Origin of the sequence: Vibrio sp. B172a, from assembly GCF_030248355.1 — a bacterium.
In the GTDB taxonomy this organism is placed as follows: Bacteria; Pseudomonadota; Gammaproteobacteria; order Enterobacterales; family Vibrionaceae; genus Vibrio; species Vibrio owensii.
This window is the reverse complement of sequence record NZ_JAHGAC010000025.1, coordinates 1-57,671: the sequence shown is the minus strand read 5'-3', so window position 1 is coordinate 57,671 and position 57,671 is coordinate 1. Positions and strand designations below refer to the sequence as shown.

Sequence of the window (57,671 nt, the reverse complement as noted above, 5' to 3'; positions counted from 1 at the left end):
GTCAAAAGCCGGGCTTTTGTTTAATCCCTCTCAGAACGCGGTTTTACACGGAGAGGATGAGGTATTGAGGATAAAGCAGGGTAGTACCAACCACCGTTTTATTAGTTATCTGTTTGAACATGAAGGCCAAGACATCCCTATTGAGCAGTTATATCAAGATCTCAGGTTGCCAGAAGATACTTACTTAAAAAAGCTTATCGCGAACACTAAGCTACCAAAAGAAATAAGGAGCCAAGCGTTCGTTGTTAGCAAAAACACAATTCGCTTTCAGACAAATCTCGATTAAGAGTGCAGCCGTGAGGCTGCATTATCGCGGGCAAATAGAGGATATAACACGTCCTAAAACATCGACCTTAGATAGCTGTTGAAAAGTAAGAACTTCGTCTTTTAGACTACCTAAAGATTGCATCCTAACACCGGTTGATGTGAAAGATAACCGGCGAATAGACACGAAATCTTGAGTTTTGAAAACATAGAGTTTGTCGTCTTTATAATGTCGGTCTTCAAGATCGACAATCAACTGACTTCCGTCAGGAAGTACATCCCCCATGCTGTGCCCTTCGACTTGAACATACACGAGTCGCTCGCTGTGACCTGAAGGGAGCAGCCGAGCATCGAAAAATACAGATTCATCGCCACCTTTATAAGATTGAATCGATACCACAAAACTCTCAGAAACAGGTGTTACTTTCGTTCCATCAACACCAACTCGCAACCATTCGAAACTAACATTGTAGTGTTCAGCCAAACGTTTGAGCTTCGCGTCCCTGGGAGTTATTAGGTCTTTTTCCCATTTGCCAATCGTCACTCCGGTAACGCCAGCAACCTTACCTGTAAACTCTTTTGTTTCTTTATTAATGGTTCTTAAATCTTCGAGCCTTTGGCCAAGTGTACTCATATCTTTCAACACAAAGAAAACATTAACCAAATTGTAGATTTCGAGCCAAAACCTTAAAAGTAGAAAAACTAACTAAAGTTTACAATAAATCTTTAAGGTTGATATAACTTTAAATTTAGGCTAATTTATAAACACACACACAAATGCCGATATAACTTTTGGACAAGAAGGTAATCAATTGAAAATTTGGGGTTTCTCATTGTTTTCTCAATCATCCGAGAAACAAACCCTTTTCTTAGACAGATAAAGCGTGATTTAAGTCACGTTTATTTTATGTTTTTTATCTTGTTTCCTCGTACTTTTAGTTCAACTTTAAAGTATAGGTTTCGAGACTTGAGGCTAAGGAGGGCGATATGCGGACTTGTTTGAAAACAGTAATGTAAAAGTAAGGCCCGTACTTTCTGTTAATTTCTTCACCACTTAATTTTTATGAGGTCAATATGAGTTCTGAACTCAAATCTACTAATGCAAAGCTTGAAACTGGAATAGCTTTTAAGCTCGCATTTCGACCGAACCAGGTTTTGGAGCACTCTGCGAAAAAAGCAGTACGAACAAAGAAAGCAGAAGCAAAACTTCGTTTAGAAGACCACTTGTTGCGCTTTCCTGACTGGCGTCCGTGAAATCTCGCTTTTCAAACTTTAGACTGCCCGATTTAAGCCATATCAAGCTTAAAGTTAACAACGACTATGGTTGATTAAGTTCTTAAAGCGCCAAGAAGGGCGCGGGGAGAACTAAAAAAATCCCAAAAAATGCGCATCTACATCTCCCGACTCAACCATAGCATTCAGCTGCTCTAGTCAAGTCGTATGAATTGTGTTCATACATAAGCGAGTCAACACAACGCGGGTATTGCAAGATATCCACTTCGCCTATTTTCAAATGCGGGAATCGCCTTCCCGCATCTCAAAGTAGGCTCTTTAGGAATAATGACATCATGCTTAATATCATGTACGGCATGCTACCTTTCGATAGTCAACTCATCTTAGGTGATATGAAAGACAAAGATCAGCTTAAAAAGCTGATCGGACTTTCCTATCAAGACCATGCCATTTTAAAAGTAAAATTTATCTCCAACACTAGCGATGGGCTCATTTTCTGTGCCTTAATTGATACTAATGACAAATTTCAATATCCACTTTTTCAAGGAAAAATTGAGCGCTTATATATCGACAAACGACAACAACGTTTCTGTCTCACACCATCGTTCTCTTCGGCAATTGACGGCTCAAGCATAAGTATCCACGCTCGATCAAGTAATGCGGCACGAAAACGTTACCGCAAAGAGCATAATCAGGTACTTACGCAAGACAATTGGAAGCAGTTTGTGCGCAAACGTAAATCCATTCTCAGTCAATTTACGATGCCCTCAAACCATAACGTTACCCCCTTATCAATTAAGTGAACCTATCAAGCTCGCTTTTGGCTGCTATAACGAGGCGAAGCCTCTTTTAGAGACAAAAGGAGTACCGCGAAGCGGATCCGGCCTTCACTTTAACTCCCCCCTTTCGCCTGCTCCCTTCCAGGCTACATAACTCTTCACTATTCGCATCTCTGCGGATAGTCAGAGCAACATCAGAAAGCCCTGCTTTCTTTATCTCGCGCTTTATGCTTTCGCATAAGTGCTTTTGACATATCCATCTGAATCATCAGATTATTTAGGAAATCTCTACTTATGAATATCAAAACCCGTCTTAACGCTTTCACACTGCGTCTTTATGTGCTTTTCGCAACCTTATTTGCCAGCGTAATGCCCGCTGCTGCTGACGATTTGTTTGCCGGAGGCAAAGAAACCGTCACTAACACGATTGGCGAAGGTTCATCCGGTGAGTTCTACATGCTTGCTGCGGGTCTGATTGGCGGCATCATCGTCGGTATCGTCCAAAAGAACTGGATTGGTGGCATCGTTGGTTTCTTTGTCGGTGTGGTTTTCTGGGAAATCGGCAAAGGCATTGTCGGTCTATAAACAGCAATAACGGAGGGGGCAGAGTTATCTGCCCTTTTTCATCATGGATTATCAAGATAAGCATTCACTTTTCACCTTCCCCAACTACTTGCAGTCCGGCATCAAGCTCGCTGGCTTCCCTATCGATGAGATGCTGCCATCAATGCTGCTCTTTCTGATGCTGTTTAACCTCAACAAAATCGTCGCTATCGCCGCTTGTATCGGGTTCTTTTTGACTATCCGCAGTTTAAAAGTGCGCTTTGGCCAACGGTTCATCATTCATTTTGCGCATTGGTTTGGGGATGAGAACGCCAACAAGCTCATTTTTAAACGCACCCCTCCTGCAACCAAAAAATACTGGATTTACTGATGCTAAGCGAAAACAACGGCGCGGCGCTCAAAGCGTCTCGCTTTCTTAATTATGTCCTCATCGCTGTGGTGTTGGTGGTCTCCATCGCCACGGCAGGTCTTGGTATGGCGCTGGTCACTCAAAACAAAACCGTGCAGCGCACGTTAGTACCACCACACATTGACCGCGCCTTTACTGTTTCTAATGACGCCGTAGACGACGCCTACCTCGCACTGATGGCTGAATGGTGGGTTCATCTTAAGTTCAACATCACGCCGTCAAACGTTAAGCGTCAATTTAACTTGCTCATTACTTATGTGCCATCTGAACACTGGAGTGCTTTACAAGAAAAACTCATGCGTGAAGCAGACTTCATCATCAAAAACGATGTCTCCAGTTTCTTTGAGGTCGATACGGTCTCAACCAACATTAGCAAGATGCAAATTCGCGTCACTGGCACACTCAACAAAACGGTAGGCGGTCGCAAGCTCGACCCTGAACCTGTCACCTACATTCTTCACACGGCCTATCCACATGGTTTGATTGAGCTTCACTCCATTGCTCAAGAGGTTCCATTATGAAACGTATTATTGCCCTTGCTGGCTTATTACTTCTGCCTTTTGGCGTGTATGCCAAAAATATCTCAGCTAAGACCTATCACTTTGCACAAAACGACACCATCGTATTGCCGCTCTCTTCAGTCAATACAAACCGCCTCGTGGTCAAAAGTGACAAAATCATTAACGTCCATTGTCCCCAAGGCTTTTGTGTCGCAACGGGTAACAAGCGCGACCAATCGGGCTCCATCAGCTTAAAAATTAACATCGCCTTACCGTTCACCGCACATGTCGTAACCGAAAAAGGTCGTAACTTTTCCTTGTTTGTGAACCCTAAAGCGGTACCAGCCATCGTCACTGAGTTCATTCCGAATTACTTAGAGTCGGAGCAGAGCGTATTTAACAAAGACATGGAATACCCATTCGCGCTTGGGGCGTTTACCAAACAAATGATTGAGTGGCGACGACATGGCACGCCAGTGCCCGGCTTTAATCTGCACCCCATTGATCCAAAAACGCTACCTAAAGAGAGCACACCTTTGGCCATCATTCCGCAAACGTTGTTCGCCGGACGTCCCTTCTCAGGGATTATTTATCAAGTCAAAAATCAATCCAGTGAACCCATGACATTGACGGAAGCGCAGTTCTACAGCTACTCAAGCCGAAGCGCATCCTTAGATGACTATCATCTTAAGCCTGGCGCATCAACGCATCTCTACATCATCACTGGAGGACAGTAGCCATGATGCAACAAATCAAACAGTGGTTATCCAAAGAGGGAGACTTAGACAATGGAATAATCACCAACGAACAAAGTAAGAAACGCAATCAAATCATCAGTGTGTTGGTGTTAGTCCTACTCGCAGGTTTGTTTTTTACGTTTAAGCACTTTAAAAAACCGCGCACCTCATTAGATACGAGTGCAAAAGCCGTAGCTGAGGCGCCAAACTTTGGTGAAATCATTACCGATGACTTTACCGACAAAGACAACCGCTCAGCGTTAACGCTACAAGGGTTAGACATCGTCGAAGTCAAAGAAAAAATGCGACAACTTGAAACGGAGTATGAGCGCCTGACCAAACGCAATGACACCACACTAGAGCAGATGAAAAAGGAAAATGACCGCCTTCGTGATGAGTTACAAGCGCAGAAAGAGCTGGTCACATCGATGCAGACTCAGCCACCGCAGGAGGAGACCACTTCAAACCTTAGGGCTGACACTTTTGGCGTAAGACCTTTGCCACCAAAACCACTGCCTTCGTACGCGACCAATGATTTGCAAAAAGACGACTTCCAATATTCTTCCTCCGATAAAACGCACTTTGAAGGAAGCGGTCAAGGGTTTGATTCGTTTGATTTTCATTGGGAAGAAGTCAACAAAATCCCTTATCGTCGAACCACCGAAAACTACGTTCCCTCAGGCAGTTTTGTGACGGCAAAAATCACCGGTGGTGCGGATGCGAATGCTGGCGTGTTTGGTCAAAGTGATACCGCACCGATTGTCTTTCAAACCATTCACGAAGGGGTGTTGCCTAACGGTGAAAAATCTCACCTTAAAAACTGCACCATCGTTGGCAGCGTGTATGGCGAGCTTTCTTCAAGTCGAGGCATCGTTCGTACCAACACATTAAGCTGCATTAAAGAGGGGCGCATCATTGATATTCCCGTGCAAGGCACGGTGTTTAACTTTGGTCGTAATGGTATTCGTGGGACCTCAGTGCTTCGCAATGGCAAAATCGTCCAAATGGCCGGTATTTCTGGCATTTTAACGGGGCTGGGTGAAACCGGAGCAGGATTGGCCAGCACCACCTCAACCTCGGCGCTCGGTTCAACATCAAGCATCAACAGTGAAGACGTAGGATTAAGTTTGCTTGGTAATGCTACCTCTGAGGTCGGCAGCAAGTTGTCTGACTACTACATTGCGCTTGCCGAGCAATACCATCCCTTCATTGAAATCAACCCTGGCGGCATCGTGAACATCGTATTTACACAAGGCTTTCCTCTCGATGATGAAGGTATTGAACAATACGAAGAGACCATGGCGCAAGAGCAAGCCCAACAAAGGCAATCGAATGGCATTTTAGAAACCATCTCGCTCAACCCGCTCGCCAATGAACTCAATCAACAACTTAGGTAACTCGTATGACCATGAAATTTTTTTCTTTTGTTGTGCTTGTGATCAGCACACTGGCAGGCTGTTCGGCAGGCTTTCAAGACGAATTTAGCTGCCAAAAAATTGGGGGCACACCGGGCTGTGCCAGTATGGATGAAATCCGCAATTCGATTGATGCGCCGGAGCCACAGGCCATGATTGATGCCAATGTACTCAAAAACCATCCCTTCGCCCTTCTGCCAAGACGCAATCGTGAAGGCCACCCAACACGAACACAAGATACGGTTCGTAAAGTCGTCGTATTCCCTTTCACCTCTGACGACACCAAAATCTATATCGATACGATGGATATCTACATTCTGCTCGATGAATCCACGTGGACAGGCCGCCCTGTTGCGTCAATAAAAAAGGATTAATGCCATGGGCGTTGCAAAAGATCTAAAAGGCTTCTATCTCGATGCCAAACGTGAGTACAACCACCTGCACTCTGAATTACCTTATCGCACTTACGATGTCAGCACTGGCTTGTTCCATAACCGAAAAGGCGTAGGGTTTGGGTTTAAACTCAGTGTACTGGCTGGCGCTAATGATGATTTAGTCGATTCACTCAATCGCCTCATCATGGATTTACCTTCTGGCAATAAATGGAATTACCACTTTTCCATGCTTGGACACAACCATGTCAGCCACATGATTGAGCAAAATGCCGCCATCAAATCGGCACGTGGTGGCATCTGCGAAGAGCTTGCCAAGCAAGAAGCCGACTACGGTAAACTTGCTGCGCAGCAAGGCTTCTTTCATCGGCAAAAACACTACTTTGACATTAAGAACTACGACGCGTGGTTGTTCGTATCAAGCACCGCAGACATTGAGAACGTGATAGATTGTAAAGAATCCCTCTTTACTTCCCTATCCCAAACCGGACTAAACCTGACGCCACTCACGCCCGAAGGGTTGATTAACTATGTTGAGGGCATACTCAACTTTGACCCGACCAAAACCGCGCCAAGTGAGTCTGAGTACGCACCAGAAGAGCTCATTTACAAACAAATTCTGTCTCCAGATACGGAGTTCTTAACACGGCGCACTTACACTGACGTTCGCTTTAGCAACCGCCAACACCATACCGTCAAACCACGGATGATTTCATTAGGTCTTCGCAGTACGCCGCGCTCGTTTCGTTTGTATTCGCTACCCGATTGCTTTTCCTCACTGAAAAATGTCGCCAAAAACGTGCAGTGTCCTCATCTGATGACGCTCAACTTTCGCAACCAAGATACCGGTAACTTTGCCAATAAAAACGGCGCTCGCATCGGTGAACTGGAAAAAACACTCAAATCCCCAATGGCCATGTTTTTTCCTCAAGCCAAGAAAGAACTCGCGGAGCGGGAAAAAATCCGTGACGAATTGTCAGATAACCTCAACGCCATGTCGAGCATGCACCTCACGTTGACGTTGTTTTCCAGTCCAGAGCATGAACGCGTGCATCGCACGACTGCCATCAATGCGTTTCGAGCCGGAGGACTGGATATGCAGGTCATCGCTATGCTGCAAAGCCAGGCGCTCATGACCACACTGCCATTTATGATGTGTGATGGATTTTGGGACGATTGCGACCGCGCAGGACACATCCATACGGTTAAATCTTCCAACGTAGCCAACCTATTGCCCTTAATTCTGGATGTCAAAAACTTCAGTGGCGGCATGATGCTGCCAACCATGCGTCAACAAGCGTTTTGGTTTAACCCTTTTAACTGTGGCTCAGACAACTACAACATCGCACTCACAGGCGGTTCAGGTGCAGGCAAGTCCTTCTTTGTGCAAAAACTGGCCGAAACGTTGTACGCCATGAACGGGAAAATTTGGGCGTTGGATAAAGGCAAAAGCTTTAAAAAACTCACTCTGATGCTCGGTGGCAGCTACATGACATCAGAGAAGATTTATCTCAACCCTTTTACGCACCTTGAGCACATTGCCAAAGGCGATGAATACACCGACGAGACGGGTGAAAAGGTCAACCCTCTCAAAGAAACCCTGCACACCATCACAGGACTTTTTGCCACCATGGCGTGCCCGTCTCGTGAAATGGCGGACTTTGAAAAATCGATTTTGGCCGATTGCATCATCACAGCTTGGGAAAAACACAAAAGCCAGACTTTGGTTGACCATGTGCAAGAAGCGCTCTTTGCCGCGGCCGAAAGCAACAACCACGACCGACGCATTTCGGACATTGCCATGCAACTCAACAAGTATCGCTCGGACGGCATTTACGGGGACACCTTCAACAAGCCATCCATGCTCAACCCTGATGTGCATTTCACCACGATTGAGTTGGACGGTTTTCCATCGGACATCATGAGGCCTGTCATTTTTGCGCTCATGTCGAGCATCACACAGCAGATGTATCTCTCTGGTAGTCGCTCGACGCCTAAAATGTGCATCATTGAAGAAGCGTGGTCCTTGATGGCAGGCTCTAACGCTCAGGCACAGGAGTTCATTAATACCGGCTATCGCACCGCCCGTAAATTTGGTGGTTCATTCTGTACGGTCACGCAAGGCATTGAGGACTTCTACAGCACACCAGAAGCGCTAGCGGCATTTAACAACTCAGACATTCATATTACCCTTCGCCAAGGTAGTGGTCTTGATAAGTTCATCAAAGAAAACCCTGAGCATTTTTCCGCGTATGAACAATTTGTCTTGAAAAGCTTCTCGGCATCCTCCACCGCAGGTTACAGCTCGGTCATGCTCAAAGCCGGAGGACGCACTACCTTCCACCGGCTTTTTGCCGACCCTTTCACCAGAGCGTGCTTATCCACTGAGCCTCATGAGGCGCAGTATTGTGAGACATTAATGAAGCAAGGCATCGATGTTATGGATGCGATCAACCAAACCGCGATGCATTACTATGGCGATGAAATCACGCTCTTTAATCAACGAGTCTACGGTAAGGAGGCCGCATGAAAAAATACCTCATGATCATTATCGGCCTCGTCACTGTCAGTGTCATGACGGCTGTCTTCACCTTAGCACTAACACCACCGCCTCAAACGGTGGTGTTTGACATTAAGGGGACATTAGAACGTTATCAGGAAACCCTGCTTGAAGCGGAACTGAGCGACACTGAACATCGCAAACAACTGGCGGCGTTTGATAGGAAGGCCAGACAAATTCTCGATGACTACGCCAACACGCACCACCTTGTCATTGTGGTGCCTGGTGCGGTGATAACAGGCGCACCCGATATGACCATCGCGCTTCAACGTCACATCATTGATGAGATGAAGCGTCTTCCACAGCGTTAGGCGTCAAAAAGTGAGGCATCATCATGATTTTCATTACTGACAGACCCTCGACACAAAGCAAAGCACTGCTCTTAGAGAACAAACACCTCCCTTTGATATACAAGCGCCTTGACGGTCGACAACTTGCTCGATTCATTGCGCCTAAATGGGGTTGGACACCTTGGGATTTGTGGCAGGTACGCCAGCAAATACCACTAGAGTGGTGGCAAGCGGGCGCCGAAGCTTATTTAGGCGATGCCTTAATAGGGAGCACTCAATTTTAAAGGAACATTCATGACACGCTCAACCTTTACACTTATCAGCGCATTGCTACTGTTTCACTCCTCCATGGCGATAAGTAAGCATCTTGGCCGCCAAGGTGAAGTTTTTCCAATTATTGAAATCGATATGTTGGAATGGATAGAAACAAGGCTAAAACACCTTGAAGCCACAGGTCAAACCGCTCAAATGCAACAAGACTTTATCGAGCGCGTAGAAAGCAAAGTGCGTCGGCCTACGCCCGTTGAAGGACTCACCACCACCACGACCCCTCGAACTTTTTACATCGACCCATCCTTGAAACTGGCGACCGATATTAAAGATGCGCAGGGCAAACTCCTTTACACCAAAGGCTTGGTCATCAACCCTTTCGATACCGATACATGGCCAACCGATATTCCAAAGGTGCAATTTGAATATCAACACACCTTGGTTTTCTTTGATGGTGATGATCCAAACCAACGTTCATGGGCGAAACAATTTATCTCGGACAAGCCCATCAAGTGGATATTAACCAATGGCAGTCCGGATGAACTGGCGCCTCTCATGGATGCGAGGATCTACTTTGACCAACAAGGCCACTACAGCCGCCAGTTCCAGCTATCACATGTCCCTTCAGTGATAGAGCAAGACGGTAAACGTTGGAAAGTCACCGAAATCGACGCCACCCCCTTCGCCACATCAATGGAGAAACCAAACAAATAAGGAGAAATGCTTTGAAAGCCCATTGGATACTGCTTGTCTTGGTGAGTCTGTCACCTTGGCAAGCCCAAGCAAAATCCGCTGCCTGTACCGGACAGTTTATCAACCCTATTTCAGACATCTGTTGGAAATGCCTCTTTCCTATGACGCTTGGCAGTGTGCCCTTGATAAGTTCAAAATACCCCGACACGCGAAACCCAAGTATGCCCATATCCTTTTGCCCCAAGCCACCCCCAATTTTTATGCAAATAGGCTTAAACATCGGATATTGGGAGCCCTATTCTCTTGTCGATGTGACGCGGGTGCCCTATTGCATGGTCAACATGGGAATGCAGCTTAGTGGAAGTAACCACCAACAACTCGGTGGCTCACAACACGACGCCAGCAGTAAAACCAGCGGCAACGCGTTTTACCATGTGCATTGGTACAAATATCCGCTGATTTACTGGTTACAACTGCTGCAATCGGCGGCTTGTATGTCAACGGACAACTTTGATATCGCGTACTTAACAGAGCTCGATCCCCTTTGGGATGACGATGAGCTCTCATTCATCTTAAACCCTGAAGCGATCTTGTTTGGTAACCCGATAACGCAACTATCTTGCGTGACCGAAGCCATGGCGACCACGTCTGGCAAAGTTTTACCTTTTGATGCCTTGTTCTGGTGCTTGGGCTCACAAGGTAGTGCTTACCCTCTGACAGGAAACAGTGCTTATTCCCATACTGGCCCACAAGTGGGTGCATTGATGATGGAGAGGTTTAATTTCAAGATGCACAGACAAGGGATTGTGTGGGAGACACGAGGTGAGGATGGTGCCATCTGCTATCAATGGCCGGAGCCGATTTTGCCAAAAAGTCGTTATCGTTATCAACTCTCTGCCCCTATCAGCGATGCAGGAAACTGCTATCCGTATGGAACCACATCTACGTTATGGGAACAAGGGAAAGACAACCCGACGACGGGTGGCAACTTTGGCTTTGTGAACTGGCGAAAACGCAACTGCGTGTTCTTGTAAAAAAACGAGTGAGGCCGTAGAGGTGTCTGCGAATAGCTCGCTCGTTAATCGAAATACATCATCATTCTTATTATACAAGGAGCACGCAGAAATCCATTCTGAGTGCCTGCTTACTTTCCACCCAAACTGGGACTTTGGCAATAAAAAAGCCAGTAGGAAACCTACTGGCAAAACTTGCAAAAACGCAGTTACAACTTCCAATGGAAGCGGTAATAGACGATGCATACTTACATTTACACCGCAAGAGTTGGGACGGTGCATTTGCACTATCGATGACATTGGTGTTATCAGCGACTTTTTATTTATTCAATTGTGATTTTGCTCCAACCATACCTTCATCAACATCACCGTATCATCAAAAGGTTACTCGATATCACCACACATCAAAGACTGACTTTACTCAATAAGGAAAACCAACTATGGAAAACTCAACCCATTGGATCACGCATAATTTGCGTCAAAAAGCGCTGTTAGCGTGCGCTGCAACCTTAATTAATATAGGCATTGTCGAATATGGCATCACCTTCACCCTCACTCAGTGGATAAGTTGGTTATTTTTTACTGCCATCTTCCTCGCCGCGTTAGTCTTCTTCCCTAAATTCATTCGCCCCAAAAAAATTACATCCAAGACAATGCGCACCTTGGCCGCACCGCTGTTGCTCATTGTCACGCTCTTTATTTGTTGGAGGCTTGGGTTAAACCTGAGCCAAACCGCGGCATATGTGGTATCGGCTGCGATATTGATATTGGGACTAGAGTTTCACGACCTCACGAAAGCATCGCACCCTACTGCCGACACGACAACTAATGAAGCGCAAACAGAGCAACATTAGCACGGCATCATTCACCATGACCGAAAAAGCGCACCGTTAACCGTGCGCTTTTTCTTCCATTGAGGCTAGTAAAAACGGCCTTGAACATAAGCAGCAAGAGCGAGTGATAAAAAACATCCAAATTTTTCACCAAATGTCGCGCTCTTAAATCCACACCAACAAAGGAGACCGCATGCCATCAAACCTAAATGCCTTGTTGCTACTCCCTGCCTTGCTTGTCAGCCCTCTTTCACTTGCTAAAGTGGGTTACTCTCAAGACGAACTCAACGCCCTCGCCAAACAAGAACAAGCGGTGGCTGCACCTGAAAGCCAATCTGAGATTGCCAGGCTCATTGAACAAAGTCAGCAATATCGCCAAGAGGCGCTGTCCATGCACCAACACATGGACAACGCATTAAAAGATTCACCGCTTGCCAGCGTACTCGGAACGCCAACTCCCAATCCAAACAAAGAGGCGCAAGGCGTGATGGTGTTTGTTTCGCTTTCAATGCCTGACCAAGCCCTGCGGCAACTGCTGAGACAAAGCCAAGAATATCAAGTGCCATTGGTGATACGAGGCGTACTGCCGGAAGGCTTTGTGCCGACCACCACTCGCATTACAAGCTTGTTGGAAAAGCCCGACAAAACACACATTGAAAGCGGCCTTGCCATCAATCCTGAGTGGTTTCGTCAATTCAACATTACCCATGTTCCTGCGTTTGTGTCCATGAATGAGTCGTGCACGCAAGCGCAGTGCTCAGAGAGCGACTACGACATTGTCTATGGCAACGTTTCCCTTCCTAGTGCGCTGGAGATACTAAGCCAAGGAGACGTTGGGTACATCGCCAAACAAGTATTAAAAAGGAAAACACCGTGAACCAACGCGACGTCATTCAGGATTGCCTTCGTTTTACGTTGGCCTCCTTAATGCTGATGTCTACTCAAGCATTCAGCGACCCACAAGAAAGTACGTTTTACGACCATGTAGAGTGGGCCAAACATGCGCCAGCTAACGCTTATAACGATCCCAACATGACACTCAACTTGTCTGATTTTTGTGCAGGCGACAATCCGGATTGTGTTGATGAGATACGTGATCCAGAAGAAGCAGGCATGAGCCACACTCAAATCACCGACAAGTCTACAACCGAGTTTTACAGCAACGACAATGCCAAGGCGATACAGGATAACTTTAATAACAACGACTATACCCTAGATCCCAATGACGACACTTATCGATTCTCGACGCTTGGCATCGATAACGCCTATGAAATCAGTCATGGTCAATCCAATGAGTTTGTGGATTGTCAGTCAGGCTCACAATGTCTCGTCGAACACAGCGAACGCACCTGCACGGCGCCAACGCGGAGCCCCGTTCCATGCTATAGCGAGCCAATCGCCACCGTCGAAGTCGGCACGACGCATTACCAATGCCCGAATGGATGGACACTAAACGGCACTACGTGTCACGGTGAAGTGGAAGAGTGCCGCTTTGACTACGGACGCAATGAGGTAACGACCTATTCAGGTGCCTATGGCAGTAATAGAACCACGTACAAATGGGATGGCCGCGTGGTCAACGCCCAAGAATATCGAAAAGGTGCATTGAAATACTCCAATACTGTTTCCTGTGGTCACCAAGGCGATTTTCAGTGCAAAACCCAACGATATGAAATCTGCGGTCTCGTTCCTACCGAGCAACCTGCTGGCCTTATCTGCGATGAAGGTTACACCCTCTCAGGTGCGCAGTGCATCAAAAACTCCTTCACATGGAAAAGTGAATGCTCGCTTCCTGGCGAATGTTCTCAAGTTGAAAAACTGTGCATTGACGGCGCTGACACGCGCATCATCAATGGCATTCCAACCTACCTCGACTGTTGGAAGTATCAACTGAACCATGTGTGCGATTTTCCTAATGCCTGTCAATCATTACCACAAGATTGCGAAGCCAAAACCGAATCAGCAAGTTGCAACCTTGAGCTCAACGGAGTGTGCGTAGAACAAAACATTCCGCATATCTGCACAACCAAACAATGCAGCGAAACACGCTTACTTTGTGGTGAAGAATCGTTTTGCCTTGATGGTGATTGTTTTGAAGAAATGCCAACGACGGATGATTCTTTTGATGAAAGCGCCTCAGCCTTGGCCGCCTTGGGAGAGGCAGCGGAAGGCATTGGCGATCCACCAAAAATATTTACTGGTCAGGCCATGAAATGCACCGACAAAGCGTTTGGTTTGGCGGATTGTTGTAAAGATGGCGGATGGGGCACTGACATTGGTATTGATGAATGCAATGAAGAAGAGAAAGCCCTTGGTCAAGCTAAAGAACAAGGCGTCACCGTTGCGCTTGGTAGTTACTGTGCGAGCTCTGTTCTTGGCGTGTGTACACGCAAGAAGAAAACCTACTGTGTGTTTGATAGCAAGCTTGCCCGTATCATTCAGCAGCAAGGCGTAAAAGGACAATTAGGCATCAGTTTTGGCTCAGCTAAGCACCCTATCTGCGGCGCTATTACACCTGAGCAGCTTCAAGCCATCGATTTTGAATTGATTGATTTTTCTGATTTCTACGGCGATATGCACGATAACACCAATCTACCTTCCGAAGAGGAAATCAAAGATCGCATCACCAGCGCTTATGGTGATTAACGCCACCTCAAACTATTGCACCTATTGGCGTCCAGCCAATTTAAACAAAAGTAACCATAAAATGAACCACTTACTGCTATTGGCAACCCTGCTTTCCTTGGCGGGGTTTGCGCTCACCCTACTTCGGCACATCTTGTTTAAACGGCAGCTCTACCGCCTAAAACAAGAAATGATAGCGCACAAACAAAAGCACGGTATCGACGAACCACTTTGGACGCTCTTTCACTCTAGAACGAGCAAGATGTTACGATTCTGGCAATGAAGGTTTTTACCTATGAACGACTTATCCGCAAAAACGGCGGACAAGAGAGGAAAGGCATTAAAAAACCACGCTTTACCTCTTTTGCTGCTCTCTTTTCTTGCAACCGGCATTCATGCCAATGAACAACCCAAAGGCTGGCGCTGGTACAACGAACCAAAAGTTCAAGTGGACGAACCCAAAGAGGAAACGCCTACTCCCCAAAACAGTGTCACCACCGTCATGAGCGCCACAGAACAAATGCAGTGGTTCCATGAAACCTTTAATGAAGCGCTTAACGACGCAACGATTAACCCCACCGATGAAGCCAAGAACCTCAAGCTGATGAAGCTTAAGAAGTTCATTGACGACAAAACCACCCAAACGGGCATGACGTTTAAAAAGCTCATCAATGAACACCCTGAGTATTCCTACACCAAAGACCGTCCGACACACCAAGCAGCCAGAGAAACGTACTACCAAACCATTAAGGCCAAAAACGAAGCGAGTGTGCGACAGTTGGTTCAAGAGGGATGGGGTATCTACTTTGTCTACGAAGGCAGTGATGCTATTTCACAAACCCTTGCACCGTCCATTCAAGCGTTTGCACATCAGTACAACATTGAGTTGGTAGGCATCAGCAAAGATGGTCAAACTTTCGATGCCATCAATGAAAACCGTGTCGATAACACAGGCAGAGTGAACGTGCCTTACACACCGGCTTTAATGCTGGCCAACATTCACACCAAGGAACTGAAACCCCTCGCCTACGGTTTTATTTCTCAAAGCGACCTACTTTCTCGATTCCATCACATCGCCACTGACTATCAAGACAGTGATTTTTAAGGACAATCCAATGACGACTCTCTTTCGCACATTATGGCTGAGTGTGCTGCTCACACTCGCCTCAACCTCCCTGACACATGCACAAACCACCATGACCGGACAATACGCGATTGTGTTCTTTCACTTCAGTCAATGCCCTGAGTGCCACAAGTTTACAACGGCCATGAAGCAGTTTGAGCGCACTGTAGGATTACCCGTCTATGACTTCTCGTTTGATGGCCAACCCATTCCTGGTTATACCGCGCCCATGCCAACCACACCCGATATTACCAACGCCTTTTTTGGTGACATCAAAAATGCCATCACGCCAGCGACGTTTCTCATCAATGTCAACACAGGGAAGTACGTACGCTTAAGCGAGGGCAATGTTTCTTACCAAGCGCTCATTGGTAGTTATCAGACCATCCGAGCCGACCGTACTATCATGGAGACCATGCAATGAACACGCTCAATATTCGCATTGCGCTTCTTGTTATGACCGTGGCGCTGCCTTGTTATGGCTACGCGGGCAGTCTTGGTGACTCGATGGACAGTTTTTTTAATGATAGCGGCTTTAATAGCAACGTCACCAACCCAAGCGCTTATGAAGGGCAATCGGCGACCTACTACAATGCAGGCAGTCTCTTTGCTCGTACCAAAATTCAAAACATTCAACTGGCGGCCATCACCATGCCGTCCGTCAGTGCTGGCTGTGGGGGCATTGATGCCTTCATGGGCGGATTTTCACACATCAATTCAGACCAACTGGTCGCCTTTGGTAAATCGGTCATTGCCAATGCGGTGCCTTTTGCCGTGGATTTGGCGCTGCAAACCTGGGCGCCTACCATCAAAGAAAACCGTGACAAACTGCAAGCCATCGCTGACCAATTCAACACCACATCGATGAACTCGTGTCAGATTGCGCAATCGGCCGTATCAGGGTTGGCGGCGTTTGCGGATGGAGAAGCGAAACGCCACGCCTGTGCCACGCTTGGTACACAAAACAACCGTTTTTCGGATTGGCTAGAAGCCCAACATGAATGCAGCAACGTCAGCACGAACCAAAACACCCTAGCAGGCAACACCGACAACGCTCTGGCACACGCAGTAAAGATGAACCTGAATGTAGTCTGGGATGCACTGATGAAAAGCACTTACCTCAAGAGCAATAAAGAGGTCGCCGAATTTGTCATGAACCTCACCGGAACTGTGATTTATGATGCCAGAGGCACGGCCAACTATGTACCATCAATGATGGTGGGTAACGACACCGCGATTGATACGTTACTCAAAGGCGGAACGCTCGACATGTATCGATGTAACAGCGCCGATAAATGCCTAACCATGACCTTGCGTTCCCTCACCATCAATAAGAGCCAAGCGTTTAATACCAGAGTACGAGCAACGATTGATTCGCTCTATCAGAAATTACAGTCAGACTCGCCCATCACAGAGACAGAAAAAAGCTTTGTTGAAATCAGCCGCCTTCCTATCCTTGCCATGCTTATTGACGATGCGCACCTTAACGTGCCACCGGAAAGTGATTTGTATGCAAAAAGCATTGCTGCTGACATCTTGCACGCCTACCTAAGCAACATGCTCATGATGGTCAATCAATCCATTGCGAATCTTGCATCAGTGAACCCAAACGATGTGAATCGCACCTTTGATGCCATCAGTGAAGCGAGAAACTACTTGCAAGCCGTTCGAGAGCACAACAATGCCCAATTAAACCAACACTTGACGCTGATTGAACAACTCAAACGCAAACGCAACCTACTCACTGAAGCCGCAAGTGAAGACACCGCCGCTAATCTCGCGTTTGGCCACTAACCATAGAAAGGAAATCCGCTCTTATGGAAATGTACCTCTACGGCGCAGGTACTCAAATGCAAAAAGCATTGAACGCCGTCGCCACCTTTTTTACGACAAATACCTTTGGCTCTCTGGTTGAAACAGCCCTGCAATTAGGGTTTGTCATCGCCACTACCTTGTTCTTCCTTTATCGAGACAGCAAACACGTGCTTCGTTTTGCGGTCGTCTACCTCGCCATTCCTACGTTTCTCATTAGCATGAAAACCACCGTGCAAGTGATTGACGTGCAAGAGCCGATGGCCAGTCGCTCTGTCGCCAACGTGCCGTATATCGTAGCGATACCCGGATGGGCGGCCACCACGCTCATGCACGGTTTAACCCAAGGGATAGAGACGGTGTTTAGCAGTACCGATGACCGCCTCTACAGCACTTCTGGTATGGTCTTTGGTTCGAATCTTTATACCCTTATGCGCAGCACCAACTCAGAAACCGTCGCCCTCCAGAAGTACTGGAAAGACTTTTACCATAACTGCGTACTCGGTGATATTCGCATCAACCGTAAATACACCCAAGATGCGTTTAACAATGCGCCCGATATTCTGGGGTTTTTAGCCCGTTATAATATGTCACCCCTTCGTGGATTGTATGACCCTGATGGCGACTACCAAACCTGCGAACAAGCGTTGCCTGCGTTAACGGCCATGTTTGATGAGGAAGCCAACCGCACTGTCAACAAACTCGCGTCTTACGTAACAGGCCGTGAAAGCACCATGCAGACCACGTTTTTAAGAAACGCCATCGAGAACAGCCATAGCGACCTGATTGGTATCAGCAATAGCTCACTCGATATTCTCAAACAAAACATGGCCATTAACATGACGCGCTGGAACCTTCAGAGAAACGCCCACAGCATGGCCACTAATTACGCTTACACGACGAACCAAATGCAAACCACCACCATGTGGGCCAACATTGGTTTGCAAGCCAAAGAGTTCATTCCCATGATGCACTCGATTGGCATCATTCTCTTTGCGTGTTTTGGTTGCATCGTTGTCATTATTGCCTTGCTGCCTCATATGACGCTGCCCGTGCTCAAGAACTATTTTGGCAGCTTCTTTTACCTCGCCACTTGGCCGATGGTCTTCACTATCCTCAATGCGATTTCTTTGTGGTTCTTAGAAAACGCCACCCAAGGAGCGACCCACGGACTTGCGGGCATCACGCTATCAAATGTAAACGGCATTGATTACGTGAACACCAAATGGGCCGCCATTACGGGGTATCTGATGATGTCGACACCGGCGATTGCCTATGCGCTAACCAAAGGGGCGGCATCGATGATGAACAGCCTCAACTACCAACTGGCAGGCATGATAAACCAGACCAACGCTCGAACCTCAGCCGCGGCGTCTACGGGTGATATCAGTCATGGCAACACGCAGCTTCAAACACACTCGTTTAACAACGTGCACGGCAACAAATACGACACCTCGACGCTGCTCAAGCAACACGGCACCACCACGCAAGCCTCTGACGGTATGATGACAACGCAATACGGCAATAGGACGGTGTACGACACTAGCCCAACCGCATCCAATTTCCAATGGGACGTGGCGACAAGCCAACAATATTCCGAAGCGGTGAATGATGTTTACACTCAAGCGCAGTCCAATCTTTCGACGCAGCAAGCCGCATTGTCACAAAACATTCAAAGCGGCACGCAACTGATGGCGGACTGGAAAGACTCGGTCAGTCGAAGCCAAAGCTATGGGGTAAACCATGGACGCGGTGCAACAGCGGCGGCGACCAAAGGGTTAGAGCAAGTGAGTCAAGCGACCGAGCAAGTTTCAGCGGTAACAGGGTGGAGTCATGACAAAGCCAATGCGTATTTGCATTCGATGTATGGAGGCTTTGATGGAAAGGTGGGTGGGAAGCTAGGAGGCAAAGCGGGCCCACTTGACCTTAGTCTTGGTTTAAGCGCATCCGCGGGCACGAAATGGACGGACGAAGACCGCGAAACGCTCTCTAACACCTCTAGCGAGCAGCGAAGCCAGATTGAAGCGGCGATTGAGTCTTTCCGCTCTGGGGTAAACCAAACCACGGAGGCCAGCAACCGCTTCACAGCCGACGAAAGCAAGTCAGAGGCGGGCACTTACGCTAGAGGTTTTGTGGCGAACTTTAACGAGACGCAAGGACTGATGACCTCAGCCACGCAATCACAGCAAGAGGTCGATACGCTCAGCCGTGCTAACAGTCAAGAACAACGACAAATGGCCAGCTTGTCAGAGAAACTGGTGATCCCGTTCCAAGAGTTTGTTGAAGCAGGGCACAAAAAAGAAGATGCCAAACAAATTTTGACAGGCCAGGATGACAAAGCTCGTCAAGATCGCGCTAATGAGTGGGAAGCGTTTAAGCAGACCGAGACCTTTAAAGACTTTGTGCTAGCAAGCGTTCCAACCCAAGAAACACACCAAAGCAACTTCGATGGCGAACCGACGCAATCGCAGTGGCAAACCATGGCGGGTGAGCACTACAAAGGTAAGGCTCTAAGTAATACCAGTGAGGCGATTTTGGAGCAGCACGAACAACGTGGTGGGACTGACGCATACTACCAATCAGACGTGCGAGCGCAGATCGTGGAGGACGCGCGTGACAGCTTTAACCAAAAAAGCGATCACCTCACGCAAGCCAACTCATCACAAGAATCTGAGCCGACAAAAAAATCCGACGGGTAACATGCTGAAAGTGTGGTTAATCTTCACACAATGACGATATATTTCAAACACCAATACTGGTATTATATACAGATAAAATATGGAGGATAAACCATGAAAAAATGGATCGTATTGGGATTAACCACAGCGTGTTCATTTTCAAGTTTGGCGGAGATCGCGAACTTTGATGAAAACATAAATAGCAAGAATAACCCAGCTAGCATGGCTTATTATGTCGAACATCATAAAAACATTAACAGCCAAGAATATAGTTATTTACTTGTCAGTGTACGAACAGCTGCCGATACCATCAATCTTTACACCACACGCTTGGACGCAGCCAACCAACGAATTGATTACTGTTTGCCAATGAGAGACGCAGCCAATCGTGAGAATTTGTATAACTGGAAAACTAAAGATTTAATGACGTTGATTAACAATCATATTGAGCAAGATCCAAGTTTTAAAAAATATGGAAAAGCTGGAGTGAGAACGTCAATCGGCAGTTACCTCTCTACCGCTCTCAAAGAACAATACCCTTGCCCTGTGCAAAAGCAGTTATAACCAGCGCAATCCTCCATTATCGTTCATGACTTCGCAGGGCATCTCAACTGCCCTGTTCTTATTAATACCCAATCCACGCAAAATGAACGCTTAAGCTACCTCTTGGTTTAAGCACTGCGACTTTTCTTAACGTCACACTGTAACCGAGCAGAAGCCCTTCGTCTTCTGCGCGCTTTGACTTGCATCGAATTTGCGTCACAACACATTTCCTCTCATGCCAAGTCACCAACTCTTTTAAAGGAAACCTTTTATGTCTACCACTCGTGGTGGTCAAATCACCTTCCATAACATTCGCATGTGGTGGCAGGTGAACGTGACCATTATTAAATACGTCAATGTCATTTCACTGCTACTTGGTATGTTTGCCACGTGGCTCATCGCTTCGGCCAACACCTTAACCGGTACCTACTATTACACCCTGTTCTGGCTGTTTAATAAGCTCGGATTTAGCTTAAAACGTAACGTAGTGGTCGAATGGGAAGGACAGCGCTACAGCAGCACGCTCGGTAAGCAACTCGAAAACCCCACCCTTGCTCAATCACATCAAGAATTTCTGCAAGCGGTCTTTGTTGGTATCCTCATCTACGTCATTGCATCGAGCATTCTCTTTGTCGTTATCAACAACTGGTTTAAGAAAAAAGGCAAAGAGCAAAGTGAAGATAACCACATTCGTGGTTTTCGTTTAGCCTCGCCTAGTGAAGTCACCGCAGAACTTAAAAGAAAGAAAAAACTGTCACCGTTTGCACTCGACGGCCATCGACTCTTTGTGGACAGTTTTGAAGTCAAACACCTCTTAATCGACGGCACCACTGGCGCAGGTAAGTCGGTTGCCATTCGTAAGCTGCTTCGCTGGATACGCGAACGAGGCGATAAAGCCATCATCTACGATAAAGGCTGTGATTTTGTCAGTAAGTTCTACGACCCACACAAAGACATCATTTTAAATCCTTTCGACGAACGCTGCGCTGCTTGGGACATTTGGAGTGACGCGAAAGACGCGCCAGAGTTTGAAAGCTTAGCGGCAGCGCTTATTCCTCAGCATGGTGAAGGCGACCCATTCTGGGTGGATTCTGCAAGAACGATTTTTGCAGCTACGGCTTACCAAATGATGCTCAGTGATGAGTACGAGTGCAGCATCGAAAACCTACTGCACATCATCTTAACATCCGAATTGGCAACCCTCGGTGAGCATTTGAAAGGTACAGAGGCAAGCTCTCTAGTATCTAAGAGTATTGAGAAAACGGCGATTTCGATTAAATCCGTATTGGCAACGTACATTAAGTCTCTGCGTTACCTACACGGCCTGGATGAGAAAGACACCAACGGCCTACGTAAACGTGCTGCGTTTTCTATCACCGATTGGGTGCAAGACGAATCACAGCAAGGTTTTTTGTTTCTCTCCAGTAACGCAAGACAACACACCGCATTAAGACCATTGATATCGATGTGGCTTGCCATCGCTTCCAACGCCATCTTAGGCATGGAGCCCGATGAAGACCGCCGCATCTGGGTGATTATCGACGAGATGCCTACCTTACACAAACTGCCTGAATTGACCCACATCATTTCAGAAGTTCGTAAGTTTGGGGGCTGTTATTTACTCGGTATCCAGTCTTATGCACAACTTGAAACCACCTACGGTCGTAATGCCGCAAGGGTTATCTTTGACTTGCTTAATACACGATATTTCTTCCGTGCACCTTCTAAAGACATGGCAACCATTGCTTCGGATGACTTAGGTGAACAAGAGATTGACATCTCTCGTGAAAACATCTCTTACGGCGCGAATGCGCTGCGTGATGGTGTATCACTTGGTCATCAAAACAAAACGCGTCCTGTTGTTTCGCCTGCGGAAATTCAAGGCTTGGATGATTTGGAATGTTATCTGCGCACTCCAAACTCTATGCTCATCACCAAGCTTCAACTGAAATACGACCGCATGAGTAATATTCAGCCATCTTTCTTAAAGCGCAACATACCAGGAGGCCAAGAGATAGAACGTCTTGACCAAGCGTTGATTTTCCATGAGTTAATCGCCTTGCACGAACTCGATGAAACTCAGAGAAACCGTCTATTGGCTATCCAGCAAAGCACTTACGAAAACGAAGAAGAGCAGCAACAAGCGAGGGAAAGTCAGAAACAAACCATGTCGAAAGCCCCGAAAAAAGAAGCATCTTACGACAAGACAACACTCAATCAGCAATTGGCGGAAGACACACAAGCCCAGCTACATCGAGAAACAGAAGAAGCGTCAATCACCCAGCTAGACGCTGGGGAAATTGCAGATTAGGCAAAATCAACGAGGACACACTCTATGTTGATCTTTATTACAGACCAACAACGCAACGAACCCGACATTCTCACTCCCGTAAAGCACCGCCCATTGTTTTTACTCAGTCTTGAAGGGCAATTTCTTGCTCGATATGAAGCCCCAAATAGCGGTTGGACACATCAAGCTCTATGTCAAATGAACACCTTGTTTGAGCCAGCGTGGACTTATTGCGGCGTGGATGCTTTTCTTGGCGAGCAATGGGTGGGTAGTACCGAAATATAACCACATGTCATTTACTTATGCGGGATTTGGCGGTAAATAGTTCCGTTCGCGCCGATTGGATTATCAGCATGCGCACCGATCAATTGAATGGATAAGCCACCGTTTTTCACAACCCTAGCCGCGCTAGGGCAACCTTCTCAAAGTCAACCTTTCACCAAAAGTAGTCACCATACCCAATTCTGATACAATGCCTCTGGGCGCTTAGACTATCTGTGTTTAAGCGCTGCCTAAATGCAGATACGAAAAAGCCCCGAATGAACTATAAATTCAGACGAGGCTCCATCTATGTTTAGCAACTTGATAATAGCCTCTTACTTCATTGGAGGCAAATTTATGTCGAAGAAACCCGTCCTTGTGGCGCTGTTATTGGTGGTCTGCGTGACCGTCGTGTTATTAACCGCACTCTTTCGAGATTCACTGTGTGAGTTTCATTACAAAGGTGCAAACAATGACCTTCGCATGATTTTTGCCTACGAAGTAAGAAGATAAGGTCAAGCGGCAAAGGTTCTACCTAGCCTTTGCCGCTACCTTTCTTGTTGCCTGCATGTGTCTAAGCGCCCTCATCAGCACCGCTACTTTTGGTGATTTCCAACACAAGGAAAACACCGATTATGATGTCCATTAGCCCACTAAAATCCGCCTCCAACGCCTCCCAATACTACCTAGCCGAAGAAAACACCCAAGAACTGCCCGACACTTCGCTCGAAAAAGACGAGAGCGACAACTACTACCTCAAAGAACAGGCGCAAGGGCAAAATACGTTCTGGCATGGCAAACTCACCGAAGAAGCTGGATTGCTTGGCAAACCTGTAGAACAAAAAACGTTAGAAGCCGTACTGTCAGGCAAACTGGGCGACGAAACCATCAAAGGCAAACGAGACGATCATAAATGTGGATTAGACCTCACTTTCTCCGCTCCTAAAGGCATCAGCACACTCGCATTAGTCGGTGGCGATACACGCCTCGTTGAAGCGCACGACAACGCGGTTAAATTTGTTCTCGACCAAATCGAAAAAGACGTAGCGCAAGCTGTGTCGATCAACGAGGACGGGGGGCGTGAGTTTACCAATACCGAAAACATGGCCTTTGCCGTCGTTCGTCATAAAACCAGCCGCGAAAATGATCCCCAAATGCACTCTCATGTTCTGGCGGCCAATATGACGCGAGACAAAGAAGGCCAACTCCGTACTCTAGCATCGACCATCAAGCAAAAAGGTGCAGTAGTTAATGGCTCTAGTGAACGCATCTACAACTTCCAAAAATACTACACGGCGCTTTACCAAAGTCAGCTTGCTCATCAGAGTCAAGATCTCGGTTTTCAAATGCGTGGCATTGGCAATGGTCAGTTTGAAGTTGAAGGCGTGCCTCAAAATGTGCTCGATGCGTTTTCCACTCGCTCACAACAAATCGATCAACAAGCATTAAACTTTGGTGACTCTCAAGCCGCGAGAGACACCGCTGCCCTTGATACCCGTAAATCCAAGACCTATGAAAGCGATGCCTCTTTGAATGCTCGCTGGCAACAAACCATCCGCGACAAAGGCTTTAAACCTGAAGAACTGGTTCAAAATGCGTTAAACGTCACCAAGCACGAGCGCAACCCAGAGCTTATTGCTAAAGAAGCCTTTCATCGCGCCGTTGAGCATCTTGGTCAATACAACACCGCTTTGAAGTTAGAAAAAGTCATTGAACTGGCGGCGTCAGACTTTACCAAAGGTGGCGTCCAAGCCAACGCCATTGACCTCAAAATCGTCGCAGAACAATGGGTTAAACAAGGCACGCTCATTCCGCTTAGCGAAAAAGGCCAGTACACCACTAAGGCCATGCTCGATAATGAAAAAGCCCTGATGGACGTCACCAAAGGACGCACCCACCATATGCGAACCCCAGTGGACGATAAAACGCTTGATAAACTCAATCTAAACCAAGGCAACCGTGAAAAAGTCGCCGGTATTTACGAGTCCACCAAGCAATTTCACGTAGTCAATGTCTTTGGCAGCAGTGAACAAATCGCTCAGAGTCTTCTTGATGTTGGCAACCACGCGGGTAAACGTGTTCATCTCGTTTCGCAAACCGCAAAAGACAAGCAGCTTCACAGTCAAACTATCGAGCGCAAAAGTTTCACCGCAGCGACCTGGATAAAGCATCTGTTCAATCCAGAGCAGCGCCATTCACTTAACGGTCTCATTAACAGCGGTACGCCCATGACCAACAAGGACGTACTCCTTGTCGATGGTGCCAACAAAATGAGTGCAAATGAGCTCATCGCATTAAGCAACAAGGCCAATGAGTCAGGCAGTAAAGTCATTTTGCTCAACCACACTTCCAGTCGCCAAGGCTTTAAAGCGTATAACGCCATTGACCTGTACAGCAAAGGCAACGTGGTCTCTCACTCGTGGGTAAACAGTCAAAGCCGTGATAGCAAAGTGGCGTTGCATGACGCTGATGCGGCGACCTTAGCAAGAGCTTATACCTACCTAACCAATAAGGATGACGCGCAAGTGTTAGCGACGTCCAACCTTGAGCAGCGACGCTTAACTGAGGCCATTCGCACCTCTTTGCAAAACGATGGTCAACTGGCTCGAACCGGTATCACGGTGTTTACCCAGCAACCTCACTATTTGTCCAAACCACAGCAAGAGTTGGCGCAACACTACAAACCAGGCATGACCCTTCGCCATTGGGGGGAAGGAAAACCTCAAGAGCTGGTCGTGGCCAAGTCTGACGTCGCCGAAAACCGCGTTCACGTGCTAAGTAAAACCGATGGTCAGGAATACACCCTCGACCCATCTTCTGCTGAGTTTAAAGCCCTTAATATGCAAGTGTTCAAACCGGAAGCCTTGCAAATAAACCAAGGAGAACGCATCACCGCCACGGGTAAACACTTTCCTTCTGGCTTAAATGCTAATGAGCGTTACGTGGTCACGGAGGTATCTAAAGAAGCCCTCACGTTGACCGATACGCAAGGGGAGTCAAAAACCTTGCCTGTAGAGGCTCTGAAAGACGCGCCACTAAAATACGACTACGTGCAATCCGCCAGTCATATTGAACCAAGGTCGCACACTCTGATTTCAGGCAAAGCATTCACGTTATCAAAAGCGCTTTTCCACGACTTATCAGAAAAAAGTGCTCGCATTGATGTGTTTACTGACAGCGTAGAAAAAGCCCAGGCAACGCTGGAGAAAAGTGAAGTGACGCTTTCGGCGATTGAACGCGTTGTCGGGACACAGAACGTCAATGACCGTTATCTCTCCAGTGCCACTGAAACCCTTCTTCGCCAAGACATCACGCAAGCATTAACAGCCTTCACCAAAGAGCAAAACACGCCACTGCATGAGAAAGCGGTGAACTTTGCATTAAGTCACCTTTCAGAAAAGGAAGCGGCGTTCACGCAAAAATCCCTCGTGGTCGAAGCCGTTCGCTATGCGTTTGAGGAAGCCAATCAACCGCTCGTTAAAGCGCAAATCGAAGCAGAACTGGCCAAGCGCAGTGATGTGCTATCCGCTCAGTACAGTGATGGGACGCGATGGACAACTCAAGCCTCCCTCGAAACCGAAAAGCACATTTTACGGAACATTGATCAAGGGAGAGCTCAACACGTTCCTTTCGCAACACCACTACAAATACAACACTACCTTGATGCACACCCTCGCCTAACCCAAGGGCAAGCCGACAGCATTACGTTGATATCAACCACCAAAGACAGCTTCGTAGCCGTTCAAGGCCTCGCTGGTACAGGTAAATCCACCATGCTTGAATCAAATATCGAACTGATAACCAATGCAACCCAAGCCGGTAAAAATCCACCTGAACAGGTGATTGGCCTTGCGCCAACACACGCTGCTGTGTCAGAACTGGAAAGCAAAGGCGTGCAAGCGCAAACGCTAGAGAGTCTATTAACCGACCTAAGGCGTGGCATTACCACACCAAAGGACTATCAAAACACCTTGTTCTTTCTTGATGAAAGCTCAATGGTCAGTAACCGCCAAGCCAAAGAATTTACAGACCTTGTGCTACAAAGCGGCTCAAAGTCCGTTCTCCTTGGTGATAAAGAGCAGTTGCTGTCCCAAAGTGCAGGTAAACCCTTTGAATTGGCGATGAGCCAAGGTCGCATCGATACCGCGTACATGACCGACATCATTCGTCAGAAAAATGAGGCTCTCCTAGGCGCCGTACATAACATCTTGGACAAACAACCCGACAGCGCCCTAAATAAGCTCGCGTCACAAGGTCCTGATGCACTGGGTAAAACCGAGCACATCATCTCAACGTTGGATGAACGTGCGCCCGACAAAGCAAAAGCGCAGCTTGCCGCGACGGAAAAACTGCCTTTTGTGGTGGCTAAAGACTATCTAGCACGCACGCCTGAGACGCGTGACAACACGCTTATCATTGCCTACACCAACAAAGAGCGGGACCAAATCACCGAGCACATTCGCATTGGACTCATGAAAGAAAACACCATTGGACAAGAGAACATCATCACCTCACGGCTTCGTTCTACAGGTCACAGCAAGGAAGAGTTATCAACCATGTTGGCGTACCAAAAGGGGCTAATTTTAAGCACCAAGCCTGGGGAATATGGCACGATAACCAACGTCGATTCTGAGCATGGCGTGGTCATGGTCAAAGACCATGACACTGGTATAGAGAAAGCGTTTTTACCACGTAACAAAGACCACAAGTTCACCACCTTGTTTAGTCAAGCGGAAAAGCCGTTATCCTCTGGCGATAAAATCGTCACTCGCTTTACCGACAAAGAGCGAGGCATCAAAGCGAACGTGGAATATCAAATCAATGAAGCGACACGCCAAGGTATCACCGCCCAATCCAAAGACGGACAAACCCTGCATATCAACCCAACCCAACTTAAAGACGGTCATTGGGATTATGCGTACACCCGAACCGCAGACATGGCACAGGGGGCAACCTATCAACACGTTCTCACCACAATTAAAGGACAAGGTGCACTGACCAATTTAAGACGCGCTTATATCGATTTAAGCCGTGCCAGTGAGCACGTAAAACTCTTTACGGATAACCCCAAAGCCATGATGAAAAGCTGGCTTTCCAATGACATCAATAAATCCAGTGCCATGGAAACCCTTAATCATATACCGCCACAAAGCACCACCTACTTTAATGATAAGGCGCTTCCTCATGAAGATGTTCGCTATCAAGATAATAACGGAGACTTTAGCTACAACAAATTTAAGGAGCACATCAACCGTGAGCTGCCAAAATACACCGAAAGCTTAGCTATCCAGTTACTAGGCAAACCCAACCAATCCAAATCTGACCGTGATTACTTAACCTTTGGCGAGGGTCAATCCGCTATTAAAGTCACCTTAACCGGAGAACATCGTGGCTATTTCAAAGATTACACAACGGGTGAAAAAGGCTCACTGATTAACCTCATGATGAGTCATAAAGAAATGACTTACAAAGACGCCATGACCGAAGCGAATAACATGCTCAATGATCCAAGTCGATATCAATTAGAGGAAAACCAACAACACGACAAATTACTGCAAACCACACCGAAGCATATTGCTCAGTTTGAAGAAAGAGCGAAAGAGTATATCCAATCCAGTCAATCACTGACGGGCACTATCGCTGAAACCTACTTAAACAAATTAGGTATTACCCAACCACAAAGTGACCACGTTCGTTTTCATCCATCCGTTTACTCCTCGGAAGATAAAAACTTTCACCCTGCAATGATAACCAATATTCACGATAAAGGAGGAGAAACCAAAGCCGTTGAGGTGACCTATTTAGATTATCAAGGAAATAAAGACAGCACGCTCGATGTTAATCCAAGAACACTAGGCACCAAGTCAAAAAAAATAACGAAATTTCATCAAGGCAATGATTTACACACCACCATCATTAGTACGTCTATCGAAAATTCGTTTGCTATTAAACAAGCTCTCCAAGGAGACTATGACATCATTAATGTCAACCACAAAAACGACATTCAAAATATTCCCACCGATGAACTTCGTCAACACGTGGTGATTGCACTCAGTCAAGGAAATACAGATTTAAACCCTAATAACGTTGAAAAAATCATGCAAAACTTCACCGGAAGAGATATTCACTTTGCGGCGCCAGAGCATTTAATAAAAGAAATCCAAGCGTGTATTGATAAATTCCATCATCCCGTTGTTAATGAAAAAACAGAACTCACCCAACACGACCACAACCTAGATAAATTGGACGACAAGAAAGAGGAATACATAACTCAACATGGTAAAGAGCAAGACAGTAAAGCATTAGAGCAGTTCGAACTTAAAGAGTCCTCGAAACAACAAGAACTGGACTTTGATAATAAGTCGAATACGTTTGATGAGCGAGAAATTGAACGTGAATTAGAAAGGTGATGAAACGAAAAAGAGTAGCCCTTGGGTTACTCTTTTTTTTCGCCTTCAAGAAATGCATCCACTTTATTATTGACTTCTGCTGTGACCAAATTACGCATCTCTCCCGCTTCTTTTTTATTATTATAAAAAGCAGCCCCATCAAAACTTTGAGCATGGGTTAGATTGCCTGTCCCTTGTATCTGCCTAATACGGCGATACATCTCTTCCATCAACTCTCGGTTCGACGGCCTATCGTCGTCACTATCATTAAGCTTGATGCGCAAAGCCAAGGTCAAAAGTTGACGTGTAGCTTCTGCATCACCAAGCCGCTCACGTGACTTAAACTTAGCAAAATCTTGCTCTAACTGACCCTTCAAGTAGGTCTGCAAATGGTACATTTTAGCCATTTCGTATCACCCTTTTTATGCATTAATCTAACTTAAATAAAAGTCATAATAACTTAACCCATCAAATCAAATCAACTACAAACCCTTATCATACAAAGCCTAATGCAGCTTTAAGTCATTCTCGACTTATATACAACTTAAACACCCTTCCACGCCTTACACAGCAAGGGATAACTTACGAATAACTTATTTGAAATTATTTATAAGTCATATTTTATCGGCTAATTAGTTGAAATTTTGAAAATTTTTTCGAGGTATTTTTTTGCGCACAGCTAGCGCATAACTTATTGATTTTGTGGGTTTTATATTTTTCACAGACAACCATTCGCATTGATTTCAATGCGCCGTGGGGTGTGGAGAAATTCAAAAGAGCAATCGCTTTCAACGAAACCTACGAACGCGATTGGGATTATAGACGTGGCGAAGTCGTTTTCAGGCGAGTAGCGAGAGCGAAAAACGGATGAGTTCGGATCACTTAGGTAAATCCGCGAAGGAATGGAAAGGCAAAACGGAAGAACGAGGCAAACCTCACATTGCACCATTATAGTGCAACGTGAGTTATTTAAGATTTGGCGAAAAATAAACGTTCTGTACTTTTTGGATGTATATTCTTCTTGCGCTTTCGGTTCGTTTTGAGAACCCTGCATTATAAGCACCAACACTATTCCAGTTATAACCATGACTTGCAAAGTTAGCACTTAATACCCAAGCACCAAGTGAAACATTAAAACACGGTTCGTAAATGTTCTGCTCAGTCACATTAAAATCACTGAGCTTATCAAACCAACTTGAGTTAATTTGCATCAAGCCAAAATCACGACTAATAACTTTACCGGAAGAGTTTTTGTTTTCGTTGTAGGCTTTTGGATTGAAGTTACTTTCAACTTGCGCAATTGCTCTTAATAAATTGGGCGACACATTATAATGCTGCCCTGCTTCTTCAAAACAAAATGCAGAAACATTTAAAGGAGTAAGCAAGAAAAATAATAGACAAGATTTCATAGCACTTCACCAAATGATTAACGTTGAAACAGTTTAACATGAGTCGCTGTGCGACGAATACAGAATACGCTCACGCAGTGAGTACGAGACGAACAATCAACCAATAATGACCACCTTAATATCTCATCGGTATCCAACAAAAAAATAACCCTTCATCCTGCAAGACCATCCTGGCACGATAATGACAGCGCATCATGATATAAAATGTACGTTCCACTGGATAAGCGTATTTCTCGAAAGGTAATAGTCGGATGACAAAGAAAAAGACAGCGCGGTAAGCGAGCACTTATTCGCTTCACTCTCATGCCTATTCAAGCGCAATAGTATATTGCGAATAAGTGCGAGCCGATTTTTAAAATCGACACTGTTAACTGACAAAAATCGAACGCAAAAAAAATCCAGTCGTATTTGACTGGATTTAGTTTAGTTGAATTAACGATTAATATTCATGTGGTAGTAATATCGTGGTTACGCTGCGATCCCATTCGGTGATGATCCAAATTCTCTGCTCGCAGAATTGATACCCTGACATAATGCGCCTACCTTTTTTAGTCGCTTCATCATTACTGATCTTATCTTCAATTGGCATATCCCCCCAATCTCCGTTTTTATGACGCATGAGATACACGCTTAAATTTGCACCAATATTAGTACGCAATAGGTGATCAACGCCTTGTGTCATTACCACCTTGCCTAATTCAAATGGCTCAGCCGTACAAACATAAGTTTCTGCTTTCAATTGTTCATTGGTTGAGATATTATTCATCGTGTTCATTTTTTGACATACCTTGTTTGTAAATTTGGACGCTGCCTAGATAATTGTTGGTGCAACTATCTAGGCGTTTTTATTTGTGCTTAATACACATCTTCTGTTCTACGGATATGATTAAACTCTTGGTAAATATCGTCATAACTGACGTTGTAACCATCTAACGCCTCTACACAAGCATCAATTTCTTCTGTGTAAAAACATTCGTGATTAAATAACTCACGTCGAATGATCGCTTTAATGCCGTTATCTGCGATATCTTGCGCGATCCCTTCTTTGCAAATTTTATTTAATCGGTTAAACAGTTGTTTTGATTTGCCAACTGGACAGATTAACCCTGCGCCCATTGAGCAATATTCAACTCCTTCTTTTTTCGCTTCGTTAAACTGTTGTTCTGAAAAGGCAAAAAATGCGCCTAATTCGTCAAATGCTGCGGTTTGTTTGTCGTTGATGTAATCCGATAAATATTTCATGGCTTTATATCCTCTGTTCAAAATACAACGGGTTAAGATGTTGTAATGACACGTTGCAAACTCACTACAGCCCATTTTTGCTGTGCAAAAATACAAGACCGCAACCGTAGGGCGCGAGAGCGGACGAACCGCAAGGACAGAAGCTAAACCAACTTGTGAGCCATTTACGCCCTCAAGTCCCCCTCTTCCTGCTAGACCTGTTTTAGGTACAGGGCACTCCCAAGGTAAGGAGAGGGATTGCGGTGAAGCGTGCAAATCTGTGTCTTTACGTCAATTTGAACAAGGGGGTGGCGTGGACTCTGTCAAGAGGAAACTACGTCCCTCTTTACTGAGGCTACGCTATCCCCTAAATTGATTCGGAAAGACCGTTTGCTCGCGCCTTAATGCCACTCAACGTCTTGATGAGTCCGATTGAACACAGGTCTAGCGAGATGAGTTTACGGAGCGAAGCGGAGTGCGTTGGGTGATTGTTCGCAGGAACTGACTGCCACATCGAGCTTTGCTCGATATTCGTGGCATCAGTTATCGCGAGAGGAGCGTAGCGACGGAATGAACCGAGCGAAGCGAGAACGCCCCTCAGCAAGAAGCAAGAAGCAAGAAGCAAGAAGCAAGAAATTTTACCACCCCAAAAAAAACACGAAATCAGAAATTGATAAATCTCCCGATCATTTCCCGAATACCCCATTTTGCAAAAGCTACGTCTTCAAAAGCCCGTACCGAACAAAATCAACGCAACTCAGCACTTTGAAACTTTGACAACAGGATAGGCAGTCCGTTAGGACTGCCTACCGAGGTGACTTAGAAGCCCTTTGGCATCCATTTAGCGAAATGCGCTCTCTGCACCTCTGTGAGTGAGCTATCACCGCCACTTAGCCAAGTATCGACCTGAGCCACTAAATCGCCTTTCTTGAGCCCCTGAGCGCTTTGAAGCCATGTTTCAGGCATCACTGGTTGCGCTATTTCAATGAGTGCATTCTTATCAATGCGTTTTACAAAGCTGTCGGTACTTGGTCGCCAGTAATCAGCTGCATCAAAATCCAGTTGTTGGTATAGGAACTCAAAACTAAAGCCGCCCTCACCTACAAGACACGCCTGTAACATCAAAGACGTCGCAAACGCAACCTGCTTGTGTTTTTCCTCAGCATCGAGCGAAGCAAAAGCCTTAAAACGTTCTTGTGCCTCTTTCACCTCAAACCATGCCATATCGAGTGTTGCTTTGTGCTGCTCAATACGCTCTAGCGCTTTGTTCTCACTAAAATCCCCTTGCTTGGGTTCCACAAAGGTACGGTTTAAGGTGATATCAATCGGTGTGCTTGCGTAGAGTCCGTGAGCTTTGACACACAAAGAAAAATGAAGAACATCAAGGGCAAGCGAGCTGTTAAGCATCAACGCATGTTTTGCCATGGCAAGGCGGTGCGCCTTCAAATCTTCGGTTAACGCAGCGGAGTAAACTATCTCAGACGAGACAACGTCACTTATTGCATTAGCATCCGCTTGATTACCGTCACCTTTGGCTGTGGTCGTTTTTACACTCTCTGCTTGCAAGGCTTTCAAAGCCTTGCGTTCAGACTTCGCCACCAAGCCCTTAATGACAACAATTTCACCGTTGAAGTTCAACGCCAAAATGCACCCTGCTAATGCTTTTTCGGCTTTCTTGTACTTACCTTGATTTGCGGTCAGTTCAAGATAACCACGGCTTTCATCATGGGTACGAGTTAGCAGAATTTCAGTCCACTTCCACCCTTGCGCTGTCAGCTTATCCGCTTCCAGTTGCATCTTTGCCGTTGCCAGTGATTCCATTAATGAGCGGTCTTCAAAGTACACTTTGTCTGAAAACAAATCGGTTGTGACTGAACCACCGGCTTTCTCATACGCTTCTTGACCAACCAGCTTCACCAAGCCACTTGAGGCTTCTAACGCAGACTCTTTGAGCATATTGCGAATTTGACCATCCCCGTAGAATGCACTGTCTTTCACTTGTTCCCACACTTCACGCTGACGCTCAGGGCTGGCAATGGTGAACAGCATGACACGTTCAAGAGTGATGTCACCCTCACGGTACGCATCGAGGATAACCGATTCGACCGCAGCCAATTTCATGCGTTGATGCACGTAAAGCTGCGTTTTACCAAAACGCTGCGCTACCGCTTCGACTGTCGCCCCGTCTTCAATCATCTTTGAGTAAGCTTCAAACTCGTCAACAGGGTGCATGGCTGCACGAGTAATGTTTTCAGTCAGGGAGATTTCAGTGGCATAAAACTGCGCCTCTGATCCACTCAATACTTTGACAGGCACAAGGTAATCAGCATCAATACTTCCGGCTTCAACCAAAGCATTGAGTTGAGTGAGACGGCGAGCACCGCTCACCACTGGATACACATTCTTATCACAAGGCAGTGCCACAAGGTTTTGAATAATGCCATGCGCCAGAATAGAGGCTTGCAAGGATTCATCATCCGCTTTGCTTGCTTTGCTCTTACGCACGTTTAAATCAGACACCACTAATTGACGGACAGGCAGCATCACAATAGAGATATCATTTTGTGCAGTTGCCTGAGCGTCCAGCGGCGATACGCTGGTCGCCTTTTGACGGTTAGAGGACGTTGAGGTTTGAGTGATTGCGTTCATAGAAACGGCTCCTTTTGGTTAGTTGAGTATCACTTCGCTTATTGCCTGATTTCATCGACTCAACTTGATAGACCGCTTTGACAAGGCCGCTCCGCGGCGAAGCTTCCCTTGCAAAGAGGGCGAGAGTTGAGAGATTTAGAAATCAGCGCTTTTAAGCAAGTGAGCTCAAGACAAAAGGCATCGAGAAGGAATGCATCACCAAAGCGATTACGCCCTCAACACGTCAAGAGGTGAAATAATGCGTAGTGCGTCGTTTCAGACGCATAACGAAGCAAAGTAAGGGGCAAAGCCCGCGAAACGAACGTAGTGAGTGAAGTGCGTTGGGTGATTGTTCGCAGGAACTGACTGCCACATCGAGCTTGCTCGATATTCGTGGCATCCGTTATCGCGAGAGGAGCGCAGCGACGGAATGAACCGAGCGAAGCGAGAACGCCCTAAGAAATTAATCTGCACCAACGCATCAAACGAGGTACCCTATAAAGACATCAATTAATAAAGGAAAAAATAATGTCTGAGATGTTGAAAACATTGCTAAATATCCGTTCACTTCGAGCATACTCACGTGAATTAACGCTAGAACAACTAGAAGAAGCGCTTGATAAATTAACAACGGTGGTTATCGAACGCCAAGAGAGTGAAGAAGCCAAGCAAGCTGCCCTTGCAGAACAAAACGAAAAATTAGAAGAAATCGCAACGCAAATTGCTCAAGAGGGCATTGATGTTGAAGCATTGATTGAAGCTCTAGCAGGTCAACCTAAATCAAAAACCAAAGGCACTAAACGCCCACCTCGTCCTGCAAAATACCGTTACCTTGATGGCAGCGGCAAAGAAAAGACATGGACAGGCCAAGGTCGCACTCCAGCCGCAATTCAAACCCAACTGGATGCGGGCAACTCTCTTGATGATTTTTTGATTGAGAAGCAATAAATCACAGACAAAAACGTTTGGTGAGGAAGAAAAAAGAGAGTACCTTTCGAGGATTGTCCCTTTGAAAAATGAGTGCTTTCTTAAGCATGAGCAAGGAACCACAAAAACAATTCGCTCAGGGTAACTATTGGGCTCAAGTCAGAGAGAAAATCCAAGCCGTGAACACGCTTGAAGCGCTGGTTAGATATCGACGAAGACAGATCAAAATAATGGGCGTTATCCAACATAAAACCCTCAATGGCTACCTTGTCCCTCATCGCTATGACCAATTAAAAGCAACAAAGGCGGCTAAGCCGCCTTTGGATTAAATCCAACCGCGTTCTGCGAAAGAAACCACGCCTTCAAAAGAGACAACAAAGTGGTCAAGAACCTTGATGTCAACAAGTGCCAATGCATCCGTCAATCGGCGCGTAATACGACGGTCAGCTTGACTAGGCTCTGCGACGCCCGACGGGTGATTGTGGTACAGGATAACGGCAGCGGCATTTTCAGCTAACGCTTTCTTAACCACCTCGCGAGGATAAACCGATGCAGCATCGACCGTACCAGTGAAAAGCTCTGCGGTAGAGCGTACTCGATGTTGGTTATCAAGGAAGATAACGCCGAACACTTCATGCTCTTTGGCAGCAAGTGAGTGTTGGCAAAAGGCTTTCACCATCTCTGGAGAAGTCAGTGCAGGTTGCTCACTGATGATGAGCTTGGATTTTAGGATGTCTGCAGCATGTGCCAAGGTTGCTTGTTCCTCGGCAGTAAAAAGTGCGGTGTTGGTGTAGATAATCGATGCAGTCATGGCTTACTCCTTGTTCATTTCGTTGTCGCCTGACTGCCCGGCCTCTCTCCATCGCTGCGGTTTGACAAGGGGCGATTAGCCCTTAGCAACTTGTTGCTTAGGGATATCGCGTGTACTTCCCTTGCAAACAAAGCGTGGTGAGAGACGGTTTAAAGGAAGGTGCGACAAACGAAAGAACACGAAAAGCTCAAACCTGCCTGGTTATCACCCACGACGATTCGAACCTGGAGCCGTGACACGTTGACGTTTCGATGCGTCATACCCAAACGCTCTCGCTATCTTCACAGCTTCCGCTGACTTTTTCTTGAAACTGCGCTCAAAGTAGAGCGTAAAGATACGGAGGTATTCTTCGTAAGACATCTCGCTCTCGATGCTGGCTTGCTCTGAGAGTGCTTGGATTTTCAGAAAGAGTGAACAAGCGTTCATTTCGTGGCCTCCTATCACCTAACTTCATCAGTGCGAACTGACTTAGTAGCCAGCTCGCACAACAGGTTTACCCTGCAATGGCTTTTTGATAATTAGCGCGCAGAGTGGCGAGCACCGTGGAAGATTTGCGCATCTTATTGAACATGCATTGTACGTTCCCTTTTGCGCGGTCTAGCGTCTCACCATAACCCGCAACAACCACTTCAACTTGGTCACACACATTATCAATTTGTGCTTCGGTTAACTCTGGCCATTTCGCTCGAACCATATCGGCATAAAGGTGTACACTTTGATATTCAACTTCCTCAAACACGTCATTCAATGACTCTTCTTCACTTGATTCGCCTCGCTCTACAGCCGATGGAAACTCAGTATCAGGAAAGTATTGACGCTCGAATGATTGCAGCTCTGGCACAACAGGACAACCTACATGACAAAGCATCTTGATGGCCGTGAGTTTAATCGCCGTGGCATTGGTCAACATATTGCCGGTGACTTCATCGATGCAGCGCCCAACAAACTCAGGGCTGTCACGACGAATATTCAATGTCGATAAGTCAGCCAGCTTATCCACGTTACCATATTGCGCGAGCAAACATTGACCAACCACACCAAGGGCATTCAAGAACACACCATGCGAAGAGATATAACCAGCGCGAAACTCATCGGCGGGATCTTCCCAATTACGGAAAGCATGCCACAGTAACGGTTTGGCACACGCTTGCCAAAACACTCGGGCGATGTCGCATTGTTCACTGGTTAATTTGGCATTGGCTTTAACACCAAGCAATCGAGCGGTGGCATCTTTTAAGATTTTGACCGGAAACAGGTATTCGCTGCTCTTACCTATCACATTACGCTCAAAGTCCACTAGACCTACAAACACCGCCAGTTCCTTTGCCATTTCAACCACAAGCTTTGGTAAGTCGTCTCGCTGGTTGTACGTGTCGCTAATACTGGAACTTGGCTTCACGGTATGACCGTTAATATCAGAGAAAGACTGTTGACGCTCTTCTAACGTCATATCCACAAACAACATCAAGGGGATATTATCGGCTCTAAAATTAACATCGTGGTCAATGGCATCGATAATGGCCGTCGTTCGGTGTTGTCCATCAAAGAGTAAGATTTCGCTGTCCATGTTCACTTTGAGCAAGCCAACGTTCGCGTACTCGGACTCGATGAACTTTGGACGTTCGTTGATGACACCACTGAGTGACGTCAACACATAACTGTCGTAGTTATCTCGAATGTATTGCGAGATTTTCTTAGCACGTACTGGGTTGACGTCACGTTGAGAGCGAGCCAATACATTCCCCGTATCGAACGCCACAAGGCGCTTCAACACACCAAATGGGGCATTGATGGTAAAAAACTCACGTCCAGCTTGGATGCCACGTACCGCAGGGATTTCAAAACAAAATTCAGACATAGTCATAACCTCTTAAACAATTGAATGATGGTGTTGGTTAAAGCTGGCCGCGCCAAGCTTCTTTCATGGCTTTAATGGTTCGATACGACTCACTGCACAGCCAATCTCCCCACATGGAATAGGTTTCAACAAAGTACAAAGGCTTTCCGTCCACATTGGCGAAGTTCAAACAATGGTAAACATGTACTTGGTACTCGCTTGACCAGTTATGAACATTGCACTTTTGTCCTTCGTCATAGAAATCAAAGCGACGTCTCGGTGTAACAACGGCTTGCTTCTTAAAGTCACGCGCGATGAGCTCTGACAGCGCAGCAAAATGAGTTGGTGTTTTCATCTCACTTTCCTTCTGAACGTTGAACTCGGCGATGGTGTTTTAATTTGACTGGCTTTGGCATGAGACCAAGCTTTCGCAGTTCACAGGCTTTTGCCATCACGGTATGAATGGTTCGACCAAGCGCAAAACTTACTTGTTCCGGTCCATCCAACTCATAACGTTCTATCAGGTAGTGCTGGTCTGTCGTTTTCCATGCTTTGCCATGATTGGGGTGAAAGTCAGGGTGATACTGCATTCGACCGTATGCGTCATAAGTCACTGGGATTTCATTGTTATTCATCATTCCCCACCTCACTCCGATAAACGGATATCAAAGTTGAAACCGGTGCAGCGGAAGGCGTCGCCACACTTTTGAAAGCGCAGACCTGGGAACACTGAGCCATAAGAGGCATACACAATCACTTCTTGTGCGTTCTCACGTAAACGCCACTGACCTAACTCGATGCTGCTATCGAGCTCTAACAAAAACTCATAAATGTTGTGACGCTGAAAGGCGCGCTGGCCAAGTTCTGGAAATTGAGCTTTGATGGCCTCATGTACTCCCTGCTCTTTCAACTCAGCGACATCACGAATTTGCTCTGTACTCTTGCCACGACTGAACATCTTCAGATGATGCAGACGCTCCGCCATTTCTAGACGCTGTGGCGATACGGTAGGCACATTTGATACCACCGCCCCTTTTACTGACTGGCGCATCGCTTTCACTTGTTTGTGAAGTTGAACAAAACGAACAGTGTTGTTTGATAATGGAGTCATGCTCAATCCCTCGCCTCAAAATTGAAATTGATGGTGGTATCAATCAAAGTCGCACTGAGCGCTTTAGCGATGTCGCCACATTCTTGCTTGATGGCAGAGACAGATAACTGTGATGGTAAGAAGTTCTTAACGTGTTTTTCATTGCCATCAGACTCAATCGCTACCAATAAAAAACCTGCTTCCCACTGCTCACGGGGCGTATCCCATGAACCAAAATGTTCACCACGTAGCACTACAGTGACCACCTTTGACGGGTCGAGATAATTCGGTAATAGCTCCAACAAACACCAAGAGGCATCATTTTTTGGTGAGCTTTCGCTCTCCAACGGCGAGACGTTGGTCGCTGTTTGGCATTTAGGGAGAGTTAGGGTTGAGTTTTGTTGCGCCATAGGGAGTTTCCTTTTTGTTTGAGTATCACTTTTCGGAGCCGCTTAGCTGTCCGCTCTCTCTCCATCGCTGCGCTTTGGCAAGGGGCGATTAGCCCTTAGCAACGTGTTGCTTTAGGGATATCGCGTGTACTTCCCTTGCAAAGAAGGCGTGGTGAGAGACGGTTAAACAGCTTGCGAGCCCGTAACGTGATGCGAGTAGAAAGGAAAATCGGCGCATAAAAAAACCAGCCCTTACTCGAACTTAATGTCAGGCAGTGAAAGGCAACGAGGAGGCACGACGAGGCGGAAGGCCGCTACGCAGTAGCGCAGGCGTTCAGGATTGAAGCGATATCCTTGCAGATAGGGACTGGTAGAGCGACACGACCAGGAGCGACACTTGTGACGTTCAAGGTCGCAGACGGTCTTAGTCCATAGATGGAAGATACAAGCAGAAAGCCCTGCCGCGCAGCGGTAACGCCTAAGAAAACGAAGAGAAAAACACACTCTTGTCGGCTGACGACAATAATAAGTTTGATCGTTTTTAAGCAATGAGAAGGGTATAAGGCGGATTAGCTAAAACCATTTATGCCCCAAAGTGAGTTTGAAACAGCAAATCTCATCAGTCTTGCCTTATTAGTTTTCGAAAGACTTCCTAATGCCAAATGGAATGAGTGTGAAGTAACCCATTTTGTCGTATTTTCGTGTTCTCGGATCTGGCTTTTTATATGATATTTCATTAAAAACATGCATTTATGCTGGATTCTGGTGTCCGGGATATGCGTGGGAAGCCCCAAGGTGGTTGGGGTGGAATACCCCGCTGTGGGAGTGAATAAATTGTTAGTTGTTCTAAAGTTGAGGTTGCACACGTCAAGTACGTCGATTTTTTTATAAGCTAAACTTGTTGGATATAGATACACCTGTATAATCGCACAGCTATTTTGCGAGAGGTTATGGTATGGCAGATGTAAAAGACGTAGCTAAGTATTTTATTCTCTTAGCGGATGAAAATGATGAAGGTATCTCGAACTTGAAACTTCAGAAGCTTGTGTATTATGCACAAGGCTTTTACCTTGCTTTGAATGAAGAAACTCTTTTTGACGCGGATATTGAAGCGTGGGCACATGGCCCAGTGGTTCCTGAGCTTTACCATGATTATAAAGACTTTGGCAGAGAAGCTATCGATTCAGATCCTAGATTTAACCCTCATACACGCTTGATGAAAGGTGAGATTGAACATATCGAAGAAATTTTTGATGTTTTCGGTCAATTTAGTGCTTGGAAACTCAGAAATATGACTCATGAAGAAAGTCCTTGGATAGAAAATGAAGGACATGCTGGTGTTATTTCAAAACGAGATTTAAAAGCATATTTTGACACTAGAGTTGAGTAATTCAATTTATGGCAAAAAAGAAGATCAAACACCCAAAAGCCAATACTAGATCCAAAATCACTGTAAAAGAAGTTAACATTAATTATGACGACAAGCCTCCAATTTTTTCTTTAGAGCGCTTACAAGCAGGTAGCTTCTGTCTCCAATGTCTTGACCAAGAAGGTAAAGCATTTTTCGCGGAAGCGATGTTTCGTCGCAAGAACAATACGTGGCGTGAAATTAAACAGATGCCTCGTCACGGCTTGGGCTTTGAGAAAATCGACAGAAATTCAATTAGCGCTCCTATCCCAAAATTTATTACTCCAGATGTGGATCACTTTTTATCATTTCGGTTTCATGGTAAGCGTCCTATGGTGGGTTATAGACAAAACGATGTATTCTATATCATGTGGTTTGATAATAACTTCACCTTATATGACCACGGATAAAATAATTAACACATATGAGCTCTTCTCCGCTCAATAGCCAATGCATTAGAACAACAAAGCCGTCAACTTCGCTTTGCCCAACCTGCAGTTATCCGAATTGAACGCATTAGAGCAATAGGCCTAACTGATTCCTGTCCCTACTCGAATCATCCCACAAAGTCTTAATTTATCTTATGCATTTCATCTGCATAAATAAACAGAGCAATGTATATGGTAAAAATGAGCCGGTTTTTAGTACGGGACGCTCGTTTTCTCCCATTCAAATTGCAGCCATAAAGTTTAACTCACTGACTTTAAGCAGCCATATGGTAAGCTAGCACAAGTGTACGCGGACTAATCGGTCGTCCCGGCTTTGTACTAAATGGGTAAGTTGCCCGCTAATAAGCTGTTAGGTTAATGCAGGGCAATCATTTCATCTTTAAAGGTAATCGCTGAGAGTTAGATGAGCATAGTTATAAAATTCAGTCAAAGGGCAATGGACTCCTTTGAATCACTTCCTACAGAAATACAGGAAAAAGCACATAGAGCCCTATGTCTTTTAGAAGAAGGTAACGAAAGGGCAATCCACTCATCTGTGTTGAAAGGTGATAGGAAGCTGTACTCTGGGAGAATAAATCATAAGTTTAGAGTGATCTATTCAAAGAAGAATAAAGAAATACTTATTGTTGACTTTATTAAGATTGATGGTATTTCCAAGATTATGAGGTCAGAAGCATGATCTCATTAAAATCAGATCAACTAAAAAGCACTCAATGTAAAAATGAACTTGATGAATTTGAGTGTCTACTTAAAAATTACTCGGAAATAGATGAGGCAAAACTACTTGATTTTTTTAAAAGTAGGCCTCAATTGATTCTACTAATGGGGCGTGTAGTAGGTATCGATGCTCCAAAGAAATTCAATAACGAGTTGCCATTAATTGGAAAATTTAGAGCTGATTTTGTTGTGGCAAGTGAATCCATGCAAGATTTTGTGTTTATAGAGTTTGAAGATGCAAAAGATAACTCAATATTTAACAAGAAAGTAAATAAAAAAACATCGGTACATTCATGGGCTTCGAGATTTGAAAAAGGTTACAGTCAAGTTGTTGATTGGTTCCTACATTTATCGGTACATAACAAAACTCAAAGCATGAAGTCCGAGTTTGGCCACTATGAAATAAAATATAAAGGAGCTTTGATTATAGGAAGGCAAAGCTCCTTATCACGAGGAGATTGCAATGAGCGTTTTGAACAACGAAGAAGCAAATCTCTTATTGATAGCAAGCATATTACTTGTTACACGTTCGATGAACTCTATGATGCAATGGCTGATCAATACGCTATCCTCGCATCATTCTAGTTCAAAACCTAACAAGAAAATCCAGGTGACGCCTACGGCGCACCTGATTTAGGCGTTAGGCATTTTCCCATGCGAAAATTATTGATTTTCCAACAGCTTCAATTATTTGAGTATCGAATTCTTGTAATGTGCCTAGTGGCATATTGCCGTTCTTTGAGGTACGAAGAGGAACGAATCAGAAGTTCGAAGAGCAATTCAAAATAAGTTAGTAATTGAATTTACATATAGCAATAAGCTACGCGTGGTAGAACCTCATGTGCTTCGGGTCTGTAATGGTAATTTTCAAGTCTTAGCTTATTAAATTGGTGGTCAAAGTAGCTCCGGAGGGTTGCCTGAATGGCGTAGGCTTGACTTGTTCAGGATTAGTAACTTAAGGGTAACTAGTCAGACTTTTGCTGGACGTAGACCTTTCCCATCAGGAGCACATAGCCCTTGGGATCGTGAACTTGAAATAGTACCAGCCTAACACATATGAGCCCTTCTCCGGTCAATAGGCAATAGTCTTCTTTTGGCTGCGTTAGCAGCCAAGCTCTCGAACAACAAAGCCGTCTATTTCGTGTCCCCCTACCTGAAGTTATCCGAACTGTGCTGTCTGAAACGCAATCCCTAACTTGAAATTGTCCAGTACCTTCACAGTTGGCACTTCGTAACTCAGAAGTGTTCCCATTTTGATTTTGATGCCATTCATCTCAGTTATTATGTAGCAGCTTTTCCTCAATTTTTTGATCATGGGTTAGTTGAGTATTAATGTAATCAATCTTCAGCCGAAGATGTTGGCGCAGGTCAGTGAGCAGCTAACAAACTGCTCAGATGGACAAAAATTGTGATCTACTTTTGTTTCGGTTTGCTTTTGAGGTTTTGGTTGTTCCGATTGATGGCAATCGCTTGACTGGATTAATTAACTGAAAAATAATTATAAATCCATCTGATGCATAAATAGTAACTATCAGTTTTTAATTCGAGGAACGCAAGGTATGCATTATCTGAACAACTTAACGAAACAATTTAGACCGCCTAATTCTGTGCCGATAAAGTGTACTAATCCTGAATGTGGTTATGAGTTCTATGCTGCAAACTTTGTTCGGTCAATCAACTCAGAGGTTGTAGTGAAGAATACCACTACAACCTGCCCGCAGTGTGACTCAGTCGCAAAATATGCTGATTTTAAAATAGATCGCAGTGGGAAAATTCATATCTCTGAGATATTCGAGGATTTGAAGAAAATTAGCTCCAATGAAAAGTTGGAAGCTATCAAAGAAAAGCTAGCAGCAAATGATAATATTGGTGCAAATGACTTTGTTGATACATTGGTAAATGTGGATCCAAGTTTTGACAAGTACCGTCAGGCAGTCCTTAATTTATCCTTACCTTCATTAGAGTTTTTAGTTACAACAATCATCTCTCTTATTGCACTTGTCCTTACGTTAAGAGCTAACACTCTCACCGAAGATGGCAATGAAATCATGAGACAGCAAATTGAATTGAGTAAACAACAATTTGAATATCAAAAGCGTCAAGATCTAAAGGCGGAAGCGGCAGTTAATGCAAAACAAAAAGAACTCGCAGAGAGTAAAAAACAGATAGATGATCTGAAAGCACAAGTTGATACCTTATTACAAGAGCTACTATCCGAAGAACCAAAAGAGCCACCAAAAGAAGTGAAAAAACCAAAACCGTTACTAAAGGCTTCTTTAAGAAACAAGCTATGCCCTTGCGGGAGTGGGAAAAAATCCAAAATGTGTCATCCAAGAGGGGTCGCGTAAGCTAAATTGAAACTGTCCAGCACTATGCAAATCAATCACGACCGACAACGGTGGTCATTGACATTTTGGAATACTAGAAGTTATCTGAAAGAAGGATTGCGTGACGTTACTCTAAGAAGGTTTTGTCCAGAGGTGTGCGGACGTGAATATGTAACACACCTTTACCCTAAAACGTTTTACACACGATCGTATGTTTAGGGGCTTAGGAGCCGATAATCAATGAGAATGTAGGCGATAGCAGAATTGAGAATGGGTAAGCGAGAAATCCTACAGGCTTGTTAACTATCTAAGGAGTTTAAATTGGCTTTCGATGAATTATTTGGTCACTTAGGTACAGTGGTAGCAGTAGTTGTCAATCTCGCCATTCTATCTGTTTCTTATCATAAAATTAACAGTTTTCGCAGAGAGCAAGCAAAGGAATTACATAGTCGATTTACTGTAGTTAAAGAGCTTTCGAAAGATATCGATGCTAACTATGCAGAACTACTAATCATCCTTAGTGGTCTTACAAGAGCACGCCTCTCTAAAGATGAAATCCATTGGTTCATAACTGAACCTCGTGCTTTCTTAAAGCTCGAAGCTTATGGAAAGCTATGTGGTCGATATTGTCAGATAGACTTAGAAAAAAGAGAGTTTGCTCTTACTGAGAAAGTTGACACTGTAAGAAAACGCATTATCGAGCGTACTAAAATAGTTACTTTTTGCATTTTAATTATGAGCACCATAACGGCAATATGGTACTTCTTTGTTTCAGGCTTTGAATCTGTTAAAGCAATATATTTAGCGTTAGGTTTTTGGTGCGCTTACCTATTGCTTATCCTTTGGGGTGCACAAATGTTACTTTCAGCCTTGAGTAAAGCCAAAGAGTTATCAGGAAAGCCGTAAGACGATAGGAACAAACTGTCCAATAAAGATTCGCAACGTGTGGGACTTTTTCATTCCATCCGCAGTGGTCGTGTTTGCGGTAGTATGGTTTCTCGAGGTAGCGCTGCTCACACCTACTCAGGCTCAGTCTTTAACTGAGCCTTGCTTGAAAAACAACCACACTCGCCCCATATACAACAAGCCACAATCACACCCAAATACACTATGCAGATTAAGAAAGACTTCGATTACTACCACAACCTACACAACGTGATCACTCACGCTCTCCTCCACTTATTGTGCAAAGTTTCCTCGACTCAGCGTTTCGTTCCAGTCACCACACGCAATGAGATACTTATTAAATACCTGAAACCTAAGCTTAGTGATCGGTCTTTATCAAACATCAAAAAAGACATTAAACTGATGCTCAATGTGGCAAGGAAAAAAGGCGGGAACTTAGAAATGCGACTGAACCAACTGAACTCAAAATCAAGCAAAGCGACCCTTGTCGGCGCGGAAAAGCTCTATAACCTACTGGTTCACTTATATGATGCCGAAGGCATCGAATCACGTTTGTTCGAAGAAGGAAGTGAAGCCGAGCCAAACATCATTTACATGATTGAAGAGCAGATCGAATACGGATTTAATCAAGAGCATAAGCAAATAGCCCCACTCTCGATGCTAATCCAATTAGAGCGCGCGCCGGAGCTGATCGATTCGATTAATGCCCACGGACTGTTTATTGCCGAAATGAAAGAATGGAATGCAGAAACACATCAAGCGCACATCTTGGTTCATCCAACCTAGACAATGACAAACATCTTGTGTTGAATTTTTATCCCACTAAAATAATTAACCTCGGCGATAAAGCGGTGCACAGTCTCTATCGAGTTATCGTGCGAACGTTCAATCTTGTTATTCATCTCTTAATCGTATGTATCCGATTAAGGATTTATTTTAAGATGTTCAGTTTTTTGTTTTCAGTACGTCATAGACCTTTCGAATTGTATTAACAGCACGGCCAGTTTCCGCGCTCGCTTTCCGAAGCGATAGCCCGTTCTCATAAGCCCTGACCACATCGGGGTAATCATCCAGTAAAGTCTCTGCTCTTTTGCTTGGCCGACCCAAGTGCTGATCATTGAGCAACTGAGAACGACGTTGGCCGCCTCGAACCTTTCTTTGGTGATGGCGGTACGTAACAAAGCATTCGTGACCGTTCACCTTGCGTTTGCCAAGGTTGCGAATATCTTCGTTGAGTAAGTGTGGAGGAATACTTAATAGGTCACTGTATTCAGTCAGAGAACCTAGCTGATGCTGTTGTGGTTGCATCAACTTCAGCAAACGCTTCTCTAAGCTTCCGAAGTGATGAAAGAACCCAAGCACTTCAATATTCTGTATGCGACCAAACTTCTCTAAATCACGGCAGATCTCCGGCGTTCGCTCTTCTATGCTTCGAGTTGTCATTCCGACTTTGATTAGCGGGTAACAAACCTCATCTTGCTCCAAGCAGATCCGCAATACATACAGATGTTGTTGCAGAACAGTCGTCAGACGAAGTCGGAAAAATTTAGCGGTTTGAGTACCATTAGCTTGATCATAAGCGATCAACTGCTTTTCCTTTGCCACAAACAGCGCCTCTTGGAGTTCTGCATAATCAGGCATGGACAAGTATCGCCCTGCGCGAGAATTAAGAGTGAGCAACTGTTTAGCACTCTTTGAGAGCTTTGGTCTGCCGTCCCCTTCTTCAAACTCAACGAGTCCTGAAACAGCCAGTTCATCGAACACAGCTCTTTGCTTCGTCGATAACCACGTTCGACTAAAAGAGCGCCATCGAGATAGCTTTTCAAGCAAAGTGATCTCGGCCTTAGAAAGCCCCATATCCACATCAAACAAAGGTAAGGCGGTCATCTGCAATATTGCTTTAGCATCAGCACAAGTTTGGCCGTCATGAGCAAAATGATGTTCCTTTTGTGACCCTTTCTTGGCGATCAAGCCTTGCCCACAGAACGGACAACTTAACGGGACGCGGCCAGGACTCACTTCGTGAATACTGACTAGCTCGCCTTGTTCATTTACACCGTGACTTAAAAACATAGTTCACCTGTATCACGAAAGTATGTGTGAATAACACAGAATATCAGAGCATCAAGAGGACAACATACTTTCTTGATACACTACGTCTTAACTCTCTTGGTACTGCATTAACTGACCTTCCAGTTTCGCGCTCAGTTTTTGAGCTTCGCCAAGAGAAGCTAGCGTCTCTAGAAGGGATCCATTCTTCTTGTTTAGCTCTGAATTTAAGCTTTCAATGCGACTTTCAGCGCGAATATGTGCGGCTTTCTCTTCATCGAACTTGCCTTGTAACTGGTCGTTGGCCACTTTTTGATTTGCGATCTGTTCGGTTAACGAACCAACCTGCCCTTGTAGCGAACCTAACTCTTTTTCAGACGTTTTTAGGCTTGCGTTCAGCTTCGCCATTTCCTCCGACTTCTCTTCTAACTGTTTATTTAGTTGCTCCACTTGGCTTTCAGACTTCACTTGTGCTCGCTGTGATGAAGAGAGATCACTTAACGCCGCTTTTAGCTCTTGACCGGTTTCTGATAGCTGCTTGTTTAGCGACTCAACTTGGCCTTGAGCTTTCGCTTTGTCCGATTCGCAGTATTAAGCTGCTTTTGCATCGATGCGATCTGTTTTTGCATCTCAGCTAAACGTTCATCACGTTCAGAAACTGTGTCAAGCGCTGCTTTGGTCTCGCTTTGAGCGACATTCAACGCAGCATTAAGACGACTGCTCTCTTTGTGCTCCTGCTTTAACTGTTCTTGTAAGTCAGCATTGGCTTCAAGCGCATCTTCTAACTGCTCGAACGCTTTATCTTGCTCTTGGATCGATTCCGCTTCGCGCTTTGCTGCATTCGCGGCACGTTCGTTTGCTTCTGCAATGGCTTGGTTAAGACGCTGCTCAACAGTGTAATGCGCGTGGTCGTTGATCTGGTGCACAAGCTGCTCAACATCACCAAGCACGACCGACAATCGCTCAGCGATTTCTGGCGGTAACTCCTGATGAATAATGGTTTGTTCAGTAGAGTCTGGAAGCATTGGGGCTAGGATTTCACCAGAATCCTCAAGCGCCTTAAACGCAGACATTAAGGCAGATGGGCGACCTGTACCAATCTTACTACGCAGTGACGTGCCATTGATGTTCTTGCCTTCAACCAAGAGTGCATTTGCAGCCTCGATGACTTGTTGATCTGTAAAAACTCTTTCTCTTGCCATGTTCCATTCCCCTGTCACTTTTTAAAGTTAGTTTGTATGTTTGTTATTACACAAACATACAAACAATCAGTACAAAAAACACTCACACAACAATCCTAAAATGAACAGGTTGGAGATCTAGTGTGAAGCCAGTAGAGCGAAGCGGTGTCAGCTAATGAGCAGTTGATTTATTGGTGGCTAAATTTCCATTCTTAACCGGATGCATACGATTAAGAATAAAAACAGAACAATAGAGCGATAGTTTGGGGAAAAGTGATCATTTTGAGGTTTAAGAGACGAGATCAAGGCGAAATGAAAATGCATCACAAGCGTTTAACATTTGGCAGAAAACTGTAATTAACTTTCAGAATGATTTTGAGGGTTATTGGAGAGGAAAAAGGTCACTTTTGCCATTCTGTTATGTTCGCTGCACTGAAATGAGCAAAAGTGACCTTAAATTTGTCAATTTAACATATGATCCGTAATCACCACCACAGAATGGCACTCTGTAAAACACTTATCAGTCACGCCCCTTTAGATCTTCAAGGTGATTCGATATAACTCTCACTCTCATCCTTATATTTAAAATAACTCCTGAAAAAATGACCGCAAAAAAAGTTACAATCGACAGAACGAGCAAACTCGACGTGACAGTCCGACTTACATTCTCAGGAAGATAAGGTAACAAAAAGCCGACCCCAAACAGTAGCGTAGCCCAAAGAGATGCACTTAATAATGAATACACTTGGAAAATCATTAAATTCTGTCCTCGTCCACCCATCGTCATGGGAACGAGGATCCGAACAATAGGAAAAAATCTAGCAAAGAAGAGTGCAATAAAGCTATGCTTAAACAACAATAAATCCACCATTGCGAGTTTTTTATCTGGCACTTTACTTACCCAAGATTGAATCTTTGGTAACCGTGTAAGTAAACGTCCCTGAATGAAAGCCAGCCAACTTCCAAGCGACGCAGCGGCAATAAGTAAAGGTAGCGCAAATTGCCATTCAAGTCCTCCAAGTGCGGTTAGAGTGCCGATTAGGATGACGACACTGTCGTTTGGTAGAGGGACAGCCGGAAGAAAAGCCCCTTCAAGAGCAATAACAGAAGCGGCGAGAATATAAATTAAAATAATACTGTCTGGAGAAAGAAGGGCTGCGACATCCTGATTCCAAACCGAAAGCAATATACTTTGAATACTGTCTAACATAACGATACCCCTCAAATTCAAACGATAGAGCTAAGCGATAGACGGCTAAGCTCTATTTTTGTCTTTAAGCTAATTAAACAACTGAGTTGATAAATAACGTTCACTGGCACTAGGCAAAATAACAACAATGGTCTTATTGCGGTTTTGCGGGTCAAGAGCCAAGCGACTTGCTGCAACTACAGCGGCGCCTGATGAGATACCAGCTAAGATACCTTCTTTAAGTATCAACTCTTTTGCCATAGTTATTGCCTCCTCAGATGAAACGGTATGAACTTCATCAACAAGAGAGAGATCTAAATTTCTTGGTACAAAACCAGCTCCAATGCCTTGGATCTTATGAGGCATAGTAACTAATGGTTCGTTATTCAGTGTTTGGGTTAACACGGGTGATTCTAAAGGCTCGACAGCGATAGAGGTTAACGACTTGCCTTTTGTCTTTTTAATATAACGACTAACACCAGTAATTGTTCCGCCTGTACCGACACCGGCAACTAGAATGTCAATATCACCATTAGTGGCTTGCCAAATTTCTGGTCCTGTCGTTTGTTCATGTATATCAGGGTTTGCTGGATTACTAAACTGATCAAGCATAACGAATTTGTCTGGTTGGGCATCTACAATTTCCTGCGCTTTCTCAATAGCCCTTTTCATACCAAGGCTGCCCTCTGTCAAAATTAGATTTGCCCCAAGAGCACGCATAAGTTGACGACGTTCGATACTCATTGATTCAGGCATTACTAAGGTCAGTTTATGCCCTCTAGATGCCGCGACCATCGCGAGCGCAATACCTGTATTACCACTTGTTGGCTCGATAATTTCAAATCCTTTGGATAAAACGCCTTGTTTCTCTGCTTCCCAAATCATATTCGCAGCTATACGGCACTTAACACTAAAGCTCGGATTGCGTGATTCTATTTTAGCGAAAATTTTCCCATTGCCGATATAATTTAGACGAACTAATGGAGTACCTCCAATGGTGTAGGAGTTATCTTCAAAAAACATCATATTGTCCTTTTCCGGACTTTTTTCGCCCAATAGCCCTGTAGTTTCGATAGCCGATAGTATTTTTTCTCGGTCTACTTTTCCAATAACACTTGATAATAAAGATTGAAGTTTCATAATGACCACCCTCTAACAAGTAAATTATTTAAGATATTTTCAAGCGATTTTTAAACTCTAAACCAATCACAGCAACTGATATAAGTAATATTGATAATGACAACCAAACCATGTCAACTGTTGATAATTCTTTAATACTCAAAACTACGTATCTCGCGATAGACATCGCCGCAATATAAAGTGGATACTTCAATGCAACTTTGCCTTTAACTATATATTCTTTCACCATGGCAAGTACCTCAAGATAAAGAAATAACAATAAAATATCTGTCAAGGTTACTTGTCGAGTTGAAAAAAGATGAACACCCTCATAGTAAACAGAAAAAACCGTATTGATTACAATCAAAGACACCAAGGCAAATTCAGTAATAGCAAAAGATTTAAGCATCAATGACTTTACATACACCTTCATAATATATCCCTTTCGACTTTGTTCGTTACTTCAATTACACTATTTTCAATACCATATTTAAAGTGAAGTGCCTGTTTTATCTCATAGACCACCAAGTCAAATTCCAAGTTAGAGATAACGACCTTAGCGTCTAAATAATTTTCATTTTCATTTAATTGCCAAACTCGGACACTTTTAACTAAATCCACATTAGACTGTTCAGAAATTGTTTTAATGACATCATCAATGTCAATGTTTTTTGGCGTTGCTTGCATTATTATTCTAATGCTATCAACAAGTAATAACACACCATGATAGATGACATAAATTGAAATCAATAGCGTTGCAATGACATCAACAATATACATATCATATAAAACAATCAGTACTCCGGCGACTATAACTACGACAGAAGCTAATGCATCTGAAACATTGTGTATGAATGCAGCTTTAATGTTCATATTTTCTTTTGCACCAGAAGTGTATGTAATATAAGCAGTTGCCAAATCAATGATAAGCGCGAATGCGGCAACGACGAATACAATCCAGCCATTAACCGGGGTCGGGTTAAAGTACTTATCAAATGACTCAACGATAAGATAAATGCCGACAACAACTAAGGTTGTACTATTAACTAGTACACCAATCATTTCAGCTCGTTTATAGCCATAAGGCATTTTTTTATTTGCAGGCTTATTGCCTATCACTCTGGCTACAATTGCCACCACGATAGCTCCTGCATCACTTAAATTATGTAAAGCATCAGCTAAAAGAGATAAACTGCCAGAAAAAACACCCGCTACCACTTGTACTATAGTTAAGATAATATTAATTAAGACAGCAACAACCAGCTTTGATGTGCTTGTTTTATCACCCTGACTATGACTATGACTATGACTATGACTATGACTCATGGTAATACTCCTTTTTATTTCTTATAATTAGGTACACACCAAGCAAATATATTGGCAATATTGTAATACTAAGCGGGGATAATACATTTCCTTTTAATGCGGTTGAAATTATGAGTGATACCAAAGGAAATGTTAAGAAACATAATGAAGCTGTAAATGAAGAAACTAATTGGTTAAGTTTACAATAAGCCACAATACCCAATACGCTTCCAAACACTGCTAAATAAGCAATCGCAAACATAGTCGAAGCATTCACACCATTAAGACTATCTAGACCATTTAGGCAGCTAAACATAAATAAAAATAAGCTAGCAACGAAAGCAGGTATAGCATTAAATGTTAATACATCTATATTGTTGAGTTTGTGTTTCGTATAGACATAAACTAAAGCATGTAAGGATAGTGCTAATGCAAGAGAAATAATCCCTTTATAAGCATTGGGATTCTGGGTTAAGTCTAACTCAAGATTAACAATTAAAGATAATGTAACAATAGCAATAAGCAACCCAATCAGTGAGTTACGACTCAATCTAACTCGATCGAAAAATCGCGATATAAAAACCACAACTAAAGGCATCAAAGAAAAAATAATAGCAGACAACCCAGGGGAAACATATAACTCACTGTAAGTCATTAATGTAAATGGTATAGCAAAATAAACGATCGAAATCGGAAGCATCCAGCGCTTCGCTCCAGAAGGAAAAAGCAATGGTTTTTTGGCAATCAGCGCAATAACAACCACAATAGGTGAGGCTATGGCAAAACGTAACGCATTCACCATTGGCGAAGACAATGATTGAACGGCAATCTCCATTGCAAACCAAGTGCTTCCCCAAACTACGCATACGCAGATAAACAGTACCGCAATGATTGATTTTTGCATTTACTATCTCCTTAGTTAAACGTTATGTAGTCATCATAAACCTTGGAGTTAACTCAAAGGATAGTTGTTTTTTAACAAAAAATTCTTATCGTTTCGATTATCCTTACAGGGATTTTAAGGCTATCCTATATAATCCTATTGCCTTAAGAATTTTTATAATAAATAGATATTTCTTTGGTATCTTAGTCAGCCAATAATTACTACTTTTTATTTTTATTGACTTATCCAAAATGTACATCCTTTCATTTCTCAATATACCAGAACCACTGTTGTTTTTTATAATTAAACCATTTTCCAAATCTAGAAAGTGACTTCTTGCATTAAGATTACTACTGGTCAACAGTGAAACCTCATCATCTATCAAAAGATTTTTTACATGATAGGAACCATTTTCAATCTTCCATTCATACAAGAAAAGGTCGTTATTCATTTCATTGCCTAGAGTGTTGGTAAACTCATACAATCTATACATGTAAGTGCTTTTTATTAAATTGGAAATTATTGATTCACTCCATCCAGAAATCCTATCTGAATAACCACCAACGACTACATATACTTTCACTCCCTGCTTAATTAACTCCCTCAATAACTCTTCATTCTTGACATCAAGATTAAAGTAAGGTGTCGATATGAAAATATTATTTCTAGCCTCTTTACATAGTTTATTAAATAGCCTCGACTGACAGCTGTCATGCCCGTTCCCAAAAAATGATCCGATCAGATCACTATCATCCATGATAAAACGCTTACAAACACTATGATTCAGGGTTACCTTACCACTTTGAACTTTAATTTCATTAAGAGAAGAAACAAAATCATCACACAATACCTTATTGTAAATTGTATAATATCTATCCTGCCGAAATTTTTCTTTCCCACAAAAGTAATCGTCTGTCAAATTAACCGATGAATAGATCAATTCATCATCTATGACCCATCCCTTTGCATGAAAAACACTTAAAGGAAAAAATCTTTTAACTTTGATTTTTGTGATTTTAGTCGTTAGATTTCTATATTTATCAGTTACCCACTCAGTATTTGACCAACCATCTACAAATATCTCAACATTTAAATTTGGTTCCAACTCTAGTTTTTTATCTATTATTCCAAGCAATCTGTTAATAAATAATTCATTCTTAATATAAAGAGTACAAATGACAATCCTAACACGAGCACTAAGAACAAGATTAATTACATGTTCTGAAAATTCTTTTGGCAAAAACTTGACGTCGATACTCATGGGACTTCCTTTTTTATCATCACAAACAGCATTGCTGGCGGAAAATTCCTCCAGACTATTTTCTTACTAACAATCTCCATTCCTATTGCTTTTAAATCCTCATCATTCAACGGAAATTTAAATTTATAGCTAAACATAACAAACTTGCCATTATATTTTAAAACACTAGAAATTTTTGATATCAACTCAAGTCTTTTGCTATACGAAAAATTAACCAACGGTAATGATGAGACAACAACATCTAGACTATGTAAAGCGTGTTTCCTGTTGATATCAAAAGCATCAGTCATAATGTGAGTTTCTGGTAAAATATTTAACATCTTAAGATTGTTAATAAAATATTCATTGTTATCATAAACGCCAACGTAACTGCATTTTTTTAATACGATATTTTTTGTAATGCAGCCATCACCAAACCCAAGTTCAACGACCGAATCATCTTCACAGATAATCTCGGTCATTTCAGAAATTAAATATCGGCTACTCGGTAGCAATGAACCTGTATTTTTAGGATCGTTTATAAATTGTTTTAAAAGCGACGTTTTTATCATCACATTTCCTTATAAAGGGGCTTGATTAAGTTGTAATATAAACCTTGGAGTTAACTCCAAGTAAAGATGATTTTCGATAAATAATTTTAATCATAAGAAATAAAAAAATAATGCTCATACAGAAAACATTCGAACATAGCGCTAAAGAGTTCTGTCGCGTCGTTAGGAACTAAATCGTCCGTGAGATGTTCATAGTGGTGTTTTTAACATTAACTGGGTTTTGTGCACCAATGGTGGAACAGAAAACAACGATTAGGAGGTTAAGTTTATGATTTATTGATACTTATCTCTTTTACGCTCTCACTTGACTCTTTTAGGGTATACCTTATGCGAACCATTGAAACAGTATTGCATTTTGGTTCGATAAGTGTTGATTTCTAACCCTACACGCACCAAATTCAAAAACCACACTCAAATCAAACCAAAAGTAAGCAACTATGTTTATAAGAGCCTATTTACGCGCCTCAACCATCGACCAAGATGCAGATCGAGCAAAAAATGAGCTACAAACCTTCGCTAGCGAACACAATGTTCGTATTGCTAGCTTTTACACGGAACAGTTGTCAGGCACCAAATTAGAAAGAACAGAATTAGCTCGTTTGATTGAGGATTCGCATCGAGGCGATGTGTTACTCATCGAAAAAGTTGACGTCTATCTCGCCTACCCTATGAACAGTGGAAAGAACTCAAACAACAACTCGTCGAAGCAGGTATCAATATCGTCGTTCTCGATCAACCAATGACTCATGCTGTGTTAACTCATACTGATCAACAAACTTCTATGATTTCTAGGGTACTCACCGAATTCATGGTTGATTTAGCGGCAGCAATGGCAAGAGACGATTACGAAACAAGAAGAAAACGCCAAGCTCAAGGGATATAGAAAGCCAAAGCGCTTGGAAAATACCAGGGGCGGAAACCGGACTTGAAACTGAGGGAAAACGTTCAGCTTTTACTTACAGAGGGCAAGAGCTGGTCACAAATACAAAAGCTTTTAGGTTGCAGCCGTTCTACTATTGCCACGGTAAATAAAGTAAACTCCATCTAACATTTAATATACCACTTAACTGTATGTTAATAATGAATAAAGTTTCATTTTCAATTAGAAAAAATTTTTCCCGTAGATAAGAAGCAGTAAGAAGAACCAGTGAATTTAAACACATTACAACCAGCAGATGAAAATGCTCTATGGCAATTACAATTGGAATTGCTCCAAGAGGCAGAATTTCGATTTGGTACCCGTGATTGCTCCAAAAACATCTATCGACCATCTTGGGACTTTGATGGTCCACATATTCGTTATACGCCAACAAAAGACGGTGCGTTCGCTGAACTTGGAGACAATGCGAAAAGTAGCTGGAGGTGTAAGCGCAAAGTTGTAATGTCACTTTTTAGCAAAGTTAAAATGTCTCTTTTTTAGGTTCAACCGCTAACTTCATTCTTATGTGAACTTGTTTAAGGAACATTGGGACGTTGGTAACTATGAGTGACAAAAACCTTTCACGATACAAAGTGATCAATGACGTTTGTGAGCGTCGCTTACGACGTTCGGAAGCTGCCCAGCTCTTAAACTTGAGTGAACGCCAAGTGCAGCGTTTAATGAACCGCTTGCGAGAATCCGGTGCGGCCAGTTTGGTACATGGAGCTCGTGGCAAGCCCAGTAATAATCGGATATCGAGTGATTATCGTCAGACTATCTTAACGCTTGTTCGTAAACACTATTCGGATTTCGCCCCAACGTTAGCAAGAGAAAAACTTATTGAGATCCATAACTTACCCATTTCTAATGAGACGTTACGTCAATGGATGATTGCTGATGGTATCTGGGTGCCACATGCTCATCGTCAACCTCGAGTGTACCAACCTCGTCATCGCAGAGACTGCCTAGGAGAACTGGTTCAGATTGATGGTTCTCACCATGATTGGTTCGAAGGCCGAAGTCCAAAATGCTGTCTGCTGGTTTTCATCGACGATGCAACTGGACAATTAATGAACCTGCAGTTTAGTGAAACGGAATCAGCCATTGACTATATGGCAACAACCCGAGAGTACTTAGAGACACACGGCAAGCCGCTTGCATTCTACAGTGACCGGCACGCAGTGTTTCATAACAGTAACAAGAATGCGGTTGAAGCTAAAAATCCTACGGAATATGGACGCATACTCAAAGAGCTTGGCATCGAATTAATCTGTACGAACAGCTCACAAGCGAAAGGCCGAGCAGAACGAGCGAACCTAACACTTCAAGACCGCCTCATTAAAGAGATGCGACTACAAGGCATTAACACCATCAAAGAGGCCAATGCCTGACTTCCCTACTCCATTACGGACTTCAATCAAC

The 57,671-nt window shown here is 44.2% G+C and carries 60 protein-coding genes and 1 pseudogene (1 of these 61 running past the window's edge); 38 read left to right on the top strand and 23 right to left on the bottom strand.

Going from position 1 to position 57,671, the window contains the following annotated elements; genetic code table 11:
• Positions 1 to 286: the 3' portion of a hypothetical protein gene (locus KIT90_RS20565; RefSeq protein WP_285378430.1), read on the top strand. It extends 140 nt beyond the left edge of the window; the window shows 286 of its 426 coding nt (coding positions 141-426); its start codon lies off the left edge, out of view; the stop codon is at positions 284 to 286.
• A 21-nt stretch (positions 287 to 307) separates the two neighbouring features.
• On the opposite strand, the gene KIT90_RS20560 is transcribed toward KIT90_RS20565, so the two are convergent.
• Entirely contained in the window at positions 308 to 910 is a 603-nt protein-coding gene (locus tag KIT90_RS20560) for an XRE family transcriptional regulator (RefSeq protein ID WP_285378428.1), read from the bottom strand.
• Positions 911 to 1,338: 428 nt separating this feature from the next.
• On the opposite strand from KIT90_RS20560, the gene KIT90_RS20555 reads away from it, so the two are divergent.
• The 25 genes from KIT90_RS20555 to traI all read left to right on the top strand — a co-directional run bounded on the left by KIT90_RS20555 (position 1,339) and on the right by traI (position 29,694).
• The gene (locus KIT90_RS20555) at positions 1,339 to 1,518 is read left to right on the top strand and encodes a TraY domain-containing protein (RefSeq protein WP_285378427.1); all 180 of its coding nucleotides are present in this window, start codon (positions 1,339 to 1,341) and stop codon (positions 1,516 to 1,518) included.
• A gap of 314 nt (positions 1,519 to 1,832) precedes the next feature.
• On the top strand, positions 1,833 to 2,300 hold the full coding sequence (locus KIT90_RS20550) for a hypothetical protein (protein WP_285378426.1): 468 nt from the start codon (positions 1,833 to 1,835) through the stop codon (positions 2,298 to 2,300).
• A 270-nt stretch (positions 2,301 to 2,570) separates the two neighbouring features.
• Complete coding sequence (locus KIT90_RS20545; protein WP_285378425.1) at positions 2,571 to 2,861, top strand: type IV conjugative transfer system pilin TraA; 291 nt, start codon at positions 2,571 to 2,573, stop codon at positions 2,859 to 2,861.
• Positions 2,862 to 2,904: 43 nt separating this feature from the next.
• On the top strand, positions 2,905 to 3,210 hold the full coding sequence (gene traL, locus KIT90_RS20540; RefSeq protein ID WP_285378422.1) for a type IV conjugative transfer system protein TraL: 306 nt from the start codon (positions 2,905 to 2,907) through the stop codon (positions 3,208 to 3,210).
• A complete protein-coding gene (gene traE / locus KIT90_RS20535) occupies positions 3,210 to 3,770 on the top strand; it encodes a type IV conjugative transfer system protein TraE (protein WP_285378421.1) in 561 nt (186 codons plus the stop codon). The genes traL and traE overlap by 1 nt, the downstream gene beginning before the upstream one ends.
• Complete coding sequence (gene traK / locus KIT90_RS20530; protein ID WP_285378419.1) at positions 3,767 to 4,486, top strand: type-F conjugative transfer system secretin TraK; 720 nt, start codon at positions 3,767 to 3,769, stop codon at positions 4,484 to 4,486. Before traE ends, traK begins: the two co-directional genes overlap by 4 nt.
• A 5-nt stretch (positions 4,487 to 4,491) precedes the next feature.
• The gene (locus tag KIT90_RS20525; protein ID WP_373417708.1) at positions 4,492 to 5,883 is read left to right on the top strand and encodes a TrbI/VirB10 family protein; all 1,392 of its coding nucleotides are present in this window, start codon (positions 4,492 to 4,494) and stop codon (positions 5,881 to 5,883) included.
• 5 nt (positions 5,884 to 5,888) lie between these two features.
• Positions 5,889 to 6,275 (top strand): type IV conjugative transfer system protein TraV, encoded by a 387-nt coding sequence (locus KIT90_RS20520; RefSeq protein WP_285378415.1) that lies wholly within the window; start codon positions 5,889 to 5,891, stop codon positions 6,273 to 6,275.
• Between the two features lie 4 nt (positions 6,276 to 6,279).
• Complete coding sequence (gene traC, locus KIT90_RS20515) at positions 6,280 to 8,823, top strand: type IV secretion system protein TraC (protein ID WP_285378413.1); 2,544 nt, start codon at positions 6,280 to 6,282, stop codon at positions 8,821 to 8,823.
• Complete coding sequence (locus KIT90_RS20510) at positions 8,820 to 9,164, top strand: TrbI F-type domain-containing protein (RefSeq protein WP_285378412.1); 345 nt, start codon at positions 8,820 to 8,822, stop codon at positions 9,162 to 9,164. The genes traC and KIT90_RS20510 overlap by 4 nt, the downstream gene beginning before the upstream one ends.
• A 23-nt stretch (positions 9,165 to 9,187) precedes the next feature.
• On the top strand, positions 9,188 to 9,427 hold the full coding sequence (locus tag KIT90_RS20505) for a hypothetical protein (protein ID WP_285378411.1): 240 nt from the start codon (positions 9,188 to 9,190) through the stop codon (positions 9,425 to 9,427).
• 10 nt (positions 9,428 to 9,437) lie between these two features.
• A complete protein-coding gene (traW, locus tag KIT90_RS20500; RefSeq protein ID WP_285378410.1) occupies positions 9,438 to 10,127 on the top strand; it encodes a type-F conjugative transfer system protein TraW in 690 nt (229 codons plus the stop codon).
• 26 nt (positions 10,128 to 10,153) lie between these two features.
• Complete coding sequence (gene traU / locus KIT90_RS20495; RefSeq protein WP_373417707.1) at positions 10,154 to 11,140, top strand: conjugal transfer pilus assembly protein TraU; 987 nt, start codon at positions 10,154 to 10,156, stop codon at positions 11,138 to 11,140.
• A 419-nt stretch (positions 11,141 to 11,559) separates the two neighbouring features.
• Positions 11,560 to 11,973 carry a hypothetical protein gene (locus KIT90_RS20490; protein ID WP_285378406.1) on the top strand — a complete coding sequence of 138 codons (414 nt, stop codon included), beginning with the start codon at positions 11,560 to 11,562 and terminating at the stop codon, positions 11,971 to 11,973.
• Between the two features lie 172 nt (positions 11,974 to 12,145).
• On the top strand, positions 12,146 to 12,829 hold the full coding sequence (trbC, locus tag KIT90_RS20485) for a type-F conjugative transfer system pilin assembly protein TrbC (RefSeq protein ID WP_285378405.1): 684 nt from the start codon (positions 12,146 to 12,148) through the stop codon (positions 12,827 to 12,829).
• Positions 12,826 to 14,598, top strand: coding sequence for a type-F conjugative transfer system mating-pair stabilization protein TraN (gene traN / locus KIT90_RS20480; protein WP_285378404.1), 1,773 nt, complete (start codon positions 12,826 to 12,828; stop codon positions 14,596 to 14,598). Before trbC ends, traN begins: the two co-directional genes overlap by 4 nt.
• A 274-nt stretch (positions 14,599 to 14,872) precedes the next feature.
• On the top strand, positions 14,873 to 15,682 hold the full coding sequence (traF, locus tag KIT90_RS20475; protein WP_285378402.1) for a type-F conjugative transfer system pilin assembly protein TraF: 810 nt from the start codon (positions 14,873 to 14,875) through the stop codon (positions 15,680 to 15,682).
• A gap of 10 nt (positions 15,683 to 15,692) precedes the next feature.
• The gene (traF, locus tag KIT90_RS20470) at positions 15,693 to 16,124 is read left to right on the top strand and encodes a conjugal transfer protein TraF (protein WP_285378401.1); all 432 of its coding nucleotides are present in this window, start codon (positions 15,693 to 15,695) and stop codon (positions 16,122 to 16,124) included.
• Positions 16,121 to 17,494 (top strand): conjugal transfer protein TraH, encoded by a 1,374-nt coding sequence (locus tag KIT90_RS20465; RefSeq protein ID WP_285378400.1) that lies wholly within the window; start codon positions 16,121 to 16,123, stop codon positions 17,492 to 17,494. The genes traF (KIT90_RS20470) and KIT90_RS20465 overlap by 4 nt, the downstream gene beginning before the upstream one ends.
• A gap of 23 nt (positions 17,495 to 17,517) precedes the next feature.
• A complete protein-coding gene (locus tag KIT90_RS20460) occupies positions 17,518 to 20,211 on the top strand; it encodes a conjugal transfer protein TraG N-terminal domain-containing protein (RefSeq protein WP_285378398.1) in 2,694 nt (897 codons plus the stop codon).
• A gap of 93 nt (positions 20,212 to 20,304) precedes the next feature.
• Complete coding sequence (locus KIT90_RS20455) at positions 20,305 to 20,754, top strand: hypothetical protein (protein WP_285378396.1); 450 nt, start codon at positions 20,305 to 20,307, stop codon at positions 20,752 to 20,754.
• Between the two features lie 250 nt (positions 20,755 to 21,004).
• Positions 21,005 to 23,044 (top strand): type IV conjugative transfer system coupling protein TraD, encoded by a 2,040-nt coding sequence (traD, locus tag KIT90_RS20450; protein ID WP_285378394.1) that lies wholly within the window; start codon positions 21,005 to 21,007, stop codon positions 23,042 to 23,044.
• A gap of 24 nt (positions 23,045 to 23,068) precedes the next feature.
• Complete coding sequence (locus KIT90_RS20445) at positions 23,069 to 23,308, top strand: hypothetical protein (protein WP_285378392.1); 240 nt, start codon at positions 23,069 to 23,071, stop codon at positions 23,306 to 23,308.
• 333 nt (positions 23,309 to 23,641) lie between these two features.
• Positions 23,642 to 23,797 (top strand): Hok/Gef family protein, encoded by a 156-nt coding sequence (locus KIT90_RS20440; protein ID WP_285378390.1) that lies wholly within the window; start codon positions 23,642 to 23,644, stop codon positions 23,795 to 23,797.
• Positions 23,798 to 23,919: 122 nt separating this feature from the next.
• Complete coding sequence (traI, locus tag KIT90_RS20435; RefSeq protein ID WP_285378388.1) at positions 23,920 to 29,694, top strand: conjugative transfer relaxase/helicase TraI; 5,775 nt, start codon at positions 23,920 to 23,922, stop codon at positions 29,692 to 29,694.
• Positions 29,695 to 29,720: 26 nt separating this feature from the next.
• Here the strand turns inward: traI and KIT90_RS20430 are convergent, their stop codons facing one another.
• The 5 genes from KIT90_RS20430 to KIT90_RS20410 all read right to left on the bottom strand — a co-directional run bounded on the left by KIT90_RS20430 (position 29,721) and on the right by KIT90_RS20410 (position 34,952).
• Positions 29,721 to 30,080, bottom strand: coding sequence for a hypothetical protein (locus KIT90_RS20430; RefSeq protein ID WP_285378386.1), 360 nt, complete (start codon positions 30,078 to 30,080; stop codon positions 29,721 to 29,723).
• Positions 30,081 to 30,638: 558 nt separating this feature from the next.
• Positions 30,639 to 31,082 (bottom strand): lytic transglycosylase domain-containing protein, encoded by a 444-nt coding sequence (locus KIT90_RS20425; RefSeq protein WP_285378384.1) that lies wholly within the window; start codon positions 31,080 to 31,082, stop codon positions 30,639 to 30,641.
• A gap of 439 nt (positions 31,083 to 31,521) precedes the next feature.
• Positions 31,522 to 31,857 (bottom strand): type I restriction endonuclease subunit M, encoded by a 336-nt coding sequence (locus tag KIT90_RS20420; RefSeq protein WP_285378382.1) that lies wholly within the window; start codon positions 31,855 to 31,857, stop codon positions 31,522 to 31,524.
• An 80-nt stretch (positions 31,858 to 31,937) separates the two neighbouring features.
• Positions 31,938 to 32,324 carry a hypothetical protein gene (locus tag KIT90_RS20415; RefSeq protein WP_285378459.1) on the bottom strand — a complete coding sequence of 129 codons (387 nt, stop codon included), beginning with the start codon at positions 32,322 to 32,324 and terminating at the stop codon, positions 31,938 to 31,940.
• 798 nt (positions 32,325 to 33,122) lie between these two features.
• Positions 33,123 to 34,952: a ParB/RepB/Spo0J family partition protein gene (locus KIT90_RS20410; RefSeq protein ID WP_285378381.1), complete on the bottom strand. Its 1,830-nt coding sequence runs from the start codon at positions 34,950 to 34,952 to the stop codon at positions 33,123 to 33,125.
• Between the two features lie 507 nt (positions 34,953 to 35,459).
• Between KIT90_RS20410 and KIT90_RS20405 the strand changes: the two genes are divergently transcribed.
• Positions 35,460 to 35,879: an H-NS family nucleoid-associated regulatory protein gene (locus KIT90_RS20405; protein ID WP_285378379.1), complete on the top strand. Its 420-nt coding sequence runs from the start codon at positions 35,460 to 35,462 to the stop codon at positions 35,877 to 35,879.
• 86 nt (positions 35,880 to 35,965) lie between these two features.
• Complete coding sequence (locus tag KIT90_RS20400) at positions 35,966 to 36,187, top strand: hypothetical protein (protein WP_285378377.1); 222 nt, start codon at positions 35,966 to 35,968, stop codon at positions 36,185 to 36,187.
• On the opposite strand, the gene radC is transcribed toward KIT90_RS20400, so the two are convergent.
• The 7 genes from radC to KIT90_RS20365 all read right to left on the bottom strand — a co-directional run bounded on the left by radC (position 36,184) and on the right by KIT90_RS20365 (position 40,006).
• On the bottom strand, positions 36,184 to 36,669 hold the full coding sequence (radC, locus tag KIT90_RS20395; RefSeq protein ID WP_306310086.1) for a DNA repair protein RadC: 486 nt from the start codon (positions 36,667 to 36,669) through the stop codon (positions 36,184 to 36,186). The genes KIT90_RS20400 and radC overlap by 4 nt on opposite strands.
• Before the next feature lie 204 nt (positions 36,670 to 36,873).
• The gene (locus tag KIT90_RS20390) at positions 36,874 to 37,095 is read right to left on the bottom strand and encodes a hypothetical protein (RefSeq protein ID WP_285378376.1); all 222 of its coding nucleotides are present in this window, start codon (positions 37,093 to 37,095) and stop codon (positions 36,874 to 36,876) included.
• A 67-nt stretch (positions 37,096 to 37,162) separates the two neighbouring features.
• Positions 37,163 to 38,527: a DNA sulfur modification protein DndB gene (locus KIT90_RS20385; protein ID WP_285378374.1), complete on the bottom strand. Its 1,365-nt coding sequence runs from the start codon at positions 38,525 to 38,527 to the stop codon at positions 37,163 to 37,165.
• A gap of 37 nt (positions 38,528 to 38,564) precedes the next feature.
• A complete protein-coding gene (locus KIT90_RS20380; RefSeq protein ID WP_285378373.1) occupies positions 38,565 to 38,861 on the bottom strand; it encodes a hypothetical protein in 297 nt (98 codons plus the stop codon).
• A 1-nt stretch (position 38,862) separates the two neighbouring features.
• Positions 38,863 to 39,144, bottom strand: coding sequence for a hypothetical protein (locus KIT90_RS20375; RefSeq protein WP_285378371.1), 282 nt, complete (start codon positions 39,142 to 39,144; stop codon positions 38,863 to 38,865).
• 8 nt (positions 39,145 to 39,152) lie between these two features.
• Positions 39,153 to 39,617 (bottom strand): hypothetical protein, encoded by a 465-nt coding sequence (locus tag KIT90_RS20370; protein ID WP_285378369.1) that lies wholly within the window; start codon positions 39,615 to 39,617, stop codon positions 39,153 to 39,155.
• Positions 39,618 to 39,619: 2 nt separating this feature from the next.
• Entirely contained in the window at positions 39,620 to 40,006 is a 387-nt protein-coding gene (locus KIT90_RS20365) for a hypothetical protein (RefSeq protein ID WP_285378367.1), read from the bottom strand.
• A gap of 934 nt (positions 40,007 to 40,940) precedes the next feature.
• On the opposite strand from KIT90_RS20365, the gene KIT90_RS20360 reads away from it, so the two are divergent.
• The 6 genes from KIT90_RS20360 to KIT90_RS20335 all read left to right on the top strand — a co-directional run bounded on the left by KIT90_RS20360 (position 40,941) and on the right by KIT90_RS20335 (position 46,578).
• The gene (locus KIT90_RS20360) at positions 40,941 to 41,375 is read left to right on the top strand and encodes a Panacea domain-containing protein (protein ID WP_285378366.1); all 435 of its coding nucleotides are present in this window, start codon (positions 40,941 to 40,943) and stop codon (positions 41,373 to 41,375) included.
• 8 nt (positions 41,376 to 41,383) lie between these two features.
• Positions 41,384 to 41,803, top strand: coding sequence for a hypothetical protein (locus tag KIT90_RS20355; protein ID WP_285378364.1), 420 nt, complete (start codon positions 41,384 to 41,386; stop codon positions 41,801 to 41,803).
• A 714-nt stretch (positions 41,804 to 42,517) separates the two neighbouring features.
• The gene (locus KIT90_RS20350) at positions 42,518 to 43,144 is read left to right on the top strand and encodes a Shedu anti-phage system protein SduA domain-containing protein (protein WP_285378362.1); all 627 of its coding nucleotides are present in this window, start codon (positions 42,518 to 42,520) and stop codon (positions 43,142 to 43,144) included.
• Between the two features lie 974 nt (positions 43,145 to 44,118).
• The gene (locus tag KIT90_RS20345; RefSeq protein WP_285378360.1) at positions 44,119 to 44,907 is read left to right on the top strand and encodes an SEC-C metal-binding domain-containing protein; all 789 of its coding nucleotides are present in this window, start codon (positions 44,119 to 44,121) and stop codon (positions 44,905 to 44,907) included.
• Positions 44,908 to 45,207: 300 nt separating this feature from the next.
• The gene (locus tag KIT90_RS20340; protein WP_285378358.1) at positions 45,208 to 45,792 is read left to right on the top strand and encodes a hypothetical protein; all 585 of its coding nucleotides are present in this window, start codon (positions 45,208 to 45,210) and stop codon (positions 45,790 to 45,792) included.
• Between the two features lie 204 nt (positions 45,793 to 45,996).
• The gene (locus KIT90_RS20335) at positions 45,997 to 46,578 is read left to right on the top strand and encodes a DUF2913 family protein (protein WP_285378357.1); all 582 of its coding nucleotides are present in this window, start codon (positions 45,997 to 45,999) and stop codon (positions 46,576 to 46,578) included.
• Positions 46,579 to 46,737: 159 nt separating this feature from the next.
• Here KIT90_RS20335 and KIT90_RS20330 read toward each other — a convergent pair whose 3' ends face one another.
• The 10 genes from KIT90_RS20330 to KIT90_RS20285 form a co-directional block, all read right to left on the bottom strand.
• Positions 46,738 to 47,865 carry a hypothetical protein gene (locus KIT90_RS20330; RefSeq protein WP_285378356.1) on the bottom strand — a complete coding sequence of 376 codons (1,128 nt, stop codon included), beginning with the start codon at positions 47,863 to 47,865 and terminating at the stop codon, positions 46,738 to 46,740.
• Positions 47,866 to 47,952: 87 nt separating this feature from the next.
• On the bottom strand, positions 47,953 to 48,309 hold the full coding sequence (locus KIT90_RS20325; RefSeq protein ID WP_285378354.1) for a hypothetical protein: 357 nt from the start codon (positions 48,307 to 48,309) through the stop codon (positions 47,953 to 47,955).
• Between the two features lie 74 nt (positions 48,310 to 48,383).
• Positions 48,384 to 49,043, bottom strand: a complete 660-nt coding sequence (locus KIT90_RS20320) for a hypothetical protein (protein WP_285378352.1) — start codon at positions 49,041 to 49,043, stop codon at positions 48,384 to 48,386.
• Between the two features lie 499 nt (positions 49,044 to 49,542).
• Entirely contained in the window at positions 49,543 to 50,232 is a 690-nt protein-coding gene (locus KIT90_RS20315) for a DedA family protein (RefSeq protein ID WP_285378350.1), read from the bottom strand.
• Between the two features lie 69 nt (positions 50,233 to 50,301).
• A complete protein-coding gene (gene cysK / locus KIT90_RS20310) occupies positions 50,302 to 51,237 on the bottom strand; it encodes a cysteine synthase A (RefSeq protein WP_285378457.1) in 936 nt (311 codons plus the stop codon).
• Positions 51,238 to 51,379: 142 nt separating this feature from the next.
• Positions 51,380 to 51,763: a phosphate-starvation-inducible PsiE family protein gene (locus KIT90_RS20305; RefSeq protein ID WP_285378348.1), complete on the bottom strand. Its 384-nt coding sequence runs from the start codon at positions 51,761 to 51,763 to the stop codon at positions 51,380 to 51,382.
• Entirely contained in the window at positions 51,760 to 52,656 is an 897-nt protein-coding gene (locus KIT90_RS20300; RefSeq protein ID WP_285378347.1) for a cation diffusion facilitator family transporter, read from the bottom strand. Before KIT90_RS20300 ends, KIT90_RS20305 begins: the two co-directional genes overlap by 4 nt.
• Positions 52,646 to 53,539, bottom strand: a complete 894-nt coding sequence (locus tag KIT90_RS20295; RefSeq protein WP_285378345.1) for a DMT family transporter — start codon at positions 53,537 to 53,539, stop codon at positions 52,646 to 52,648. The genes KIT90_RS20300 and KIT90_RS20295 overlap by 11 nt, the downstream gene beginning before the upstream one ends.
• A 103-nt stretch (positions 53,540 to 53,642) precedes the next feature.
• Complete coding sequence (locus tag KIT90_RS20290) at positions 53,643 to 54,779, bottom strand: phospholipase D-like domain-containing protein (protein ID WP_285378343.1); 1,137 nt, start codon at positions 54,777 to 54,779, stop codon at positions 53,643 to 53,645.
• The gene (locus KIT90_RS20285; RefSeq protein ID WP_285378341.1) at positions 54,776 to 55,330 is read right to left on the bottom strand and encodes a class I SAM-dependent methyltransferase; all 555 of its coding nucleotides are present in this window, start codon (positions 55,328 to 55,330) and stop codon (positions 54,776 to 54,778) included. Before KIT90_RS20285 ends, KIT90_RS20290 begins: the two co-directional genes overlap by 4 nt.
• 437 nt (positions 55,331 to 55,767) lie before the next feature.
• On the opposite strand from KIT90_RS20285, the gene KIT90_RS20280 reads away from it, so the two are divergent.
• From KIT90_RS20280 to KIT90_RS20265, 4 genes and pseudogenes are all read left to right on the top strand, one after another.
• A complete protein-coding gene (locus KIT90_RS20280) occupies positions 55,768 to 56,073 on the top strand; it encodes a recombinase family protein (RefSeq protein WP_285378339.1) in 306 nt (101 codons plus the stop codon).
• A 182-nt stretch (positions 56,074 to 56,255) separates the two neighbouring features.
• A complete protein-coding gene (locus KIT90_RS20275) occupies positions 56,256 to 56,378 on the top strand; it encodes a helix-turn-helix domain-containing protein (RefSeq protein ID WP_285378336.1) in 123 nt (40 codons plus the stop codon).
• A gap of 99 nt (positions 56,379 to 56,477) precedes the next feature.
• Positions 56,478 to 56,750 (top strand): hypothetical protein, encoded by a 273-nt coding sequence (locus KIT90_RS20270; RefSeq protein WP_285378334.1) that lies wholly within the window; start codon positions 56,478 to 56,480, stop codon positions 56,748 to 56,750.
• 62 nt (positions 56,751 to 56,812) lie between these two features.
• Positions 56,813 to 57,637: pseudogene (locus tag KIT90_RS20265) on the top strand (ISNCY family transposase); the annotation flags it as partial.
• Positions 57,638 to 57,671: the final 34 nt, after the last annotated feature.

Bases quoted from the DNA above. Each gene is read 5' to 3' on its own strand.
- KIT90_RS20555 (WP_285378427.1), top strand. From the start codon at position 1,339: ATGAGTTCTGAACTCAAATCTACTAATGCAAAGCTTGAAACTGGAATA.
- KIT90_RS20550 (WP_285378426.1), top strand. From the start codon at position 1,833: ATGCTTAATATCATGTACGGCATGCTACCTTTCGATAGTCAACTCATC.
- KIT90_RS20545 (WP_285378425.1), top strand. From the start codon at position 2,571: ATGAATATCAAAACCCGTCTTAACGCTTTCACACTGCGTCTTTATGTG.
- traL (WP_285378422.1), top strand. From the start codon at position 2,905: ATGGATTATCAAGATAAGCATTCACTTTTCACCTTCCCCAACTACTTG.
- traE (WP_285378421.1), top strand. From the start codon at position 3,210: ATGCTAAGCGAAAACAACGGCGCGGCGCTCAAAGCGTCTCGCTTTCTT.
- traK (WP_285378419.1), top strand. From the start codon at position 3,767: ATGAAACGTATTATTGCCCTTGCTGGCTTATTACTTCTGCCTTTTGGC.
- KIT90_RS20525 (WP_373417708.1), top strand. From the start codon at position 4,492: ATGCAACAAATCAAACAGTGGTTATCCAAAGAGGGAGACTTAGACAAT.
- KIT90_RS20520 (WP_285378415.1), top strand. From the start codon at position 5,889: ATGACCATGAAATTTTTTTCTTTTGTTGTGCTTGTGATCAGCACACTG.
- traC (WP_285378413.1), top strand. From the start codon at position 6,280: ATGGGCGTTGCAAAAGATCTAAAAGGCTTCTATCTCGATGCCAAACGT.
- KIT90_RS20510 (WP_285378412.1), top strand. From the start codon at position 8,820: ATGAAAAAATACCTCATGATCATTATCGGCCTCGTCACTGTCAGTGTC.
- KIT90_RS20505 (WP_285378411.1), top strand. From the start codon at position 9,188: ATGATTTTCATTACTGACAGACCCTCGACACAAAGCAAAGCACTGCTC.
- traW (WP_285378410.1), top strand. From the start codon at position 9,438: ATGACACGCTCAACCTTTACACTTATCAGCGCATTGCTACTGTTTCAC.
- KIT90_RS20490 (WP_285378406.1), top strand. From the start codon at position 11,560: ATGGAAAACTCAACCCATTGGATCACGCATAATTTGCGTCAAAAAGCG.
- trbC (WP_285378405.1), top strand. From the start codon at position 12,146: ATGCCATCAAACCTAAATGCCTTGTTGCTACTCCCTGCCTTGCTTGTC.
- traF (WP_285378402.1), top strand. From the start codon at position 14,873: ATGAACGACTTATCCGCAAAAACGGCGGACAAGAGAGGAAAGGCATTA.
- traF (WP_285378401.1), top strand. From the start codon at position 15,693: ATGACGACTCTCTTTCGCACATTATGGCTGAGTGTGCTGCTCACACTC.
- KIT90_RS20465 (WP_285378400.1), top strand. From the start codon at position 16,121: ATGAACACGCTCAATATTCGCATTGCGCTTCTTGTTATGACCGTGGCG.
- KIT90_RS20460 (WP_285378398.1), top strand. From the start codon at position 17,518: ATGGAAATGTACCTCTACGGCGCAGGTACTCAAATGCAAAAAGCATTG.
- KIT90_RS20455 (WP_285378396.1), top strand. From the start codon at position 20,305: ATGAAAAAATGGATCGTATTGGGATTAACCACAGCGTGTTCATTTTCA.
- traD (WP_285378394.1), top strand. From the start codon at position 21,005: ATGTCTACCACTCGTGGTGGTCAAATCACCTTCCATAACATTCGCATG.
- KIT90_RS20445 (WP_285378392.1), top strand. From the start codon at position 23,069: ATGTTGATCTTTATTACAGACCAACAACGCAACGAACCCGACATTCTC.
- KIT90_RS20440 (WP_285378390.1), top strand. From the start codon at position 23,642: ATGTCGAAGAAACCCGTCCTTGTGGCGCTGTTATTGGTGGTCTGCGTG.
- traI (WP_285378388.1), top strand. From the start codon at position 23,920: ATGATGTCCATTAGCCCACTAAAATCCGCCTCCAACGCCTCCCAATAC.
- KIT90_RS20430 (WP_285378386.1), bottom strand. From the start codon at position 30,080: ATGGCTAAAATGTACCATTTGCAGACCTACTTGAAGGGTCAGTTAGAG.
- KIT90_RS20425 (WP_285378384.1), bottom strand. From the start codon at position 31,082: ATGAAATCTTGTCTATTATTTTTCTTGCTTACTCCTTTAAATGTTTCT.
- KIT90_RS20420 (WP_285378382.1), bottom strand. From the start codon at position 31,857: ATGAACACGATGAATAATATCTCAACCAATGAACAATTGAAAGCAGAA.
- KIT90_RS20415 (WP_285378459.1), bottom strand. From the start codon at position 32,324: ATGAAATATTTATCGGATTACATCAACGACAAACAAACCGCAGCATTT.
- KIT90_RS20410 (WP_285378381.1), bottom strand. From the start codon at position 34,952: ATGAACGCAATCACTCAAACCTCAACGTCCTCTAACCGTCAAAAGGCG.
- KIT90_RS20405 (WP_285378379.1), top strand. From the start codon at position 35,460: ATGTCTGAGATGTTGAAAACATTGCTAAATATCCGTTCACTTCGAGCA.
- KIT90_RS20400 (WP_285378377.1), top strand. From the start codon at position 35,966: ATGAGCAAGGAACCACAAAAACAATTCGCTCAGGGTAACTATTGGGCT.
- radC (WP_306310086.1), bottom strand. From the start codon at position 36,669: ATGACTGCATCGATTATCTACACCAACACCGCACTTTTTACTGCCGAG.
- KIT90_RS20390 (WP_285378376.1), bottom strand. From the start codon at position 37,095: ATGAACGCTTGTTCACTCTTTCTGAAAATCCAAGCACTCTCAGAGCAA.
- KIT90_RS20385 (WP_285378374.1), bottom strand. From the start codon at position 38,527: ATGTCTGAATTTTGTTTTGAAATCCCTGCGGTACGTGGCATCCAAGCT.
- KIT90_RS20380 (WP_285378373.1), bottom strand. From the start codon at position 38,861: ATGAAAACACCAACTCATTTTGCTGCGCTGTCAGAGCTCATCGCGCGT.
- KIT90_RS20375 (WP_285378371.1), bottom strand. From the start codon at position 39,144: ATGATGAATAACAATGAAATCCCAGTGACTTATGACGCATACGGTCGA.
- KIT90_RS20370 (WP_285378369.1), bottom strand. From the start codon at position 39,617: ATGACTCCATTATCAAACAACACTGTTCGTTTTGTTCAACTTCACAAA.
- KIT90_RS20365 (WP_285378367.1), bottom strand. From the start codon at position 40,006: ATGGCGCAACAAAACTCAACCCTAACTCTCCCTAAATGCCAAACAGCG.
- KIT90_RS20360 (WP_285378366.1), top strand. From the start codon at position 40,941: ATGGCAGATGTAAAAGACGTAGCTAAGTATTTTATTCTCTTAGCGGAT.
- KIT90_RS20355 (WP_285378364.1), top strand. From the start codon at position 41,384: ATGGCAAAAAAGAAGATCAAACACCCAAAAGCCAATACTAGATCCAAA.
- KIT90_RS20350 (WP_285378362.1), top strand. From the start codon at position 42,518: ATGATCTCATTAAAATCAGATCAACTAAAAAGCACTCAATGTAAAAAT.
- KIT90_RS20345 (WP_285378360.1), top strand. From the start codon at position 44,119: ATGCATTATCTGAACAACTTAACGAAACAATTTAGACCGCCTAATTCT.
- KIT90_RS20335 (WP_285378357.1), top strand. From the start codon at position 45,997: ATGCAGATTAAGAAAGACTTCGATTACTACCACAACCTACACAACGTG.
- KIT90_RS20330 (WP_285378356.1), bottom strand. From the start codon at position 47,865: ATGTTTTTAAGTCACGGTGTAAATGAACAAGGCGAGCTAGTCAGTATT.
- KIT90_RS20320 (WP_285378352.1), bottom strand. From the start codon at position 49,043: ATGGCAAGAGAAAGAGTTTTTACAGATCAACAAGTCATCGAGGCTGCA.
- KIT90_RS20315 (WP_285378350.1), bottom strand. From the start codon at position 50,232: ATGTTAGACAGTATTCAAAGTATATTGCTTTCGGTTTGGAATCAGGAT.
- cysK (WP_285378457.1), bottom strand. From the start codon at position 51,237: ATGATGTTTTTTGAAGATAACTCCTACACCATTGGAGGTACTCCATTA.
- KIT90_RS20305 (WP_285378348.1), bottom strand. From the start codon at position 51,763: ATGAAGGTGTATGTAAAGTCATTGATGCTTAAATCTTTTGCTATTACT.
- KIT90_RS20300 (WP_285378347.1), bottom strand. From the start codon at position 52,656: ATGAGTCATAGTCATAGTCATAGTCATAGTCATAGTCAGGGTGATAAA.
- KIT90_RS20295 (WP_285378345.1), bottom strand. From the start codon at position 53,539: ATGCAAAAATCAATCATTGCGGTACTGTTTATCTGCGTATGCGTAGTT.
- KIT90_RS20290 (WP_285378343.1), bottom strand. From the start codon at position 54,779: ATGAGTATCGACGTCAAGTTTTTGCCAAAAGAATTTTCAGAACATGTA.
- KIT90_RS20285 (WP_285378341.1), bottom strand. From the start codon at position 55,330: ATGATAAAAACGTCGCTTTTAAAACAATTTATAAACGATCCTAAAAAT.
- KIT90_RS20280 (WP_285378339.1), top strand. From the start codon at position 55,768: ATGTTTATAAGAGCCTATTTACGCGCCTCAACCATCGACCAAGATGCA.